41 protein-coding genes and 7 pseudogenes are annotated in these 47,970 nt (G+C 64.8%); 32 read left to right on the forward strand and 16 right to left on the reverse strand.

From position 1 onward, the window contains the following. Positions 1-214: 214 nt before the first annotated feature. On the reverse strand, positions 215-913 hold the full coding sequence (locus ACQKQD_RS30950) for a GntR family transcriptional regulator (protein WP_427510528.1): 699 nt from the start codon (positions 911-913) through the stop codon (positions 215-217). A gap of 160 nt (positions 914-1,073) precedes the next feature. On the opposite strand from ACQKQD_RS30950, the gene ACQKQD_RS30955 reads away from it, so the two are divergent. From ACQKQD_RS30955 to ACQKQD_RS30995, 9 genes and pseudogenes are all read left to right on the forward strand, one after another. Next, entirely contained in the window at positions 1,074-1,811 is a 738-nt protein-coding gene (locus tag ACQKQD_RS30955; protein ID WP_427510529.1) for an HAD family hydrolase, read from the forward strand. 20 nt (positions 1,812-1,831) lie between these two features. Next, positions 1,832-2,710 (forward strand): amino acid ABC transporter substrate-binding protein, encoded by an 879-nt coding sequence (locus ACQKQD_RS30960; protein WP_427510530.1) that lies wholly within the window; start codon positions 1,832-1,834, stop codon positions 2,708-2,710. A gap of 27 nt (positions 2,711-2,737) precedes the next feature. Next, the gene (locus tag ACQKQD_RS30965; RefSeq protein WP_427510531.1) at positions 2,738-3,475 is read left to right on the forward strand and encodes an amino acid ABC transporter permease; all 738 of its coding nucleotides are present in this window, start codon (positions 2,738-2,740) and stop codon (positions 3,473-3,475) included. Continuing rightward, positions 3,475-4,131: an amino acid ABC transporter permease gene (locus ACQKQD_RS30970; RefSeq protein WP_427510532.1), complete on the forward strand. Its 657-nt coding sequence runs from the start codon at positions 3,475-3,477 to the stop codon at positions 4,129-4,131. The genes ACQKQD_RS30965 and ACQKQD_RS30970 overlap by 1 nt, the downstream gene beginning before the upstream one ends. Then, a complete protein-coding gene (locus ACQKQD_RS30975; RefSeq protein WP_427510533.1) occupies positions 4,128-4,922 on the forward strand; it encodes an amino acid ABC transporter ATP-binding protein in 795 nt (264 codons plus the stop codon). Before ACQKQD_RS30970 ends, ACQKQD_RS30975 begins: the two co-directional genes overlap by 4 nt. 13 nt (positions 4,923-4,935) lie before the next feature. Continuing rightward, entirely contained in the window at positions 4,936-5,934 is a 999-nt protein-coding gene (locus ACQKQD_RS30980) for a threonine ammonia-lyase (protein WP_427510534.1), read from the forward strand. A 36-nt stretch (positions 5,935-5,970) separates the two neighbouring features. Next, positions 5,971-7,188 carry a pyridoxal phosphate-dependent aminotransferase gene (locus ACQKQD_RS30985; protein ID WP_427510535.1) on the forward strand — a complete coding sequence of 406 codons (1,218 nt, stop codon included), beginning with the start codon at positions 5,971-5,973 and terminating at the stop codon, positions 7,186-7,188. A gap of 20 nt (positions 7,189-7,208) precedes the next feature. Further along, complete coding sequence (locus tag ACQKQD_RS30990; protein ID WP_427510567.1) at positions 7,209-7,619, forward strand: RidA family protein; 411 nt, start codon at positions 7,209-7,211, stop codon at positions 7,617-7,619. A 68-nt stretch (positions 7,620-7,687) separates the two neighbouring features. Next, positions 7,688-8,014, forward strand: a pseudogene (locus ACQKQD_RS30995) (transposase); the annotation flags it as partial. A gap of 251 nt (positions 8,015-8,265) precedes the next feature. Here ACQKQD_RS30995 and ACQKQD_RS31000 read toward each other — a convergent pair. The 5 genes and pseudogenes from ACQKQD_RS31000 to ACQKQD_RS31020 all read right to left on the reverse strand — a co-directional run. Further along, positions 8,266-8,403: pseudogene (locus ACQKQD_RS31000) on the reverse strand (IS110 family transposase); the annotation flags it as partial. Continuing rightward, positions 8,403-8,627, reverse strand: a pseudogene (locus tag ACQKQD_RS31005) (transposase); the annotation flags it as partial. The pseudogenes ACQKQD_RS31000 and ACQKQD_RS31005, both read right to left, overlap by 1 nt. A 356-nt stretch (positions 8,628-8,983) precedes the next feature. Further along, positions 8,984-9,988 carry a diguanylate cyclase gene (locus ACQKQD_RS31010; protein WP_427510536.1) on the reverse strand — a complete coding sequence of 335 codons (1,005 nt, stop codon included), beginning with the start codon at positions 9,986-9,988 and terminating at the stop codon, positions 8,984-8,986. A gap of 522 nt (positions 9,989-10,510) precedes the next feature. Continuing rightward, entirely contained in the window at positions 10,511-11,542 is a 1,032-nt protein-coding gene (locus tag ACQKQD_RS31015; protein WP_427510537.1) for an IS110 family transposase, read from the reverse strand. Positions 11,543-11,733: 191 nt separating this feature from the next. Next, the gene (locus ACQKQD_RS31020; RefSeq protein ID WP_427510538.1) at positions 11,734-12,432 is read right to left on the reverse strand and encodes a glyoxalase superfamily protein; all 699 of its coding nucleotides are present in this window, start codon (positions 12,430-12,432) and stop codon (positions 11,734-11,736) included. An 815-nt stretch (positions 12,433-13,247) separates the two neighbouring features. On the opposite strand from ACQKQD_RS31020, the gene ACQKQD_RS31025 reads away from it, so the two are divergent. From ACQKQD_RS31025 to ACQKQD_RS31035, 3 genes are all read left to right on the forward strand, one after another. After that, complete coding sequence (locus ACQKQD_RS31025; protein WP_427510539.1) at positions 13,248-14,732, forward strand: methyl-accepting chemotaxis protein; 1,485 nt, start codon at positions 13,248-13,250, stop codon at positions 14,730-14,732. Between the two features lie 313 nt (positions 14,733-15,045). Next, positions 15,046-15,207, forward strand: a complete 162-nt coding sequence (locus ACQKQD_RS31030) for a hypothetical protein (RefSeq protein WP_427510540.1) — start codon at positions 15,046-15,048, stop codon at positions 15,205-15,207. A gap of 59 nt (positions 15,208-15,266) precedes the next feature. Next, entirely contained in the window at positions 15,267-16,319 is a 1,053-nt protein-coding gene (locus ACQKQD_RS31035; protein WP_427510541.1) for an HD-GYP domain-containing protein, read from the forward strand. 509 nt (positions 16,320-16,828) lie between these two features. Here the strand turns inward: ACQKQD_RS31035 and ACQKQD_RS31040 are convergent. After that, positions 16,829-17,927 (reverse strand): annotated as a pseudogene (locus ACQKQD_RS31040) (IS3-like element ISMex11 family transposase). A gap of 490 nt (positions 17,928-18,417) precedes the next feature. Between ACQKQD_RS31040 and ACQKQD_RS31045 the strand changes: the two are divergent. Further along, positions 18,418-19,255, forward strand: a pseudogene (locus ACQKQD_RS31045) (IS5 family transposase). A 684-nt stretch (positions 19,256-19,939) separates the two neighbouring features. Here ACQKQD_RS31045 and repB read toward each other — a convergent pair. Both repB and repA read right to left on the reverse strand, forming a co-directional pair. Next, positions 19,940-20,977, reverse strand: coding sequence for a plasmid partitioning protein RepB (repB, locus tag ACQKQD_RS31050; RefSeq protein ID WP_427510542.1), 1,038 nt, complete (start codon positions 20,975-20,977; stop codon positions 19,940-19,942). Beyond that, the gene (gene repA, locus ACQKQD_RS31055) at positions 20,974-22,191 is read right to left on the reverse strand and encodes a plasmid partitioning protein RepA (RefSeq protein WP_427510543.1); all 1,218 of its coding nucleotides are present in this window, start codon (positions 22,189-22,191) and stop codon (positions 20,974-20,976) included. Before repA ends, repB begins: the two co-directional genes overlap by 4 nt. A 345-nt stretch (positions 22,192-22,536) precedes the next feature. Here repA and ACQKQD_RS31060 point away from each other — a divergent pair. From ACQKQD_RS31060 to ACQKQD_RS31080, 5 genes and pseudogenes are all read left to right on the forward strand, one after another. Further along, a pseudogene (locus ACQKQD_RS31060) lies at positions 22,537-23,716 on the forward strand (IS256 family transposase). Positions 23,717-24,378: 662 nt separating this feature from the next. Then, positions 24,379-24,780, forward strand: coding sequence for a type II toxin-antitoxin system RelE/ParE family toxin (locus ACQKQD_RS31065; protein ID WP_427510544.1), 402 nt, complete (start codon positions 24,379-24,381; stop codon positions 24,778-24,780). 74 nt (positions 24,781-24,854) lie between these two features. Beyond that, complete coding sequence (locus ACQKQD_RS31070) at positions 24,855-25,244, forward strand: helix-turn-helix domain-containing protein (protein WP_427510545.1); 390 nt, start codon at positions 24,855-24,857, stop codon at positions 25,242-25,244. A gap of 238 nt (positions 25,245-25,482) precedes the next feature. Then, a complete protein-coding gene (locus tag ACQKQD_RS31075; protein ID WP_427510546.1) occupies positions 25,483-25,740 on the forward strand; it encodes a transposase family protein in 258 nt (85 codons plus the stop codon). Beyond that, positions 25,703-26,060: pseudogene (locus ACQKQD_RS31080) on the forward strand (transposase); the annotation flags it as partial. The gene ACQKQD_RS31075 and the pseudogene ACQKQD_RS31080, both read left to right, overlap by 38 nt. Positions 26,061-26,100: 40 nt before the next feature. Here ACQKQD_RS31080 and ACQKQD_RS31085 read toward each other — a convergent pair. Then, positions 26,101-26,544 (reverse strand): exonuclease domain-containing protein, encoded by a 444-nt coding sequence (locus tag ACQKQD_RS31085; RefSeq protein ID WP_427510568.1) that lies wholly within the window; start codon positions 26,542-26,544, stop codon positions 26,101-26,103. Positions 26,545-26,687: 143 nt separating this feature from the next. On the opposite strand from ACQKQD_RS31085, the gene ACQKQD_RS31090 reads away from it, so the two are divergent. The 11 genes from ACQKQD_RS31090 to dgt all read left to right on the forward strand — a co-directional run bounded on the left by ACQKQD_RS31090 (position 26,688) and on the right by dgt (position 40,263). Beyond that, complete coding sequence (locus ACQKQD_RS31090) at positions 26,688-26,954, forward strand: helix-turn-helix transcriptional regulator (protein ID WP_427510547.1); 267 nt, start codon at positions 26,688-26,690, stop codon at positions 26,952-26,954. Next, complete coding sequence (locus tag ACQKQD_RS31095) at positions 26,944-28,758, forward strand: P-loop NTPase fold protein (RefSeq protein WP_427510548.1); 1,815 nt, start codon at positions 26,944-26,946, stop codon at positions 28,756-28,758. Before ACQKQD_RS31090 ends, ACQKQD_RS31095 begins: the two co-directional genes overlap by 11 nt. Before the next feature lie 330 nt (positions 28,759-29,088). Then, positions 29,089-29,745 (forward strand): sigma-70 family RNA polymerase sigma factor, encoded by a 657-nt coding sequence (locus ACQKQD_RS31100; RefSeq protein WP_427510549.1) that lies wholly within the window; start codon positions 29,089-29,091, stop codon positions 29,743-29,745. Continuing rightward, a complete protein-coding gene (locus tag ACQKQD_RS31105; RefSeq protein ID WP_427510550.1) occupies positions 29,742-30,341 on the forward strand; it encodes a hypothetical protein in 600 nt (199 codons plus the stop codon). The genes ACQKQD_RS31100 and ACQKQD_RS31105 overlap by 4 nt, the downstream gene beginning before the upstream one ends. 4 nt (positions 30,342-30,345) lie before the next feature. Next, positions 30,346-33,711, forward strand: a complete 3,366-nt coding sequence (locus ACQKQD_RS31110) for a UvrD-helicase domain-containing protein (protein WP_427510551.1) — start codon at positions 30,346-30,348, stop codon at positions 33,709-33,711. Positions 33,712-33,797: 86 nt separating this feature from the next. Beyond that, positions 33,798-34,523, forward strand: a complete 726-nt coding sequence (locus tag ACQKQD_RS31115) for a multiubiquitin domain-containing protein (protein WP_427510552.1) — start codon at positions 33,798-33,800, stop codon at positions 34,521-34,523. Then, on the forward strand, positions 34,516-35,136 hold the full coding sequence (locus ACQKQD_RS31120) for a putative metal-binding protein (protein WP_427510553.1): 621 nt from the start codon (positions 34,516-34,518) through the stop codon (positions 35,134-35,136). Before ACQKQD_RS31115 ends, ACQKQD_RS31120 begins: the two co-directional genes overlap by 8 nt. After that, positions 35,133-35,621: a Mov34/MPN/PAD-1 family protein gene (locus tag ACQKQD_RS31125; protein ID WP_427510554.1), complete on the forward strand. Its 489-nt coding sequence runs from the start codon at positions 35,133-35,135 to the stop codon at positions 35,619-35,621. Before ACQKQD_RS31120 ends, ACQKQD_RS31125 begins: the two co-directional genes overlap by 4 nt. A 2-nt stretch (positions 35,622-35,623) precedes the next feature. Continuing rightward, positions 35,624-37,225 carry an E2 ligase fold family C protein gene (locus tag ACQKQD_RS31130; protein ID WP_427510555.1) on the forward strand — a complete coding sequence of 534 codons (1,602 nt, stop codon included), beginning with the start codon at positions 35,624-35,626 and terminating at the stop codon, positions 37,223-37,225. 115 nt (positions 37,226-37,340) lie between these two features. After that, a complete protein-coding gene (locus ACQKQD_RS31135; protein ID WP_427510556.1) occupies positions 37,341-38,705 on the forward strand; it encodes a hypothetical protein in 1,365 nt (454 codons plus the stop codon). A gap of 295 nt (positions 38,706-39,000) precedes the next feature. After that, on the forward strand, positions 39,001-40,263 hold the full coding sequence (gene dgt / locus ACQKQD_RS31140; RefSeq protein WP_427510557.1) for a dGTP triphosphohydrolase: 1,263 nt from the start codon (positions 39,001-39,003) through the stop codon (positions 40,261-40,263). Positions 40,264-40,696: 433 nt separating this feature from the next. Here the strand turns inward: dgt and ACQKQD_RS31145 are convergent, their stop codons facing one another. Beyond that, complete coding sequence (locus ACQKQD_RS31145) at positions 40,697-42,049, reverse strand: IS701 family transposase (RefSeq protein WP_427510558.1); 1,353 nt, start codon at positions 42,047-42,049, stop codon at positions 40,697-40,699. Positions 42,050-42,204: 155 nt separating this feature from the next. Here ACQKQD_RS31145 and ACQKQD_RS31150 point away from each other — a divergent pair, with 155 nt between their 5' ends. Beyond that, the gene (locus tag ACQKQD_RS31150) at positions 42,205-43,359 is read left to right on the forward strand and encodes an IS110 family transposase (RefSeq protein WP_427510559.1); all 1,155 of its coding nucleotides are present in this window, start codon (positions 42,205-42,207) and stop codon (positions 43,357-43,359) included. Between the two features lie 369 nt (positions 43,360-43,728). Next, positions 43,729-44,541, forward strand: coding sequence for an IS5 family transposase (locus ACQKQD_RS31155; protein ID WP_427510560.1), 813 nt, complete (start codon positions 43,729-43,731; stop codon positions 44,539-44,541). Positions 44,542-44,622: 81 nt separating this feature from the next. On the opposite strand, the gene ACQKQD_RS31160 is transcribed toward ACQKQD_RS31155, so the two are convergent. Next, a complete protein-coding gene (locus tag ACQKQD_RS31160) occupies positions 44,623-45,372 on the reverse strand; it encodes a DUF4396 domain-containing protein (RefSeq protein ID WP_427510561.1) in 750 nt (249 codons plus the stop codon). Beyond that, entirely contained in the window at positions 45,369-46,118 is a 750-nt protein-coding gene (locus ACQKQD_RS31165) for a MauE/DoxX family redox-associated membrane protein (protein ID WP_427510562.1), read from the reverse strand. Before ACQKQD_RS31165 ends, ACQKQD_RS31160 begins: the two co-directional genes overlap by 4 nt. A 141-nt stretch (positions 46,119-46,259) precedes the next feature. On the opposite strand from ACQKQD_RS31165, the gene cueR reads away from it, so the two are divergent. Continuing rightward, positions 46,260-46,733, forward strand: a complete 474-nt coding sequence (gene cueR, locus ACQKQD_RS31170) for a Cu(I)-responsive transcriptional regulator (protein ID WP_427510563.1) — start codon at positions 46,260-46,262, stop codon at positions 46,731-46,733. A 32-nt stretch (positions 46,734-46,765) separates the two neighbouring features. On the opposite strand, the gene copM is transcribed toward cueR, so the two are convergent. From copM to ACQKQD_RS31185, 3 genes are all read right to left on the reverse strand, one after another. Beyond that, complete coding sequence (gene copM, locus ACQKQD_RS31175) at positions 46,766-47,158, reverse strand: CopM family metallochaperone (RefSeq protein WP_427510564.1); 393 nt, start codon at positions 47,156-47,158, stop codon at positions 46,766-46,768. 23 nt (positions 47,159-47,181) lie between these two features. Further along, on the reverse strand, positions 47,182-47,547 hold the full coding sequence (locus ACQKQD_RS31180; RefSeq protein ID WP_427510565.1) for a hypothetical protein: 366 nt from the start codon (positions 47,545-47,547) through the stop codon (positions 47,182-47,184). A 24-nt stretch (positions 47,548-47,571) separates the two neighbouring features. After that, the coding region (locus tag ACQKQD_RS31185; RefSeq protein WP_427510566.1) for an efflux RND transporter permease subunit at positions 47,572-47,970 on the reverse strand (399 nt) is incomplete at its 5' end.

Consider the following 47,970-nt stretch of genomic DNA (forward strand, 5'->3'; position numbering starts at 1 on the left):
GTGCTAACCTCACCCATGGACGCCTCCTGCAGTGGTGTTGCAACACCTCCACTCTGGCACATCGATGCCGTCAGGGGGCGTCCACCCCTACGCTTGTGGGATGCTCTGGTCGTCACCGGGGCGACCGGGTTGGGTTGGGCACGGAAGGTCCGCTTCCGATTTAAGCGCCAAGTATTGATTGTTACTTACTGATCATTTGCGCGGCGCACAGTTGTTACATTGATCGCTTCTTCAGCCGCCCAATCAAAAGCTGACCGGTATCCCAGATATGCTCGTGCAGGAGCTCGGTCGCCTGTTTGCTTGCTCCGACACGGCAGAGGCGTAGGATCTCATGATGTTGCTGCTGGGATTGCGACAGATGTGCGGTCTCCTCCCATGTCAGGCGGAGATAACGCTCGAAATTCAGGCGCAAGTTCTCAATCAAAGCCAGCGTCCGGGAGCGAGCCGCAGGCTCGTACAGAGTGCGATGAAACGCGGCATTCAGTGCAATAATCGTGTTGACTGTCCTGGCATCGTCGAGTTGCGTTAGGATCCTTTGAGCAGCATCGAAGCTAGATGGCTCAGGTGCAGAGAGCGCCCAGCCTAAAGCTTGTACTTCTAAAAGGGCACGTAGCTCCGTAATCTCGCGAGCTTCCTCAGCCGAAAGAGGCGCGACGCTGACGCCCCGGCGCGGCTCGGAGCGGAGAAATCCCTCTGCTTCCAGCTGCTTGAACGCCTCGCGTGCTGTGTTCTGGCTGACGCCGAACCGCGTCGCCACGGCGTCTTGTCTCATGCGACTGCCGCCTTCGATCACCCCGTGAACGATGTCGCTACGGAGCTGCGCGGCGATCGCTGCCGGTGCGGGTTGACCCGCGTGTAAAGCGGTTTCGGCAAGAAGCTCGTCTGAGCCGATGCGTCCGGTGTCGGTCGCCATACTCATTCCCATTCCTACGCTGTCTGCACTGCCGCAGGGCAGCACAGAACGCTACCCCTGACGGCATCAGAGCCCCGCGAACCGGGCTGCTCCGGCCGCCAGTTGACGGTTGTCATATTTTACTGATAATCGATAATCAGTTGAAACGAGCAGGACCGAGATGATGCAAGGCCTCAACCTCGACGATTTCGATGCCGTCACCTTCGACGTCTACGGGACGCTCATCGACTGGGAACCGTCGATCATCGCCTTTCTGAACGCCTGGGCCGATCGTCACGGCATCGCGGTGGAAGGACACGCGCTGCTAATGGCCTTCGACCGCGCCCGCGCTGCCATTCAGAAGGAGCGGCCCGCTCACCTCTACCCAGACGTGCTGCGCCGCTGCTTCGACCAGATCTGCGCCGAGTACGGTGTCGAGCCCGACGCACAGACCAGGGAGGCATTCGCCGAGAGCCCGAAGACATGGCCTGCCTACCAGGATAGCCACGAGGGCCTCATTGCCTTGCAGGCCCGGGCGAAGGTCGGGGCACTCAGCAACATCGACGAGGCATCCCTACGCGCCTCATCGGCAAAGATTGGGTTCACGTTCGATATCGTGGTCACCGCCGAACGCGTCGGCGCCTACAAGCCGGACTGGCTTCACTTTCACACCGCCATCGATGAGCTCGCTGCCCTGGGCATCGCCAAAGAGCGCATCTTGCACGTCGGCCAGAGCCTGCGCGCCGACGTAGTGCCCGCGAATAAGCTCGGTCTCACGAGCGCCTGGGTCCATCGTCCGGGACGCGAGCTCGGTCTGTCCGGCGATGGCGTGGAGGCGGCGAAACCCGATCTCACCGTGACGAGCCTCGCCGAATTGGTCGCCGCCCTGAGCGGCACGAACCCACGGTCCGCAGCCTGAGTCCGGTCGAGGAGAGCGCCATGATAAGCCCCCCCCGCTCTATCTTCGCCGCCCTGGTTCTCGCTTTCGGCCTCTGCGGGCCGATCCCGGCTTTCGCCCAGCAGGGCGACCCTGTCCTCGACCGGATTAAAGCCAACGGGGCCATCGCGATTGGGTATCGCGAGACCGCGAGCCCGTTCTCCTCCCTCGACGAGCGGCGCAACCCGGCCGGCTACTCGATCGACCTGTGCATGCGCGCGGTCGAGACCATCCGCGCCCACCTGAACACGCCGCAGCTCCCGATCAAGTGGATCCCCGTCAACCCGCAAAACCGCATTCCGCTGGTGACCAACGGCACGGTGGATTTGGAATGCGGTTCCACGGTGAACACCCTCGAACGTCAGAAGCAGGTCGATTTCAGCTACATCCCGTTCGCTGCCGCAACCCAGCTGCTGGTGAGGAAGGACGGCGGGATCCGCGAGGTCGAGGACCTCGACGGCAAGACGGTGGCTCTGCCCCTCGCGACCGCCCCCGAGCGGCTGGTGCGCGGCATCATCGAGCAGAAGAAGCTGAACGTCCGCGTCATGCCGGTGCGCGACAATGCGGAGGGCTTCCTTGCCCTCTCCACTGGACGAGCCGACGCCTACGCCACCGACAATGTTCTCCTCTACGGGCTGCGCAAGACTGCACGTGTGCCCGACGACTTCATCGTGGTCGGTCGCGCCCTCGATTACAGCCCATACGGCTTCATGGTGCAGAAGGGCAGCAGCGCCTTCCTCACCCTCGTGAATAGCGCGCTCGCCCGTGCCTTCCGCTCCGGTGAGGCCGACCAGCTCTTCGCGAAATGGTTCGGTCCGCTCGGATTTCCGAAAAGCGATCTCGTGACGGCGGCCTTCCAGGTGCAGTCGATCCCGGATTGAGGCCGCGCGACGCGGGAGGGCGCCGTCATGACCTACCAATGGGACTGGGCAATCCTTGTCCGAGAGCCGTTCCTCGACTGGTTGATCCGGGGCACGGGACTAACCCTCGCGATTGCCGGACTCGGCTGGTCGATCGCCCTGACGGTCGGGACCCTCGTCGGCATCGGCCGCACGGCCTCTTCGCGTTCGATCTGTGTTGCGAGCGCGATCTACGTGCAGGTCTTCCGCAACATCCCGCTGCTCGTGCAGATGTTCCTTTGGTATTTCGTGCTCCCGGAATTGCTGCCAACACCCTGGGGCCGCTGGCTCAAGCGCGACCTGCCCGCCCCCGAGTTCTGGACCGCCGTCGTCGCGCTCGGCCTGTTCACCGCCGCCCGCATCGCCGAGCAGGTCCGCTCCGGGATCCGCGCCGTACCTCAGGGCCAAACCCAGGCCGCCCTCGCCTCTGGCCTGACCCCGGTACAGGCGCTGCGCCTCGTCGTCCTACCGCAGTGCTTCCGGATCATTCTTCCGCCCCTGACGTCAGAGTTGTTGACCACCGTTAAGAATTCGTCGCTCGCCCTGACGATCGGCGTACTCGAACTCACGGCGCAGAGCCGGCAGATCGAGAGCAACACCTTTCACGGCTTCGAAGCATTCACTGCGGCGACCGTGATCTATCTGGCCATCGCGGTCGTCGTCAGGCTCGCCATGCGCCGGCTCGAGGCCGTTCGGCCCGCACCGCGGGCGAAGCGGGTGCCCACCCTAGCGCTGGGGAAGGCGTAATGCATGCGTTCGATTGGGGCGCGGTTCTGGCCGCCCTGCCCTTCCTCTGGGAAGGGATGCAGCTCAGCCTGCTATTGCTGGCCATCGGCATGATCGGCGGGACGGCGCTCGGTCTCCTCGTCGCGCTGGTGCGGCTGTTCGGACCGCGCATGCCGGCCACGATCGCGGCGGCGTATGTCGACGGGCTTCGGGCGATCCCACTCGTCCTCGTCCTGTTCTGGTTCTACTTCCTCGTCCCCCTGGCGATCGGCAGGCCGGTCGGGGCGCTACCCTCCGCCCTGATCGCCTTCGTGATCTTCGAGGCAGCCTACTATTCCGAAATCATCCGGGCCGGGATCAGCAGCGTCAGGATCGGCCAGTGGCAGGCTGCCCAAGCGCTCGGCATGACGCGCGGCCAGACGCTGCGCCTCATCGTCCTGCCCCAGGCGCTCCGCGCGATGCTGCCGGTCTTCGTCACGCAAGCGGTGATCCTGTTCCAGGATACCTCCCTCGTCTACGTCATTGGATTGCGCGATTTCATGACAGAGACCAGTATTTCCGCCGAGCATGAAGGTCGCTTGGTCGAGTTCTACGTCTTCGCCGCACTTGTTTACCTGATCGTCTGCTCGATCGGCACCGAACTCGCGCAGATGCTCCAGCGCAGGAGGTCCGTATGACCGCGAACGCATCTTCGGCCGGCGCAGCCAGCCCCTGCCCCGTGCCGGCGGAGATCCCAGTCCTGCGGATAGACGGGGTCGGGAAGAGCTATGACACCGTCCCGGTCCTGAGCGGATGTACCCTCGACGTGTGGCGGGGCCAAGTCGTCGTGATCTGCGGGCCTTCGGGCTCAGGCAAGAGTACCTTGATCAAGTGCGTCAACGGCCTCGTTCCGTTCGATGCCGGCCTGATCCTCTGCGACGGCGTCGACGTCGGGCGCGGGAGGCCAGGCGATCTCGTACGGCTGCGCACCCGTGTTGGCATGGTGTTCCAGAATTTCGAGCTCTACCCGCATCTGAGCGTGCTGGAGAACCTGTGCCTCGCGCCGGTCCATGTACTGGGCCGATCCCGCGCCGAGGCCGCCGAGCGGGCGCACGGTCTGCTCGCCCGTGTCGGGCTGCCCGATAAAGCCGACTCCCTGCCAAGCCAGCTCTCGGGAGGGCAACAGCAGCGCGTCGCCATCGCTCGTGCGCTGGCCATGGATCCCATCGCTCTACTGTTCGACGAGCCGACCTCAGCCCTCGATCCCGAGATGGTCGGAGAGGTGCTTGACGTGATGGTGGAGCTCGCGCGCGACGGCATGACCATGATGGTCGTGACCCACGAGATGGGCTTCGCCCGCAAGGTCGCCGACCGCGTCGTCTTCATGGTCGCAGGGCGCATCGTCGAAACCGGGACAGCCGAGGACTTCTTCAGCCAGCCCACGACGGAGCGGGCACGTGGCTTCCTGTCCCGCATCCTTTCCCATTGATGGACTTCGAGCGATGATTGACGTGCAGGATCTGCCGATCGCGGGCGACGTGCTCGACGCTGCCGGCCGCCTCTCGACGGCGGCAGTCGTGACACCGCTTCTGAACTCGCCAGATCTCGACGCCCGTCTCGGTGGCCGAGTGTGGATCAAGGCGGAGAACCTCCAGCGCACGGGGGCCTTCAAGTTCAGGGGGGCGTTCAATTGCCTGTCACGCCTCGACCCTCGACGCTTCCCCGGCGGCGTCGTCGCCTACTCGACCGGCAACCATGGGCAGGCGATCGCAACGGTGGCTCGGATGTTGGGCCTGCAAGCCACCATCGTGATGCCGATCGACGCCCCGGCGGTGAAGGTCGCCAAGGCCCGGCAGCAGGGCGCCAGAGTGGAACTTTACGACCGCCGCACCCAGAGTCGTGAGGACATCGCAACAGCAATCGCGGGGCAGTCCGCAGCGGCGATCATCCCGCCTGGCGACAATCGATACGTAGTCGCGGGCCAAGGTACTGCCGCGCTCGAAGCCCTCCGCCAAGCGGGAGGTCCCATCGACACCATCCTCGTTCCCTGCGGCGGTGGCGGCCTGACCGCGGGCACCTGCCTCGCCGTCGAGGCAGCCGGCAGCCCGGCTGTGGTCCAGCCCGTCGAGCCTGCTGACTTCGACGATACCCGCCGTTCGCTCCTCGCGCAGGCGCGCGTCACGAACGCTGCGGTCGACGGGTCGATCTGCGACTCTTTGCTGGCACGGTTGCCGGCCGAGCTTCCCTTCGCAGTGCACCGCCACAGGGTCGGTCCTGGACTCACGGCCACGGATCACGAGGTCCTCGTCGCCATGCGTGTGGCATTCGAGGAGTTCCGCGTCGTGCTCGAACCTGGCGGGGCTGTCGCGCTCGCTGCCGCGCTCGCCAACCCAGAGACGCTGCGCGGCCGCACGACACTGATCATCACATCCGGGGGGAACGTCGACGCGGACGTATTCACCCGGGCCTTCCTCCACGTCGACGATCGCAAGGCTGCCTGACGGCCACCCCCTCCAGCTACCACCGGATACCGAGATATGGACCCCATCGAAGCCAAGTTCGCGCGGCTGGGCACCACCGACGCGCCGGGCCAGGAACACCGGCAGGCGCCCACCAAGCTCGCGGGTATCATGCTCGGCGACAAGCTAGCAGGGGACCCAGTCGATTTTTCCCATGGCGACGTCGATGCGTTCGAGCCCTCGCCCGGTGCGTTCGACGGTTTCGTGGCCGGCATCGCGCAGGGTGGATCACAGGCCTACACCGAATACCTGGGCCGGGGCGACATCCGGTTTGAACTGGCCGAGAAGCTTGCCCGGTTTACCGGGACGCAGGTCGACGGGACGGACGGCCTAATCATCACGCCCGGTTCTCAAGGTGCCCTTTTTCTCGCTCTCGCCGCGAGCGTTGCACCAGGTGACTGTGTGAGCGTGGTTCAGCCGGACTATTTCGCCACCCGCAAGATCGTTGATTTTCTCGGCGGAGAAGTTGTGCCTGTGCGCCTCGACTACTCGCGTGGCGGAAACGGGGCGGGCCTCGACTTGTCCGGCCTGGAGGAAAGCTTCGCGACCGGTTCCCAGTTATTCGTGTTCTCGAACCCAAACAATCCGACCGGCGTCGTCTACTCCGAAACGGAGGTTCATCGGATTGCCGAGCTCGCAAGCCGCTACGGAGCGACGGTGATCGTCGACCAGCTCTATTCGCGCTTGTGCTACGCGGGGACGACCTACACCCACCTGTGTAAGCTGGCCGGTGATCCGCGAAACCTCGTGACGATTATGGGGCCGTCGAAGACGGAATCGTTGAGCGGTTACCGTCTGGGTGTCGCCTTCGGCAGCCCTCGTCTCATCGGCCGTATGGAGAAGCTGCAGGCGATCGTCTCGTTGCGCGCGGCCGGCTACAATCAGTCCGTTCTGCGCTCATGGTTCGCCGAGCCACCCGGCTGGATGGACGAGCGGATCGAGCAGCACCAAGCGATCCGGGATCACCTGCACCGCGTGCTCTCGGCGGTTGATGGCATCACGGTGCGCGTTTCCGAGGCCGGCAGCTACCTCTTCCCGCAGCTGCCACCGCTCATCGTATCGCCGATCGACTTCGTCCGGCTCCTGCGCGTTCAGGCCAACGTCATCGTGACCCCGGGTAGCGAGTTCGGACCACACAGCGCGGACAGCATACGCCTCAACTTCTCGCAAAATTACGATAAGACCGTGGATGCAGCGGAGCGCATCGTGAAGCTCGTCGAGCGCTACCGTCGATGACCGTGTCTCCCGCGCCCGGCATGCCCGCCCCTCAAGGGCGTTACGTCGTCGCGAAGCGGCGCGGCGACCTCGTCTTCACGGCCGGCATGACGCCCCGGCGGGCGGGGGCACTGATCCTCGAAGGCCCCGTGAGGTCGGGCGAGCCGCTGGAGCGATACCGGCCAGCGCTCATTCTAGCGTGCTCAAATGCATTGGACGCGATACGCAGTCTCGCTATGCCCGGGGAGTCCGTGCGTGAGATCATGTCGATGACCGTCTTCATAGCGGGCGACGGTGAGTTTCGGGCCCATTCGCAGCTAGCGGACTATGCATCTGAATATCTTTATCAGCAGCTTGGAGATGGCGGCACATGCACGCGCGCTGCAGTTGGGGTGAATACTCTTCCAAGTGGAGCTCCTGTTGAGTTACAGCTTGTTGGCGCAATATGTTAGCGCAGACGCTATTTCCGCAAGCGTGCTTAGAGCGCGGGACAAAACCGCATTGAGCGGGTTGGGCGAGCATGGATGCTCTCGTACCCGACGACTTGTGGGCGGTGATCGAGCCGCTTCTGCCGTTTGAGCCTGAGAAGCCGAAAGGCGGTCGGCCGCGCGCCTCGGATCGGGCGGCGCTGGCTGGCATCATCCTGGTTCTGCGCACGGGCATGCAGTGGAAGCACCTGCCGCGTTCTGAGGTGGGCTGCAGCGGCAAGACGAGTTGGCGGCGGCTCGGCACGTGGCAGGCAGCCGGTGTTTGGGCCGCCCTGCATCGCGTGATGCTGGAGCAGCTCCAGGATGCAGACGCGCTCGATTGGTCGCGCGCGGCCCTCGATAGTGCGAGCCTGCCAGCGAACGTATGGCCCGCCCCGTCCGCAAGTGGCTTGGATCCGCTGGTCTGTGCAGTCTGCATAAACGTATCCGGCCTTCTGGCGAGCCGTTAGCCAAGATGGAGATCCGCGCGTCCTGGGCCTCATAAAGGGGTCGGCGTCGAGCGCCATTTTTGCGGAGAGGCTTGCAGAACACCGGTCGACTGTCAGGCCATCTTCCTCTCACCGCCCGCAGACATCGGAAGGCCGGCGCGTCCGCGCCGGCCGAACTCGGATCAGGCAGTCACGGCCGCCGGCTCGTAGACGCGCCCGTGGCGCAGCAGCGCCCAGACGATGCGCGCCATCTTGGCCGCCAGGGCGACCACCGCCGTATTGACGTGCGACCGCGCCAGCAGCCCGCGCAGCCACTGCCCATCTTCAGGTTGAGCCAGCCCAGCCGGGTGTCGAGGCTGCGCTCGCGATGGCCGTTGCGGTAGGTGCTGCGCTCGCCCGACCGCTCGTAGCGCCCGGCCCCGATCAGCCCGTCCACGTCGGCCTCCATCAGGATCTGCAGGACCGTCTCGGCGATCGAGCGCAGGAAGTTGCCGTCATCGGCCTTCTGCAGCGCCTCGATCAGTGCCACTCTGTCGTCGGTCATCGGGGTTACCTCGGCTCGGGTTGAAGTCCGCAAACTCCACCTTAGCCGCCGGCCCCGATGGCCACCCCAATCCCCACCCAAACGGGCCCGGAAATTACACCTCGTCCAAGGACGCTACCCGGACTTCCGCCCTGAGCGGCCCTCCCGCTAGCGACCCAAGCGAGCCGTTGCACCTGCTACATTCAGATCCGGAAAGCGGACGCTCAGCAATTCTTATGCGTCGGCGTCTGCCTCGCCCGCATTGCTCGCCAACGTCAGTATAACCAGTTGCGCCCGCTTGTGGTGTGGCTACGTTAGTTATCGTAGTAGATCTGCACTCACGTGACCATGCAGTATCAAATCTGTGCAATTTTACATCACGTGGCAGTGCCAAAAGCCGTTTCTAGGTTGTTAAATAAGGTGCAACGTCCCTTTCCTGAAATTTTGGAAGCATATAGTGCTCGATCAGCCCGGAGCATCATCTCTGGAAGTCCCCCTGAGAATTCAATACCACTTATCTCAATACCTATGCTGACGCCAATATTCGCAGACACGCCATCACCAATGCAGTAAGGTAACGCAATTGCTTCTATGATCCGCTCGCCGAGCTGATACGCTTCCTGGCGATCGGTCCGCCCGGTGAGCACCAGGAATTCGTCGCCTCCGAGGCGACTGACCGTATCATGCCGCCCGACTGTTTCACGGAGGCGCCGTGCAACCTCGCGGAGAACCTTGTCTCCAGCCGCATGACCGAGGCGGTCGTTCACCTGCTTGAAGCCGTCGAGATCGAGATAGAACAGGGTCCGGCGCTGTGCTGCAGTGCTTAGGGCGTCGAACGCCTCCTCAAGCCCTCGGCGATTGACGAGCCCCGTCAGGGGATCGGTCACGGATTGGCGACGGCTCTCTACCTCGCCACGTATCGCCTGGATTGTCGCCATCCGGTGCTGGCTCAAGATGCTCCAATTCATAAAGACGAACATGAGCGTCTGAGTCAGTATGAGGGGGAGGAACTCCGGATGATCGATTGAGAAGGCAATCTTATAGCTAAGATCTATTATCAACACCTGCATCATGGCATAGCGGCGAGCCGTGAAATTCCGGCCGATGATCCCACCAATTGATGCGAGACCAGATGCAAGCGCGACGATCGACATAGCCACGTCCGCCATCGTGACGACAAGCGCGATGGTCGCGCCTTGCAAGCTCGCCCAGAGCAGTCCAGTGGCGAAGATGGGACCGGACGGCGTGTTCGTGCGCCGCAACAGCGTGACACGCACGCCAAGCAGGAGCAGGTCTGCGAGTGCAATGGCGGCGAAGGCGAGGTGGCCAGAGCGAAGGTAGGCGACTGTGGCTACGGCAATCGTGTTGATGGCCCCTGCCACGAGTGGAGGTATTGATGTGAAGAAGTATGACCTCAAGCGCTGCTGAATCACATCCGGTAGGTCGGAGCCGACGTTACCGATCCATCTCAGAAGCGGGGCTTGTGGCGCAAGATACATGGCAACAAATCGACTTATGAGTTTCCATACCTGTAGAAATTCTATCCTTATTGTATAAAGTAATTCTTAAGGAGATTTGATAAATGCAATACGATTGATGTCTGTTTTCGTAAATTGTTGACCAAAAGCAGACTGACCGTTTTCCATCTGTGGACGCCCCCTGGAACGCAAGTGGCTTTTGATGGGTAGGCACGATGTCGGTTGCTGCCATCTGTCCGGCCTCTGCTGCAGCCGTGGGCTGCGGGCCCGTATGGGAGTTCGCGGACCGGAACCAAGTCACCCAAGGCGTGCTCGCTGGCACGGTGGAAAGCACTGGTTCTTCCGGCCCCGTCTCGCCGACTGTTGTGCCATACCCTCCTTCGACCGACCTCGCGTCCCCGACAGCCTCTGACGCCGACCCCGGCTCTACGCCGTGGCCACCGCCGGAGCTCGGTAGCTTCCGCCCTTCGCTAGAAGGGCCCAGACGATACGCGCCATTTTGTTGGCCAGCGCCACCGTCACCAGCATGCGCGGCTTTCGCGCCAGCATCTGTTTCAACCACGATCCTTCAGGCGCTCCGCGTCGCGACGCCTGATGCACCACCGCGCTGCTGCCGATGATGAGCAGGCGTCGCAACGTGCGTTCGCCCATCTTCGAGATTGCGCCAAGTTTCTGCTTGCCACCCGTCGACCTTTGCAGGGGGGCAAGGCCGAGCCATGCGGCGAAGTCCCATCCCTTGGCGAAGGTCTCGGCCACAGGAGCCAGAGCAATCAGTGCCGTTGCGGTAATGGGGCCGATGCCGGGGATGGTCATCAGCCGACGAGCCGTTTCGTCGTCTCGAGCTCGGCGGGCAATCTCCCGGTCGAGTTCGGCGATGCGATCATCCAGGTCCGCCAGGAGGTCCAGCATCACCCGGAACATCGCGACAGCGGCAGGCGGAAGCAAGGAACCCATCTCGTCCTCCAGAAGATCGCCCAGCATCGCCATGTGGGACGGGCCCTTCGGTGCGACCCAGCCATACTCGGTCAGGTGCCCGCGGACGGCGTTGATGAGCTGGGTGCGCTGCCGGACCAGAAGGTCGCGGGTCCGGAAGAGGAGAGCCGAGGCCTGCTGCTCCTCGCTCTTGACGGCGACGAAGCGCATCGTCGGACGCTGCGCCGCCTCGCAGATCGCCTCGGCATCGACGGCATCGTTCTTGTGGCGCTTCACGAACGGCTTGACGTAGGTTGGCGGGATCAGCCGAACCTCATGGCCCAGTGCCATCAGTTCGCGGGCCCAGTGATGCGCACCGCCGCAGGCCTCGAGAGCCACCAGGCAGGGCGGCTGGGCTGCGAAGAAGCCCAGAAGCTTTGCTCGGCTCAACCGCTTGCTGAAGACGCCCTGCCCACGCGCATCCGCACCATGGGCGTGAAACACGTTCTTCGCGATGTCCAAGCCGATCGTGGTAACCTGGGCCACGGACGTCTCCCTCGATTGGTGCTCAACACCACCACTCTGGCACAGCGATGCCGCCGAGGGGGGCGTCCACCCCATCACCCTAATCCGTCGTCGCGATAGCGACCGAGGCGGTCGTGTCCGCTTCTTGATAGTGGCCATCGGCACTGGCGGATCGGCTTGGCGCTGTATCCGCCAAGCCGAAAGTGTGAGTTTTATGCGACGGCTGCGAAATCAAGGTTCGTCGGGGCGGCTCGCTGTGGGGTAGGATCATCAGTCACTTCGATCGATGCATCCACTTCTGCAAAGCGGAACCGCCGCGCCCAGACGCTACCGTCGCCTCGAAGATAGAACCCGAAGTGAATTGATCGGGCATCGGGAGGGACATCGAGAACGATAGACCTATCCTGCCACTCAACAGTGCCGGTGAGTGGCCCTTCGCTCTGGCGTTCCTCCATGTTGTCGAAGGCTAGGGCACGGGTCTTGTTGCCGTCGATCCGTAGCCAGATCGTGGCCGCACCTGTCACCGCATCTGCCTTGAGCTCAGCTTGGAGTTGAAGACGTTTGCCCCGGTAGGCATCTGCCCGGAAGCGCTGCATCAGCGTTCCGAAGCCAGATCTACGATTGCCCGGCATCGGCTCGGCATCATTGCCGCTGTAACGGATGACCGCGCAGCCTTTCTCAGGATCCAGCCCCATCTCGTAATCATGGCCGCGCGTGCCACCAACGTTCCAACCCTCCGGCATCCGCAGGGGCGGCCGGTCGAGCCGGGCCGCAAGTGTGTTCCAGTCGCGCCAACCCAACTGGCGGGCTACGAATTCCAAGCTGTCGCTGTGGGTTATCTCGATACGCCGCTCAGCGAGCGCTTGGCGAAGGTTCTTCGCCATCGCCTTCGGGTCACGGGGGATATGCATGCGTCCGATCCTTGAACCGGGCGATCGCGGATATCGGGGCTCGCGTTGCCGACGGGACCGCCCAGAAGGTCAGACCTGTTCGAGCGCATGAGTGCATTCACCAGACCTTGCGGCGCGAGCGGCAGGCTGCACTGACCGCAGCCAGAAAAGCGTCGGTAGGAGCCGCTGTCAAGCCGAGCGTGGCCGGTGTAGTTGAGTTGCGAGCTGCTGGGGCAGCGAGGTCCGCTCACATCGGGTTGTCTCCCGAAACCGGACAGGCGGGAAACCACCTCAAGCGGTCGATCCGCAATCGACCCATGCCAGCCGTCCGGAAAGTAGGTGGTGCTTCCCGAAAGCGGTCACTCCTCGGCCGACTGACAACTTCGGCTCGGAAAGGGAAGGCAGTCGCTCACCCCAATTACGCCGAGCGGCATACCCCCTCTTCAATGGGTTCTGAACTTTTGCTCGATCAGAGGCCCATTTGCGACGAAAAGCACAAACCACACCAATTCAACTTTGATTTAAATCTGTCAGACAACAATCAACCTACGATATGGATCAATCTCTACAGAAATCCTCAAATTCGCTTTTAAGGCGATCTGACTATAATGACACACTTACTAGATGAATTCGCCTTATCACGCATCTCATCTGATTGAAACTATACTGAGGTCAAAATCTACGGAGGGGTAGATTGGCGGACCTTAATCGCACATTTACTATTGTGCGCAATCTTCATGTCCGGAAACAATATACATTCTCGGTCGACGCTTTCGAAGCACAGCGTTCTTCGAAGCGCATCGCTACAAAGATTATAATCAGCTTCGGGGGAAGCCATGTTCGTTATTGGGGGCGCACGTAGGGATATTTCATTCACACTCGACGCCCTAAGTCGCTCCCATGCAGTCATCGAGTTCGAGCCGGACGGCACCATCATCACGGCCAACGCCAATTTCCTGACGATGATGGGCTACGCCCTGCCCGACATCCAGGGACAGCGCCACGCCCTGTTCGTGGAGGCGGCGCACCGGGAGACACCCGCGTACCACGCCTTCTGGGACGCCCTGCGGCAGGGCACCTGCCAGGTGGCCGAGTTCAAGCGGATCGCCCGGGGCGGCCGCCACGTCTGGGTCCAGGCGAGCTACAACCCGGTGCTCGACCGCGCCGGGCGCGTCGTGAAGGTCGTCAAGTGCGCGTCGGACATCACGGCGCAGAAGCTGCTGATGCTCGACTATGCCGGACAGATCGCGGCGCTGCACCGGTCGCAGGCGGTGATCGCGTTCGATCCGGGGGGCACGATCCTGGAGGCCAACGGCAACTTCCTCGAGACGATGGGCTATCGCCTGGAGGAGATCCGGGGCCAGCACCACGGCGTGTTCGTGGACCCGGCCGAGCGGTCGTCCGCCGGCTACCGGGCGTTCTGGGAGGGCCTGGGCCGGGGCGAGTTCGCGGGCGGCGAGTTCCGCCGCATCGCCAAGGGCGGCCGCGAGGTCTGGCTCCAGGCGACCTACAACCCGATCCTCGATGCCAGCGGCTGCGTCCTGAAGGTGGTCAAGTTCGCCGCCGACATCACCGCGCAGGTCCAGGAGCGCCACCGGCGCATCGCGGCGCAGCGCGCGATCGGCGCCGATCTCGACGCGATCGGCACCGCCGTCGAGGGCGCCAGCCGCCGGACCGCGGAGGCCGTCGACCTCGCCGGGCGGGTGTCCGGCGACATCCAGAGCGTGGCCTCGGGCGCCGAGGAACTGTCGGCCTCGGTGGGGGAGATCAGCCAGCAGGTCAGCCACGCCGCGCGGATGGCCGGGGAGGCCGTCGAGCAGGCCCGGCACACCAGCACGATCGTCGAGGGCCTGAGCGGGCAGGCCGCGCAGATCGGCGACGTCGTGACCATGATCCAGGGCATCGCGGCCCAGACCAATCTGCTCGCGCTCAACGCCACGATCGAGGCGGCCCGGGCGGGCCTCGCCGGCAAGGGCTTCGCGGTCGTGGCCTCGGAGGTGAAGGCGCTGGCCGAGCAGACCGCCAAGGCCACGGATCAGATCCGCGACCAGATCACCACGACGCAGGCCACCACGCGCGAGGCGGTGGCGGCGATCGGCTCGATCCAGGGCACGATCCGGGCGCTCGACGAGATCTCGGCGGCGATCGCGGCCGCCGTCGAGGAGCAGTCGGCGGTGACCCAGGAGATCTCCGGCAGCATGCACACGGCCGCGCGCGGAGTCGGCACCATCGCGGGCGGCATGACGGCGATCGCGCGGGCCAACGAGCAGGTCGACGCAGCGACCCGCCAGGTTCGGGAAGCAGCTCGCGCGATCGGCTGACTCCTGCGATCCGGGCCGTCGCTTCGCTCGGTGATTTCGTCCGAGCGCCACCCATCATCGGAGCGAATGGCGACCGCATCCCGTCTGCCGCATCCAGGCCGTCGGGCTGGTGCGGACGAGTCGGCGCGGAGGTCAAACGCCTCCTCTCAACCCATGGGCTGTAAACGCGATGACTGACATCTGCCTCCTCCCGGTCCGGCCTTCCAGCTTGAGCCAGAGTGGGCGCCTGGGTGCCGATCTGGCTGCCGCATACGCGCGTGGGGAGGATCTCGGCTCTCGGGTACCGCACATTCAAGCCGGCAGTGAGTGGCTTATGGAGTTGAGCCGTGCGTTCAACGGTGCGCTCGATGAACTGGATCGCTCGCTGGCCGGCCTCGGCGTACTGGATCCGGCCGCGCGGGAAGCCATGCGGGGCATCGCGAACGCGGCTGCGGACCTCGCCATCACGGCGCAGCGGTTTCCGCCCGCCCTCTGACTGCGCCCATCATTTCAGGCCGGACGCAACACCGGCCGCATCATCCGAAGGAGGCCGGCTTGGGCAGGCTGTTGTTGATCTCTGACGACCTGGCCCGGACCGGCCGCCTCGCGCGGTCCCTCGGCCCGGCACGGCGCTGCACCGTCCACGACCTGTATGACGATGCCGTGCCAGCGGGGCAGCCGGACCTCATCGTCGGCGACGTCGCCCAGCTTACCTCGGAGGCGATCACGCGCCTGCGGCGGATGCTGGAGCCTCTGCGTGCTGCTGGTGCCCCGTTCCTGTTCCTGACACACGGCAACGCCGCTCGTGCCGAAGCCCAAGCCCGGCTTCTTGACCCAACCGATATCGCCCCGGCGCTGACTGTCCTCGAGCGGCTGCTGGCCAGGATCGAGCGGCTCCAGGAGGTCGGCGGTTCCGCCGTCGCTGCCCGGATGGCGGACGAAGCTCGACAGTTCTTCGACCGGACCTTCTTCTCCGGCCGGATGGTCACGCCCGAGCTGGCGAGTACCGGCACCGGCCTGATCGCTCGAGCCGTGCAGCATTGTGGCATCCGCGACTGGATCGGGGCCGTGCAGCACTTCGACGAGGCCACGCACCGACACTGCCTGATCGTCACAGGCTTGGCCGTCGCATTTGCGACTAAGCTCGGCTTTGCCGATCTGGACAGCTACCGCCTGACCAAGGCCGCGCTTCTGCACGATGTGGGGAAGACCCGGATCTCGCTAGAGATTCTGAATAAGCCCGGTCGGCTCACCGATGACGAGATGGCGGTGATGCGCACGCATGCGACGCTCGGCTACGACATGCTGGTCGGCAGCGGCTTCTCACCGGAGATGCTGCAGGTCGTGCGCTCGCATCACGAGATGCTCGACGGCTCCGGCTACCCGGACGGGCTGGGAGCACCCGAGATCCCGGACCTAGTCCGATTGGTGACGATCTGCGACATCTACGGCGCGTTGATCGAGCGGCGGCCCTACCGAGCACCGATGCCGGGCGCGGAGGCCTACGGGATCGTGCAGTCCATGACCGGCAGGCTAGACGCCGATTTGGTCGCGGCGTTCCGCCCGGTGATGACTGCGTTCGATCCGGCTGCAGCACTCAATATCTGAGCGGACATTCCGTTCTGGAGCTTCCCCGGTCGCAGCCGCGGCAGCAAGCACGGCCTGATAGCGGACATAATCTCGACTTCTGATGGATGGTGAATGCTGCGCCTCTCCCAATGTGCATGTATCGTTTATCAAATATCGGGTTTGGCTACGGAAATCCTGCCAAACAAAGGCTTTAAATCCTGCGAGGCCTATCCTTAAATAGATATCAAGCAACTAATATCAGTAGATCCTTAATGGCATTAAGACAAGATAGCCCTAATGCAATCCCGTCGCACGGTCTGACTTTGATATTCCGCAAAGCAACCTACAATGACGCGCAAGCCAATCTCGATGCGCGCAATCGCTCGCTTACGGTCATTGATCCGCTCCAGTGAAGTGGTCCGCCCTGAGGTATGGCTTTCGGGCCAGTGTGGAGTCGACCCTGTTTGTGGTCCACAACCTATGCAAGTTCTCGGGCTGTGTGAGGGTCCCCCGGATCTTGGTCCGGCCGGAAGGTGAGCTTCCGGATCTCATTCGGCGGCCTGCAGGGCCGCCGCCAGGGCGAATTCCTGGGGCGTTCGCCACCCCAGGGCGGTGTGAGGACGGCTCTCGTTGTAGTGCCGCCGCCACGTCTCGATCTTGCTCCTCGCGTCGGCCAACGACAAGAACCAGTTCGCGTTCAGGCACTCGTCGCGCAGCCGGCCGTTGAATGACTCGACCAGCGCGTTGTCGGTTGGCTTGCCGGGGCGCGAGAAGTCCAACGTGACACCATTCTCGTAGGCCCAGCGGTCGAGGGCCTTCGAGACGAACTCAGGCCCGTTATCGACCTGAATCGCGCACGGTGCTCCGCGCAGCAGCGCCAAGCGGCCGACGACGGCCACGACCTGCTCGCCTTTGATGCCCTGGTCGACCTCGATCGCCAGAGCCTCGCGCGTGAACGCATCGACGACCGTCAGGGCCCGCAGCCGGCGGCCGTCGAACAGCGCGTCGGAGACGAAGTCCATCGACCAGCGTTCGTTCGGCCAGAGCGCCGCGGGCTGACGCTCACGGTGTGCCGCGCTGACGTGCCGGCGCGGCCGCTTGAGCCGCAGGCTGAGGCCCTCATCCCGGTAGAGACGGTGGACCCTCTTATGGTTTACTCGCCAGCCCTCCCGGCGCAGCAGGATGTAGATCCGGAAGTACCCGTAGCGCACCCGGCTCTTGGCCAGATCGCAGATGCGCATTCGTAGCGGTGCCTGATGGGTTTGGTCGAGCGGTAGCGGATGCCCGACCGGCCGACGCCGAGCGCGGCGCGGCCGCGCCGCTCACTCACCCCGTGCGCCTCCTGAACCTGGTGCACGAGCTCGCGTCGCCGAGCAGGCGTCAGAGCTTTTTTGCAAGCACGTCCTGCAGGATGTGCTTGTCGAGGCTCAGATCGGCCACGAGCTGCTTGAGCTTGCGGTTCTCGTCCTCGAGCTGCTTCAGCCGCCGCAACTCGCCCGTCCCCAAGCCACCGTAGAGCTTCTTCCAGCGGTAAAACGTCTGCTCGGAGATGCCCATCCGGCGCAGCACCTCCGCGACCGGTGTCCCGGTCTCGGCCTGCTTCAGCGCGAAGGCGATCTGCTCTTCGGTGAACCTGCTCTTCTTCACGGCTCTGCTCCTCCCCTCAGGGGCTCACGAAACCGGAAAACTCCCACTCACGCCGGACCAAAGCGATGGGAGGACGTCAACAGCCCGAGAACCTGCATAGGCCTTGGACCACAAACGGGGTCAACTCCAATCCCCCCTCCCCTGCAGCCTCGATCCGGACCTGCCCCCGGGGGCGTGCAAGAACAATGGTACTTGCGAGCGCCGACGAGCGGCATGCGCGGATAATAGTGTAGCCTCGCCACAGGTACCCGCTTCCGAGATGACTGCCGCAGACACGGCTGGGATCCCAACGGGTAGCAAGCCTAAGACTGCAGTTTTTCAATATTGCGCCTGAACCGATCCTGACGCAGCCGGCGCTACACCCTGTCAGGGACAACCTGTCGGAGTACGGGATGCGGCGTATGCGAGCCGACCGAAGCGGTCGAGCCAGCCTCCTAGGGCGTCTCTGCAAAGGGTTCACAGGCCGCGGGATCGGCCCCATGTGGGCCTGATGCGACGCTTTGAACTGACTGACGCGCAGTGGGAGCAGATCGCCCCACTGCTGCCTCCGCAGAAGCCGCGCACCGGCCGGCCCGCCGAGGATTACCGCCAAGTGCTCAACGGCATGCTCTGGATCCTGTGTACCGGTGCCCCCTGAGAGGACCTGCCGGCCCGCTACGGGGCGGTCGGAACCGTGTCGAGCCGGTTCTACCGCTGGCGCAACGCCGGCGTGTTCGACCGGGTGCTGCAGCGCCTGCAGGCGCAAGCGGACGCCCGCGGCGCCCTGGACTGGGATCTGCACTTCGTGGACGCCACGGTGGTGCGCGCCCACCAGCACGCCGCCGGGGCACGCCGGTCCGGCGCCATCGGGGGGTGAGGCGACCGTCGAGGGCGTGGGCGAAGCGCTCGGGCGCAGCTAGGGCGGGTTCTCCACCAAGCTGCATCTGCGCGCCGAGGGCGGCGGCAAGCCGATCGCGGCGGTGCTGACGGCCGGCGAAAGGCACGAGCAGTTCGCACTGGACGCCTTGATGGACAAGGGCGCGGTGCCGCGCTCAGGGCGAGGCCGCCCGCGCCTGCGGCCCCGTAGGACGGCAGGGGACCGGGGTTACTCCAGTCCGCCGGCGCGTTGTCGCCTCAGGCAGCGTCGGATCGAGCCGGTCATCCCGACCCGCAAGGACCAGCCGCGTCAGCCCGACTTTGACAAGGCCGCGTATCGCGAGCGCAACAAGGTCGAGCGGCTGATCAACCGCCTCAAGCAGTATCGCCGCATCGCCACCCGCGACGAGAAGCGGGCTGCCAACTACCTCGCCATGGTCACCCTGGGCATGACCATGCTCTGGCTCACATGAGTTTGCAGAGACGCCCTATTGACCTCGCCCATTCATTCAACAGTGCGTCGCAGTCTCGATTCTGGATTTGTAAGGTCACACGCCGTCGCAGCGACGCTCCTGCAGCATACATCACCCGCCGATCCGTTCAAAACCGTAAGAATCGGCGCTCGCAGGAACCGCGCTTTGGGAAAGGCAACTAGTGTGCTGCTGTTGATAGTATGACGACTAATTGACCCGTCTTCCGGCTGGGCGCGAGAAATCATGCCATTAACCATATTATTCCGCGGCTCCTCGTCAGATTCTCTGCCGTTCGAGCGGACGCTGGTGGATCGAACTCAAGGGTCACAGTCGGGAATGTCCCCACGTTGGCGACACCAAAGACTTGAATGCCGAAGGACGTGCTTGATGCCGGATGGTCGATGCTGCGCGGCCACCTCCTATCCGCATCCGATCGCGTACAGGGCTCTTAAGCCGACATCGAGAAAGCCTACAAATCGCAAGCCTCCTCGGCCCGTGGCTGCATCGCAGCCCGAAGGGCCGAGTCAAGTATGCGATCAGGCAATGGGCATGTGGCGCAGATCATGACCGCAACCAGAATCCCCCACTGAGGGCACACGCTTCAGATGTGACGCCCTCCCCGATCGGAGTAAGAAGACACGCCCTTTATACGCTGGGAGACATCACGACTTCACAGTGGAATGGTCACCGAGCGCGAGCGCGGTAAGCGGCCAGCAGTTCAGGCAACTGTTCGAGCACGTAATCTGCAAATCCCGGCTCAACCGTCTCATCAAAAGTGGCGGCTATACGATTTGGCGCGTGTTCAATCCGCACAAGTTTTCGCCCTTCAGGATCCTTCCAGATCCGTGTTCTTGGACGCCTATCAAGCTTCGGTGATACCAGGGTCAATACGGCGACGAACCGCTCGTCAGTTTTCTTGGCCTGAAAGTTCGGATCGGCCAATAGGGCGGCAACAGCATTCCGGTCAGCAGATTTTATGCCTTCGGCAAGCAAAGTCCATCGCGGTCGGCCAGCGGCGGGAGCTGGGCCGACCGCGGATAGAATATCTTCGGGAACTGAGCGGGCAACCGAAATTAGGGTTGATAGCTCACTCTTCAGCACTCCCATCGCAGCAGTTATTGTTTCTCGACGGAACCCATGTTCCTCCAACCGACGAGCAAAGAAAGCGCGTTCGATGAAGCTCAAATCCCTACGCTCGAGATTTTCTTTACCTTGAGCGACAACCAACTCGTCATCTGTCAACGGACGGACGACGGCACGGACCGGTCGCTTCAGTATTTGCGCCGCTCGTGTTCTGCGTCGTCCATAAGCAATCTGGTATCGCTCGGGCGAAGTCGGGTGAGGGCGGACCAGCACGGGTACTTGCTGCCCACTTTCACGAAGGCTGTCCACAAGCGCCATCAAGCTTGGGTCGCTCGCATCCGCGACGCGATCTGCTATAAACGAGTCGTCGATCAGTGCTGTGTCGAGTTCGACAATTGCCGAACCCATTTGCAGCGCAGCTGCAGTGTCAGCCTGTGCGGCGAGACCACGTAGGGTGCTGCTCATTGCTCGAATAGCGCCACTGCGTTGGCGCTCTTGGACTGGGCTAGGATTGTTCACAGGTGTGAACTGAGAATCGTCGGACGGCTCGTTCACAGGTGTGAACTGATCCGCTTGTGGATCGCCCTTCGTCTTCTTGGGTCGCCCGAATACGGCGTCGAGGTTCGATTTGCGGTTCATAAGCGCCCCCAAGCAGTACGAATCAGGGTTTCGACCTCCGTATTAACGGCTTCAAGCGATTCCAGAGCGCGATCGTAAGTAGCGCGTGTCACACTCTCTCGACCGATCTCATAGAGGGTTTGCTTTGAGAGGCCCGCATCTGATATCGCAGACGACTTCAACATAGGAGCAGTCAAGACCGCGTCTTCGAACAATGTTCGAAGCATCCCGACGATCCGAGTCTGAGGCCCATCCTGCGGCTCGTACCGAGTGACGAGATAGCGAAGCCAATCGTATTGTAGTTTGCCGCCATGATCTGAAACGACACTAAGCAAATCCTCGGTCATAGCGAGGAACTGGCTCATCGACGCTATGTCGAGCATCTGAGGGTGAACAGTGATAAGTAACGCCGTGGCCGCACAGAGCGCAGACAAGGTAAGATAGCCCAACTGCGGCGGACAATCGATGACGATCACATCGTATCTGTCAGCGACAGTTTCGATCGCCTGCAGGACACGATCAAAGAAAAGCGGATCGCCTAGTCGCCTTTGGCTCAGAGCCCGAGGCGTCTCATGTTCAAACTCCATCAACTCCAAATTTGCAGGAACGAGATCAAGTCCCGTGAAATAGGTTGGCCGGATGATAGCACTCAGAGGGCAGGGTGCGTCGTAGCGTATCGCGCCGTACAATGTCTGATTTTCGCCTACTTCGAGTTCAGGTTGGATGCCCAAAAGCGCAGATAGGCTCGCTTGCGGATCGAGATCTAAGGCGAGCACGCGGTAGCCTTTCAGAACAAGCCCCTGGGCAGCATGCGCACTCGTCGTGGTTTTACCAGATCCCCCTTTGAAGTTTGCGACCGCAATTATCTGGATGTGCTCACCTTGAACGCGTCTTGGAAGATAGCGACGACTGGTCCTAGTGTTCGCCTCAAGACATGCCCGCAACTCGTGAACGTCCGCAAGGCTGTATGACCGACGTCCGTTCGCTGAGATCTGGGGAGGGGGGCCTAGTCCCTCCACAGCGAGTTGCTGGATCCGTGACGCAGTCACACCGACCATGCGAGCGACCTCAGCCGAGCCGAAACGCCTCAGCGTCTTAGTCGCACTTGGGGGGAACAAACCGGACGAGATAGCCTGAAGGCGGTCGCGCAGGATGGCGGCGTGCTCTCCAATCATTTCGGCCGGTGAGATTTCCGATGGTGACACTGTCCGGCTGGCCTCGGCGCGCGGATTCATTCCTTCAAACCTCGGTTGCAGAAAACTCGTTCGGACGCCGGATAAGCCGCAAATGCGTCAGGGGGAAGCCGATTTCCAGCCGGTGCATCATTCCTTCTGAAGGAACGGGGACTACCTGCAACGAACAAGCAGCGATGCCAGCAGGGGAGGCGGCGGCTTGGACGGGAACTCGTCTCGAGACCATGGTCGTGTCCCGGGTGATGGTGTAGCTCGCTGGTAGCGGAAGAGCCCGCCTGCGCGCCGGTCACAGCGCTGTAGCAGGCGGGATCTCCAGCGGGGTGGTCATCGGCGGTTGCCGGGTAGGGTCGGGTTACGAGTACCAACCCCTAACCCGTGAGCCCCTCGATGACCGACGAGCTGATGGCCCTGCGCGGGCTGATGGAGAGGAGCGCCGACGCCGATCTGCTGCACGAGATGATCGGCTTTGCCGCCGAACGGCTGATGGAGTTGGAGGTGGGTGGCCTGACCGGCACGTCTCACGGCGAGAAGAGCGCCGCGCGGCTGGTCCAGCGCAACAGTTACCGCGACTGGGACTGGCAGACGCGGGCCGGCACGGTGCAGTTCCGCATCCCCAAGCTCAGGAAGGACTCGTACTTCCTCAGGTTCCTGGAGCCGCGCGCATGGCCGAGAAGGCGCTCACCGCCGAGATTCAGGAGACCTACATCTAGGGCATCTCGACCCGCTCCGTGGACGATCTCGTGCAGGCGATGGGCGGCACGGGTGTGTCGAAGAGCGAAGTCTCGCGCCTTTGTCAGGAAATCGACGAGCGCGCGGGTACGTTCCTCGACCGGCCCATCGAGGGCGAGTGGCCGTATCTCTGGATCGACGCGACCTACGTGAAGCTGCGCCAGGACGGCCGTATCGTCTCTGTCGCCGTCATCGTGGCAGCCGGCGCGAGGTGCCCGGCATGGACGTGGACCCGTCCGAGGCCGAGACGTTCTGGACCGACTTCCTGCGCAAGCTCGCCCGGCGCGGCCTGTGCGGCGTGAAGCTGGTCATCTCGGACGCGCACGAGGGCATCAAGGCGTCAGTGGCCAAGGTCATGAACGCGACTTGGCAGCGCTGCCGTGTCCACTTTATGCGCAACGTTCTCGCCCATGCCGGGCGCAGCGGGCGGCTTGTCGTCTCCGCCTTCATCGCCACGGCGTTCGCCCAGGACGACGCCGAGGCGGCCCGGCTCCAGTGGCGGCGCATCGCCGATCAACTCCGGCCCAAGGTGCCCAAACTCGCCGCCCTGATGGACGAGGCCGAGCCGGACGTGCAGGCCTACATGGGCTTCCCGGCCGCACACCGGGTCAAGCTCCACAGCACGAACCGGCTGGAGCGCCTGAACGGCGAGATCAAGCTTCGGACTGAGGTCGTCGGCATCTTCCCCAACGAGGCGGCCATCACCCGCCTTGTGGGCGCGACCCTGCTCGAACAGAACGACGAATGGGCCGTCCAGCGAGCCCGTTACAGCACTCTGGAAAGCATCGCTCCAATCGGCGATGATCCTCTCGTCAGCCTGCCCACCCTGGTAGCCTGATCCTTCCGGCCCAAGCCGGTGATCGTGGTGGCTCTCAGCGAGCTACAACCGGGCTGGAGAGCTGATGCGCGCTCCGCCCTCGCCCCCTCGCTCGTGGCGGCCAGCCCCATGCCGCCGCGAGCCTACCGTCGCGCCGAGGTCGAGGTAGCGATCGAGACCGCCCTCGACACGGTGCACCGGCTCATCGCGTATTCTGGACCCCCTCGACGGTGACGTGGATCTCAAACCTGAGGAGCCGGAGACCGGCGTTCGCGAATCATGCGGCTTAGGCACCCACCGCTTCGACGTCGGGGCCGCCGCGTGAACCCGCTGGATCACGTCCCGCTGTCGCTGCACAAGATGGTGCACGACCTCGTGTTCCTGACGCGGATGTGAGCCTAGGAGCGGCGGTTTCAGCGTCACCCCCACCGCCGGCGGCACCATGTTGCTGAGACCGGGCGCCACCTCGACGGGATGAAGGCGGAGCTAGCGTTCCGAATGGCGCTGTGCCGCTGGAACCGGACTAATGGTCCTGAACCACATACCGCTAGTGCTGTGCCAGCGATCCAAAGCTAGGCTGACCGCTGCTTAGCCATCCTGTGCCTGCACTTTTATGGTAAATTTACCATTGCCGACGAAACCGCTTCCGGGTTATGGTAGTTTTGCCATACAGGAGCTACCACATGAGTGAACCACCATCGAAGCCACCCGACAGCGACCTAGTTTGGCTCGGCCGGACGATGCAGGCTGTGACGGAATTCCCGCCCGAGGTGAAGCGACAGGTTGGGTTCGCCCTCCGACTCGCCCAGAAAGGCCGTAAGGCAGATGGGGTGAAACCCCTGACCGGCGAGAAGGACTTCAAGGGAACGGCGGTTCTGGAAATCGTCGAGGACGACGACGGCAACACCTACCGAACGGCCTACGCGGCTAAGTTTGAAGGTGCCGTCTACGTTCTTCATGCCTTCCAGAAGAAATCGACGAAGGGCGTGGCTACACCACGCAGAGACATCGACCTCATCAAGGCCCGCTTGGCCGAGGCGAAACGGCACTACGCCGAACACTACGCGAAGAAGGACGTCGGCTGAGGCTGGCACCGAACGACTGAACTACAGCCCCTCTCTGGATAGGAGAGGGGCTCCCCCCAGACGGACAGGCACCCATGGCACATCATCTCAACAAATTCGCTGGCCGTCCGGAGATTGCTTCCGGCGCCGCGAACACCGATGACGTGGCCACTCCCAGCAGCGGCAACGTCTACGCCGATCTCGGCTTCGCCGATCCCACAGAGGAGAGCCTGAAGGCCGACCTCGTAATCAGGATCATAGACGAGATCGCATGCCGAAAACTGACCCAGGCCGCAGCCGCACGGCTACTCGGCCTTAGCCAGCCCGACGTGTCCAAACTGCTGCGCGGACGCACCGGCAGCTACTCCCTCGAGCGCCTGCTCGCGTTCACACGCGCACTGGGCGGCGATGTGGAGATCGTCGTTCGACAGAACGCACCTGAGCGGCCCGGTCGGCTGAACCTTCGCGTGTTGGAGCCCGCCTAATCCTAAACGCATGTCTCCTGTTGGCAGAGAGCGCCGTCGGCCCAGGGCCGGCGGCGTTTCTCATTCGCGACGATCGAAAGGCGTCGAAGCGGCTAGCGAACAGCTAGTGCGGGTATTCCTTAGCTCGATTCATATGAGGCGTTTCCGCGAGGGTAATCCTCCCTCGGGTTCGCGGTTCTCCCGCACTTTGTGTGGAACGGTCGCGGTGACGGATGGCACGGGCTGATTCACCAGAGGAATGATCCTGTCCTCTTCCCTGCCGGGCTGCACCGTCGAGCGCGTCATTCGGAGCGACGGTCGTCTTGTCGTCTTTGCCCATGCGCGGCGTGTGCATGGGCGTTGCCCAACCTGTGGCACGACCAGCTCTGCCGTTCACAGCCGCTATGAACGCCGTCCGGCCGATTTGCCGAGCGTCGGTCAGCCCATGACGCTGCGTCTGCGCATCCGACGCTTCTACTGCCATGATCGACCTCGTTCGCATCCGGCAGGATGCTGAGGCAGCCCGCGTCGCCGGCCTGGCGCAGCGGTTCACGATGCTGGTGCGCGCCTGCGGCCTCGATGGCGACCGACCGGTGGATGCGGGGGGCGAGTTCGACAGATGGCTCTCAGAAACGTGCACCTGTGGCGTCGCGGCATTGGAGACCTTCGCGGCTGGCTTGGCGCAGGACGGGCCGGCGGTTCCGGGCGGCGCTGACGACGTCTTGGAGCAACGCGCAGGCCGAAGGGCAGATCAGTCGGCTGAAGATGCTTAAACGTACCATGTACGGCCGCGCCAGCTTCGCACTCCTCCGCCGCCGCGTGCTCCTCGCTGCCTGATCCACACAAAGTGCGGGAGAACCGCGAAATCAGGGGAGGATCACGCCTGCGTCAGGCTGCACCCCCACGCCTTCTGCGCCAGCAACGGACAGAGATCCTCGGCGAAGCGGCGGTCGTAGGCGCTGTTGTGCGCGACGATCAGCGACGCGTTGTCCACCATCCGTGTGACGCGCGGCCGGTCGATGATGTGGCCTTCGACCATGGCCGGGTCTATGCCGGTCAGGCGCGTGATCTCGGGCAAGATCGGCCCAAAGGGTTGCTGAAACGAACCGTACGGCTCGCCCGAGGCGATCACGCGGCCATCCAGCGTATAGGTGAAGGGGACGAGGCCGATCTCGATGACTTCGTGAACGTTATGATCCAGCCCGGTGGCCTCGATGTCGAGGATTAGGCCGTTCTGGATCGGTGCATCCCCAGCGTCATCGAAGATGCGCCGAGGCTTGACGTCGCACGACGCGATAGTTGCTGTCCCTTTCCAGAGCAGCGGCGATCAGTTCGGGGGCGATATTCCGCATGTCTTGTGCTCTCCGTCCGCGTGGGACATTCCTAAGATAGCTGGCCCGGTCCAAAACGGTGCAATTTGAACGATTTTTGCACATCACGTTTCCATGATCGGAGCGGATGGACGTGGACAAGGTGCTGATGCGGGCTGGACGTGCGCTGTTGGGCTGGTCGCAGGACGACCTCGCCCGGCAGGCCGGCGTGCAGCGCCAAGTCGTCTCGACTTACGAGAACGGCACGCGCACGCCCCATCCCGCCAATCTGGATCGCCTGGTTGCGGCGCTGCGCGAGGCGGGCGTCACAGAGATCACGCGCAAGGATGGCTCGGCCGGGGTCGTTGCGACCGCAAAGACGCTCCTCGCGCTTCGGTTCGGAGATCCTGATGGTGATTGACGCCGAGCCCGTGCCGGTCGATCGCAACGCACACGTGAAGGCTTATTTAGCCTACTACGTCGGCCTGCCGAAAGCGCCGCACTACGCGGTGCTGCTCGACGGCGCTTGGGGCATCGGCAAGACGTTTCTGCTCAAGGCGTTCCTCGACGGGCTCAGTGACCCGGAATTCAGGTTCGTCTACGTGAGTTTGAACGGTCTGGCATCGACGGACGAGATCGACGACGCGATCTTCCGCGCCACCTTCCCGCTCCTCGATAACCGCGCCTCGCGCTTTGCCGGGCGGTTGGTCAAGTCGGTCGCCAAAACCTTTCGCATCGAGACCGACCTGAAGCTTCCCGACCTGCTGCAGCGCGGCTACGCCGATCTGTACGTATTCGACGATCTGGAACGGTGCGGCCTGCAGATCGCCCGCGTCCTCGGTTACGTCAATGAGTTGATCGAGCACGACGGGCGCAAGGTCATCCTCGTCGCCAATCAAGCCGAGATCTCTAACGGCAAGGCCTATGCCCGGATCCGCGAAAAGGTCATTGGCAAGACCCTTCACGTGCAATCCGCACTGGAAGATGCCTTGGCTGCGTTCCTCAAGACCGTCGCTGATCCCGGCACGCGCGCGTTCCTGACAGCAAAGATGGATCTGATCCGCGCGGTGTACACGCAGGCGGCGTTCGACAACCTGCGACTCCTGCAGCAGACCATCTGGGACTTCGAGCGCTTCTACCTGGCCCTGGACGATCGACACCGCGCCGATGACCGCGCGATGTCGGCGCTCCTGCGCATGTTGTTCGCGCTGTCGATCGAGCTCAAAGCCGGTCGGCTGAAGCCGGACGATCTCAGACGACGCCAGCCGGACTTGGCAGTCATCGCCAGCCGAGTTCGCGGGCAGACGATCGAGTTCACATCGTTTGAGCTGGCGGAGGCGCGCTATACCGGGGCGGAACTCGCCGACCCCGCTCTGTCCGACGAAACCCTGATCGCGCTTCTCGCGGAGGGGTTCGTCGATGCCGCCGCGATCCGCGCGGACCTCGATCGAAGCTGGTACTTCGTCTCGGTGGCCGACGAGCCGGCTTGGCGGACCGTATGGCACGCTGTCGAGCGGAAGGACGCCGAGGTGGAGGCGGCTGCCTTCGCGATGGAACGCGCGTTCGCGGCGCGGGCGTACGAGCTCCCAGGCGAGATCCTCCATGTCTTCGGGCTGCGCCTGCGCCTAGCGCGGATCGGGTTGATCGCCGAGCCACTGACGGACGTCGTCGTCGCGGGCAAGCGCTACGTCGACGATCTCTACGCCAAGCGCCGGCTGCGACCGACGGATCGCAGCGACCGGTCACCGGGCTTCGACGAGAGTGGGTACGACGGGCTCGCCATCGCGTCGGTCGACACGCCGGAATTCCAGGACCTCGCCGCCTATCTGCACGCGCAGCGCGAGCAAGCGCGCCTGGACCGGTATCCCGAGGTCGCAGCCGCGATCCTGGCGGACATGAAAGTGGAGCCCGGTCGCTTCTACGTGCGCTTGACGACGATTAGCGGCAGCACCGGTGAGTATGCCCGCGTGCCGCTCCTCGCCAGCCTGGATCCGGCAGAGTTCGTAGCAGCCGTGCTCTCGTTGCACCCGCGCGAGCAGAGAACGGTGTTGCGCGCTCTCCGGGCTCGCTGGGAACACGTTGCCTTGAACGATGTGTTGTCCGGAGAGGCGATCTGGGCCCAGGCCGTGCGCGATGAGCTTTCGGCCCAGGGTGCACGGATGGGTCCGATTGGACAGGAGCGTATCGCCGTATTCCTAAGGCATACCCTCGACCTTGTCCTGTGACGATAGCCTCACTTGCAGCGCGACCGACCCCGGGCTTTTGGCCGCCCGATCAAAGCGTCCTTCGGAAGCGCTGGACGACGTCTGCTGTGGGATAGATTCTTGCTGCGACGGCGATGCGCAGGGTCCTGCAAGCCCAGCCCGCTCGTGATCGCCGCCGTGGTAGCGGGCATTGCGGCATGTGGCGGCGGTGCCTCAATGCCTCAGAAACCGGTCGTTCGCCTCAACCTAGGGTAAACCTTAACCTTGGCGAAAGCGATTCGATCGGCGTACTACCGGATCGCAGCCTGCTCGTTCGCTTAGGAAGCAGGCTCTCGGAGGACGGGAGCAGACGTGGACGCTCAGGCCAGTATCTCGCAAGAGGAACTGCGCGCGGTTTGGACAAGGATCGTCGATGGAGGTGGCCTGGCCGAGCATGATCCACGGACGATCGTCGCGGCCTGCCGCGGCCTTGACCATGGTCCCGATGCCCGCCTCCGCGGAGCGATGGTGGTTCATCTCACGCAGGTGGCCCAGCAGATCCTGCGTCCTCAGGTCGCCGCACATTACCAGAATCGTTCACGAGATCCCGTGGACGAGGTTGTGGAGGCTATGGTCGAGGCCGTCCTCAACCCGAACTCGGCTGATGGCGTCGGCTTCGAGAGATCCTTTCGCGGCAAGCTCGAGAAGCGCCTCATCGACCGAATCCGGCAGGAAAAGAAGCGCCGTGACGTGTTCCCACTCGTGGAGAGAGATGTCGAAGAGCCACCTGTCGAACCCCTGGATTGGAATTCGCTCAGCCCGGAGGACGTCACGGTGATCTGCTCGATCTTGGAGAGTCTACCGGACAATCATCGCCGCGCGTTTCTGCTTCACTGGAAGGGCTTTGGCTTCACCGCGAACGAGGGAGAGAGCATCGCCGGCATGCTGGGCGTCACCCCCAAGACGGCCAAGGACTGGGTCACCCGCGCCGAGACGCGGATCCTCGAAGCGCTCGGCCGATCCCGATGACAAATCCGGAGGAAACCCTCGACGAGGTTCTGATCCAGTTCCACGAGGCAGTGGAGCACGTCACGCCCGAGAACGTGCGGCCTTGGATCGTGGCCTACCCGCAGTATGCCGATGAGATCCGAGCACACGCGGTCGAGAAGCTGGACATGGAACACTGCCGTCGTAGCGCAGCATCCAGCAGCGATATGCGCGACTATTCGGCCCTGGTCCACGCTCTGGCACAACGATCGGCGGCGGAGCCGGGTACGGCACCAGTCCCGGATCTGCGTGAAACGCTGGCCGCACAAAACTCCGACGTCCGCACTTTCGCCGCCGCGATCGGCATCGCGCGCGCCATCGTCGCCGACATCACGACAGGGCAGATTCTCGTCGACACGATCCCGCGCCGATTCCTGCGCCTCGCTGCGGAGCTGATCGGTTGCGACGCCGCGCGGTTCAAAGCCATCGTCGAGAACTCGCGAGCCGCTCCTGTGGCCGTGGCCTTCAAAGCATCCGGCAAGCCCACGGCTGGACGGCCTCGAACTTGGGAGGAGGCCGTCCGCGCCTCCAGCATGACCGAAGATCGAAAAGCGTTCTGGTTGGCGGACGAGGATTGAGCGAGTGGATACGTGGCGCGAGGTTCGGGTCAAGGCTCGCCGGTGCCACGCGCAGGCCGCTGCCCGAGCCAGTGACGGCACAGCCGCGGCGCTTGTGGCGGCGGCGCTCGCGATTGCGGACCTCGAAGTCGATCTGTTCGATCCTGGCACCATCCATGGTCCTGAAGTCGTCGGTGCTCTCGATCGAGGCCCCGGCTTTGTGCGCCTCGCGACGACCCTCGACGACGGGCAGAAGACGATCGTCAGCGCCCATGAGATCGGCCACTTCCATCTTCACGACGAACAGCAATCCTTGGTGCGATCGACGGAGGCCGCCTTCGGCGGACAGCCCTTTGAGACCGGGGGCGAGAAGGTCGTTGCCTACTCGCCACGCGAGCGTCGCGAGATCCAGGCCGACATCTTCGCCCAAGAGTTTCTCCTGCCCGCAGATCAGCTCCGGCAGCGCTTGGTCGCCGATGGCTCCACGCCGTCTCAGATTGCCGCAGACGTAGGATTGCCGGTCGCCTTCGTGACCATGCAGGCGATCCGGGCGATGCTGCTCCCGCCTCTGCCTGAACAGAGTGCGGATGAGGAGCCGTCGCCCGCGATCCCGCTGGACGCCGATCAACGCGTGGCGGCGGAATGGGGCGACACCCCCCTGATCGTTGATGCCGGCCCTGGCACCGGCAAGACGAGCACGCTCGTCGGTCGCGTCGAGTACCTACTCGCCCAAGGGGTCCAGCCTTGGGAGATCCTTGCGCTGACGTTCTCCAACCGCGCCGCGGCCGAAATGCGGGAGCGGATCGAGCGCATCGACGGCGCGGCCGCGCAGCAGATCTGGATCGGGACCTTTCATGCTTTCGGTCTTGAGATCCTACATCTCTACGGGAAGGAGTGCGGTCTACCCGACAAGCTCGACATCCTCGACGAAGCCGGCGCGCTCGGAGTGCTCGAGGGCTTGCTGCCGGGCCTGACCCTGCACCATTTCCAAAACCTCTGGGACCCAGCACTTGAGCTGCGTCCGATCCTGCGCGCGATCTCCCGCGCGAAGGACGAGATGATCACGCCTGAGATGTATCTCGCGGCGGCTCAGGCTGCGTTGGCAGCCGCCGACAAGCCGGAGGCCATTGAGCGTGCCGAGAAGGCCGTCGAGGTCGGCGGCGTCTACACGGTCTACCAGAGCGCGCTCGAGGCGTCGGGCAAAGTCGACTTCGGTGATCTCGTCGGCACAGCCGCGCGGCTGCTGAAGGACCATGACGCCGTCAGGGCTGCGGTTCAGGCTCGACACCGCTACGTCCTGCTCGATGAATATCAGGATGTGAATTCCGCCAGTACGGCCTTGCTCGACCAGATCGCGGTGGGCGGACAGAGGGTCTGGACCGTAGCCGATCCGCGGCAATCGATCTATCGCTTCCGCGGGGCCGCACCGAGCAATGCAACCGGGTTCACCACCCGTTACTCGGGCGCGCAGAGCCGCCCGCTCACGACGAACTATCGTTCGGGCTCGGCCGTGGTGAAGCTGTTCGAGTGCTACGGCAGCGGGATAGCTGCCGCGCCAAAGCCAGCCGTATCGTGGCATCCGAAGCGCGGTGCCATCGGCTTCGTCGATCACATCCAGGCCGAGGATCTGCGCTCCGAGGCCAGCGCCGTGCGCGATCAGATCGAACGTCTCGCCGACAAGGGGATCGCGTACGATCAGCAAGCGATCCTCGCACGGACGCATCTGTGTCTGGCGCGATTTGGACGCCTGTTGCAGGAGTTCGACGTACCGATCCTGTATCTCGGCGACCTGTTCGAGCGACCCGAGATCCGCGATCTCCTCTCCCTCGTGTCACTCGGCGCGGACGCCGACGCGACCGGCTTGCTGCGCGTGGCCCAGTTTCCGGAATACGGCGGCACGCGCGAGGATGCGCTAGTGATCATCCGCGAGGCGGCAGCGACCGGCGAAAATGTCCTCGCGATCTGTGCAGGCGCGGCGGCGATCGATGGCATAACCGGGCGCGGGGGCGCGGGGCTGCAGCGCCTGGCCGAACATCTCGCCGATGTCGGCTGGACGACGACCGTCTGGCAGGTGTTGGTGCGCTATCTGTTCGAGTCGAGCGGCTATCTGCAGCGCTTCGTCGAGGATCCGAGCGTTCGCGCGCAGCAATGCCTGATCGCGATCTATCAGCTCCTGAAATTCGCGCGTGAACACGCCGATGCGACCCGCGGACGTGGCGGCCGTCGCCCGTTTCTGGATGCGATCCGTCGGCTTGAGCGCCTCGATGATGACCGCGCCTTCCGGGTTGTTCCACCCGAGGCTGACGGCATTCCCGCCGTTCGCATGATGACGGTGCACGCAGCCAAGGGCCTCGAGTTCAGAGCGGTCCATCTGCCGCAGGTGGCCACGCGCTACGTGCCGAGCAAGCGTCATCCCATCCGGTGTCCAGCCCCCGTCGGGTTGGAACACCTGGAGGTTCAACAGGCCGACCACAAAGCGGAAGAGGAGTGCCTGTTTTTCGTCGCCTTGTCCCGGGCGCGCGACGTGCTCTCGATCAGTAGCGCGAAACGCTACACCGCGAAACTGGGCTGCAGCCCGTCCGAGTACCTGAAGGATCTCACCGCGGTTCTCCCGAAGCCCCGTTTGGCCCCGACGATCGCGCCAGCGATCTCCGTCACGCCCGCCGTCCCCGTGAGCCTGTCGGGCGCGACCTACGATGAACGGCATCTGCTGATCTACGTGAAGTGTCCGGCGCGCTACCGCTACGAAGTTCTCGACGAACTGGGTGATCGCAGCGCCGGGAGCGCCTACTTGGCCTTCCACGGATGCGTACGCAGCACGATCGCTTGGATCTCCGCACAGCGATCCGAAGGTGCGCGGGTCGATCTCGCTGACGCGCGCGAATACCTTGCGGAGATCTGGGACGAGCGCGGCCCGTGCGGCCACGGGTTCGAACCGGTCTATCGCGCCGCCGCTGAGGGGATGGTCGCCAACGCCGTGACCGCTCTCGCCGATGCCGGACAGGTGATCGATCGGCACTGGAGCGTCGTCGTCGGCGGGCGAACGATCCATCTGCGGCCCGATCGCGTCGTCGAGATGCCGGACGGCACCGTCCTCGCCCAGGTCTTCAAGACCGGTCGCAAGTCGAAGAGTGAGCGGACCAAGGCGGTCTGGGAACTCCTCGGGGAGGCTGTTCGTCAGACGCATCCCGGGCGGCCATTCGAGCTGCAGGCTGTCTACCCGGCGATCCCGGAAGCCGTGCCGATCGACCCGGATCAGGGCGGCAAGGGCATCGCCGAGTACGGCACGGCCCTCGAGGGCATCGAGGCTGGCCGCTTCGAGCCGACGCCGTCGACCGATTGCCCGACCTGCCGGTTCTACTTCGTCTGCACCGCCGAGGATTCTTTCTGACCGGGCTACCGAATCGCCGCGTGCCGCTTCGCTGAAGGTTGCAGAAGGGCGGCTCGATCGTGCCGCCCGCGATGCGAGGCTTGGCGATGCACGAACACGAGACGGACGGCGAGAAGATCCAGATCGGCGACGAGAACCTCGCGTTCCAGGACTACACCCTGCCCGATCCGATGCCGACGGGGCGGCAGATCATCAAGACCGCCGGCAAGCACCCGATCGACGACTACGTCGCTGTGGCGGTGCCGCCCGACAGCGTTCTCAAGATCCTGCACCTCGACGAGACCTTCGATCTGCGCCACCACGGCGTCGAGCGGTTCCTCGTCTGCCCGAGCGAGACCATCTACCGGATCTTCATCGACGGGCAGGATCAGCAGTGGCCGGTCCGTCGGATCACCGGCGTCGTCCTCAAGACGCTCGCCGGGATCGATCCGGCGCGGTTCGACGTGTTCTTGGTCCTTCCGGGCGAGGACGACATTCTGGTCGCCGATCACGACTTGTTCGACCTCGCGCGGAAGGGCGTCGAGCATTTTCAGACGGTGCCGCGCAAGGCTCCCGCCGAGCATGGCATCACCCTGCGGGTCGTGGTCAACGGCACCGAGACCGAGCTCAAGGTGCACGCGGAGACGCTGCTGACGCAGGTTCGCACCGAGGCGCTGCAGAAGTCCGGGAACGTCGGCCGGCCGGACGACGACTGGGAGTTCAAGGATGAGGGCGGCAACCTCCTCGATTTGTCGCAGACCGTCGCCGGCGTCGGCCTGCACGACGGTGACTTGGTGTGGCTCAGCCTCAAGGCGGGGGTCGCCGGTGCCTGAGCCGCAGACGGTCGATCCTGAGGTCTCCCGCGCGAAGTTCGCGCGGGAACTCGCTGATTACCGCGCCCTGGAGGAGACCTACCGCAAGCGCGGCCAAATCCTCCTCGACGCCACCTTCCCGCAGGTCTGCGTGATGTTCGCGGTCCCCAAGCTGCGCCCGTCACCGATCCTCGCCTGCGTCGTTGTCGATTTCACCGACTACGACGTCCAGCCGCTCTCGGTCCGCTTCGTCGATCCGTTCACCCGAGAGCCGGTTAAGGCGAAGGACATGCCCCTCCCGATGCTGCGTAGGCCGCCGGTGCCGCCCGGCATGCCGATGGAGATGTACCTGCAGCTGATGCAGCAAGGCGCGCTTCAGATGAGCAATCTGCTTCAAACCAACGGGCCTGAAGACCCACCATTCCTGTGCCTGCCCCGCGTCCGGGAATACCACGACAACCCCGCGCACACAGGTGACGCATGGCTTCTCCACCGTCGTTCTGGCGAAGGCTCCTTGGCCTTCATCCTCGACACGATCTGGACCCACGGGATCAATCCGATCGAGAACTATCAGTTGGTCGCGCAAACGCCGACGATCAACGTGGGCCTCGATCTCCAGCGAGTCCCGGAGTGAGCGGTCTGGCGGCCGTGAGAGCTGTCGCGCTCCCCCGGACGTGCGTCGACATCGCGCAGGAGCACATGCGCCGTGTCGGTCGTGCGGGCCATGAGGGGCTGGCGCTCTGGGTCGGTCGCCAGTTTGGCGAGCGGTTCCAGGTCGAGCAGACTTGGATCCCTGTCCAACGCCACGTCCGCACCGACGACGGCGTCTGCGTGTGCATCGAGGCGGACGAGCTTCACAGCATCAACGTCCGGCTACACCGCGAGAAGCTCACGCTGCTCGGGCAGATCCACAGCCACCCGGGCCGGGCCTACCATTCGGACACCGATGATGCATTCGCGATCGCCACGGCGGTCGGGAGCCTGTCGCTCGTCGTACCCGACTATGCGGCCCGCCCGTTCGCACTCGCAGAAGCCGCCGCTTATCGCCTCGATGCCCGCGCGCGATGGGCACGGGTGCCCGGAAACGCGCTGACGCAACTCATCACGATTACGGACTGAGCATGGCCCTCGCAAACTTCTTCGACCGTGCCGCCACGGCTGCGTCGCAGGTCCTGGCCGGCTTCGGCGTAGCCGCCTTCTCTCATCGGCTCCAAGCGCAGGTCGTCGGAATCGCCTTCGACGGGGCCGCCGCCCGCTCGCTGGAGGGCGCAGCTCTTCTTGATCTCACGGTCCGCCTGCTCGCCCGCCTTTACCCAACCCTCGCGATCCACGCCGCGGACGATCAAGCCCGCGAACGGGCCGCCGAGCTCTTCGGCGTCGCCCGTGCCATCAATCCGGCTATCGACCTACAGGAGGATGCCGGGCGGGCGACCATCACCGTCTGCGTCGGCCAGACTGTCCCAGAAATCGCGGGCACAAAAATGTTTGCCGGTTCTGACGGCTGGATCGCCCGTTTTTCGTCTACGGGGCCGGTCGGGTGCGGGACGAGCGCCAACCCGTTCGGGGCAGGTGCTGCGGCTTGCATCGCCGTCGCCAACGTCTTCCGCGCCGTGTTCGCCGATCAGATCCCCGCCGGCGGCCTCGACGGTGACATTGCCCTGGACCTGCGGAGTTACCGCTCGACCGCAATGAGCGCGAAAGGCGGCGAAGTCGGCCCGGTCGATCTCGGAGAGACGCACCTCGTCGGCCTCGGGGCCATCGGCAACGGTGCCGTCTGGGCGCTTGCGAGGCTGCAGGCGTTGTGTGGCACGCTGCACCTCGTCGATCACGAGACCGTCGACCTGTCGAACCTGCAGCGCTACGCGATGATGGTGCAGTCCAACGTCGATACTGCGAAGGTCGAAGTCGCCGCAACGCTGCTCGCCGGCACAAGCCTGCGCGTCGTGCCCCATCGTGCGACGTGGGGGGCATACCTCGCCGCCCGGGATGATTGGCGGCTTGAGCGCGTCGCCGTCGCCCTCGATACGGCGCGGGATCGCGTCGCCGTTCAGGGGGCTCTTCCCCAATGGATCGTTAACGCCTGGACGCAGGAAGGCGACCTCGGCGTGTCCCGCCACGGCTTCGCCGATGGTCGGGCTTGTCTCGCCTGCCTCTACCTGCCGACCGGGGAGGTCATGGACGAGGACGACCGCATCGCCGATGAGCTTGGGCTGCCAGAGGCTCAGCCCGACGTGCGGCGCATGTTACAGACCTCTGAGCCGGTCCCTATCGCATTCATCGAACGGATCGCCACCGCACTCGGCGTGCCCATCGATGCGCTACGTCCCTTCGCCGGTCAGCCGCTGCGGAGCTTCTATCAGAACACCATGTGCGGCGGTGTCGTGTTTCGGCTGACCAACGGTACGCGGCCAGTTGGGACCACCGTCCCTATGGCTTTCCAATCCGCGCTCGCCGGCATCTTGCTCGTCGCCGACCTCGTCAAGCACGCCCGAGGCGAGCTCAACAACGCCACGACCGCAACGCGCATCGATTTGTTGCGGCCGCTCGGCACCTACCTCAACGACCCCCGTGCCCGTGATGCGACCGGGCGATGCATCTGCGGGGATCGCGATTTTCAGCAGGCCTATCGAACGAAATACCGAGGCCGAACAATTCACGATGCCGAGACTCGCCCTGCATCAATCACCAAGAGATCCTACCCTCCAAAGAGTCTCGAGAGGTAGGAGGTTAGGAAATGGTAACTTTATAGATCAATGCAGCGGGCCCGAAAGAAGCGAGTAGCCACAACGATTCCAAATTTAAGACTCTGTCCAGGGGCAGACGCGCGACGGGCGGAGCTTGCGCATCCCGCACCTGTCCATCGGCGTCATCGGCAGCGTCCAACCGGATCCGCTGCGCGACTTCCACACGAAATCCGACGACGGCCTCGCCCACCGCCTCCTGTGGATGTTGCCCGAGGCCCCGACCAGCTTCAGAATTCCGCGCAGATCGGACATGCATGAGAAGGCCGATGAGGACCGGGCTGACGAACGCGGCGAGCAGACCAAGTCGCCACGGCATTCGCTGCTCGGGAATCCTGAGGTACTCGATTTAGGCTGGGTCGCCCGCGTATCGCCGGCCTTGCGCTACTTGAGGCTGTCCCCATACAGTCCAGCTCAGGATAGGGGGAAAGCCGTGCAAGACGGTATCCAAATCACGTGCTCGGTCACGGAGCACGTCAGTCTCGCGTATCACGAGAATGCGGTTCCGGTGATCCGCGAGGTGGTGGTCGCGAACACGTCCGAGCAGGAGCTTTCCGATGTCCGCGTGCGGATCGAAGGCCGGCCGGCTGTCGTGCAGCCGCTCACGCTGCGCATCGATCGCATCCCAGCGGGATCGAACCACCACATCGAATTGCCCGACGTTCGGCTCGATGCGGCTTTGCTCGCCGGCTTCACCGAGGCGAGCCGTCTCGAACTGACGGTCATCGTCGAGGATGCCGCCGGCGAGAGAGCTCGGCATCTCGAAGAGCTTCGGGTCCTGCCGCCCTCGCACTGGGGTGGCGGCCGAAGCGCGCCCGAACTTCTCGCTGCGTTTGTCCGCCCGAACGACCCGGCCGTCGATGTCGTCCTACGCGATGCCGCGACCAAGCTCGGTGAAGCCGGGCGTGAGACAGGTCTGAACGGCTACACGACCGCCAAGAAGTCCCGCGCTTGGGAGTTAGCCGAGGCAATCTGGGCGGCGATCGCGGACCGGCGGATCGCCTACGTCCTGCCGCCAGCGAGCTTCGAGCGGGCCGGCCAGAAAGTCCGCGGGCCGAGCGACGTGCTGGAGCGGAAGGTCGGCACCTGCCTCGATCTCTCGCTGCTCTACGCCGCCTGCCTTGGGGCGCTGGAAGACGGCCTCGCAGCAGGGACCGAGTATCGCCTGAAGCCGCTCTCGGACGTGCTGACCGGATCCGACGAGCGCAGCGCGGACCTCTATGCCCGACGCCACCATGACGATGGAAGGACTTGGTGGACCGGGCGGAGGTGCTCAAGCGCAACCCCGTCGTGCGCCACCTCATCGACACGCCCAAGCACTCCTACGGCGACGGTACGCCCTTCCCGGAACCAACACGCCTCGACCGGGAGCACCCGCCCGAGACCGTGTTCGCGCCGCTGTCGGCCGATTCCTCCCAGCTCTCGGCAGTTCTCGCCGCCGCCGGTGGCAAGGACTTCTTAGGGTCATGCTACGTGACGGAGCCGGCGATGGACCGTTGTGCCCACCTTCCTCGTCATACGCCCATTCCGGGACCTGCCGTCATTCCCCCGCTGCTCCGGGATCCATCGCCGATCCCTACGCGGTCGCCGGCAACGTTCGGTGGGGACCTCGATCGGGTCAACGGCGTTTAAGCCGAGGCGTGGATCGCCGCGCCGGAGGGACAACGAGCCTCCGCAACCGAGCAGCATCCGGCATCCGGAGCGCTACGGGCGCCGGGCAGCGGGTGCGGCGACCGCCGCGCGTCACGGGAGCAGGCATGGCACAGGCGCAGAGACTGGATTGGGGCAGGCTTCTGAGCGCCAACCGATTGCCGAAGCCGGAGGCCGAGGCGAACTTCGAGGTTCCGAAGCCCGAGGCGCAATCCTGGCTCGTCAACAGCCGCACCGAGACCGAGCGCGACTTCGACCGCATCCTGTTCGCGACGCCGACGCGCCGCCTCGGCGACAAGACGCAGGTGTTCCCGCTCGAACCCAACGAAAGCGTCCGCAACCGGCTTACCCACAGCCACGAGGTCGCCAACCTCGCGCGCTCGATCGGCACGCACATCGTCAATAGCGCCTTGGGCGCCAAGATCCTCGACGAGACCTGCGCCGGCTCGGGCGATGGCAAGCGGGCGGAGGCAGCCCGCGCGATCCCCGCCATACTCGGCGCGATCGGGCTCGCCCACGACATGGGCAACCCGCTGTTCGGCCATCAGGGCGAGGAGGCGATCCGAGACTGGGTCGTGCACAACGATCCGCTTATCTTCAGCGTCGGCGAAGCCGAGACCCATCGCATCGGCGAGGAGGGGCGCAAGCGCATCCTCCGGGATCTGGAGAGATTGACGGCACAGCATCGCGAGGATTTCCGCCAGTTCGAAGGCAATGCCCAGACGGTCCGCACGCTGACCCGGCTTCAGGTCGTGAAGGATAACCGCGGCCTGAACCTCAGGTTCGGCACCCTGGCGGCGCTGATGAAGTACACCGTCCCATCCAACGCCGTCGTCCCGAAGAAGCGGAGCGGCGCCGCGCCCGCGCGCAAGGTCGGGTACTTCGCCTCGGAAGCCGATCTGGTCGCCCACTTCCGAGAGGCCGCGGGCCTCTCAGGCGTTATCCGGCATCCCCTGACCCACATCATGGAGGCGTGCGACGACATCGCGTACCTCATCGTCGACGCAGAGGACGCGGTGAAGAAGGAACTGGTCTCCTTCGCCGACCTGATGGCATGGCTGGAGAGCCGGCCGAAGCTGCGTGGCAACGCGTTGGCGCAGTGGATCCTCTCCGCCGGTCGGCACGGCGCCGCCGAGGCGCGGACCGCCCGGCTCTCGCCCTCGGAGCTCAACGACGTCTCGATGCAGGTCTTCCGCGCCCACGCGATCACGGCGATGGTCTCGGCGGTCATCCGACGATCCCGAGGCCGTGGACCAAGCCCAAACCGAGTTCAATCAGTCCCACCCGCACCGGGCGTCGAGACCAGCCGCAGTCATGCCCACGTCATTGACGACCCGCACCACCGTCGGCCCCCAGGGCGTTCCGGATAAGCGCTCACAGAGCCTCGACCGCCGAACGTTCAGGCCGTGGGGCCTGGCCTAAGTCGGAATACGTACTTCATCGGCTGGCCAGGATGCTTTATGGAACCGTTCCAGGGTAGCGGGAAAAAGCTTTATACGCAGAATTCAAACGGTATCCGCAATCATACCCAGCCATTGATTCTATATTCGAGGTAGGCGCCTATGCTCCTATCGCAATGCACATCGTGCGGGTGAGCGATCCGGGCCGATACCGAAAGGTGTCCGAGCTGCGGCATTGCCACCAATAAATCTGGATGCTCCGAAACATCACAAGTCGAATATTGGATCGCTATCGCCGTAGTATGGTGCCCCGTCCTTCTCGGTTTGTTGCTATCCCGCAAATAGGCTGGGCAAACGCCCTGGGCAGAGGCGATGGCGGCCGCCTAAGCTCGACTTTGGCCATTCATGCGGCGTGGCAGAGCGCATAGGCCCAGGGCGCTGGCAAACGGAAGCGGGGTTTTGTTCGGGCGCGTCGGCGCGGTGATGTTGCCAAAGTCCGCTCGCGCCAGATCGCACAGCGCACGGCGGCCAGTGCATCGGCGAAGGTCGGGCGCGGTTTAGGGTACCACGCGGCGGCCGCGACGCGTCGCCGTTGGCGAGCCGAGAGGCGTGCGGCCAGCAGTGTGACGATCGAGAACAGGGCGAGCAGGCAGGGCGTGGTGCGGGCGATCGCCGTGTCGGACCACTGCCGCTGCGTCTCGACCCCAAGATGGGCGCGCGCTTCCTGGAAGGTGACCTCGATGGTCCAGCGCCGCACGAACCACCCTACGATCTGCGCGGGCTCGCGCATCGGTTCGGTGCAGAGCAGGGCCTGCGGTGCAAAGCGGCTCTCGGGATCGCGCACCAGCACCCATCGGATCGGTACGACGGGCAAGCCACCGTGCCGCCACACGGCGGTCCCGGAGGCGATCTCAAGGGTGCGCTCGCCCGCCCCGTACCAGCCGGGCACCACGACCGCGTGCCAGCGCGTGTCCTTGGCCGCGAGGATCGCGGCGAGCGTCGGCAGTCGAGCGCCCTTGGTCCGCGGGCGTCCGATCGTGCCCGGTGGCCGTGGCGGGGCCGGCTCGTAGAGAGCAGCATCCAGCCGAAGGCGGGTGATCGCCGTGATGCGGGCGCGGCGCATCGCGTCGAGGAACAGCAAGGCCGAGAAGCCGCTGTCGCCCACCACCACGAGGTCGCGCCTCGGCAGCCAGCGCCGCGCCTGGAGGGCGAGTTGACGCCCGACGTCGAGCAACGGCTTGTGCCGACGGCCGCGTTCGCGACAGGCGCGCTCGGACGGCACCAGCGCGGTCAGAAACGGCAGCGCCCAGACGCGCCCCGCCCAGGGGATCGGGGCGAGCACCATCAGGCTCATCCAGCGCAGCCCGCTCGCCTTGACGAAGTGGCTGTCGGAGGAGCGAACCGGATCACGGTAGATACCCTTGGCCGCGATCCGCTTGCCGCGGCGGCGCTCGATCGTGTCGTCCAGTCCCAGGACCACGGGGCCGCGTTGCGCGAACGTGTCGACGAGGAGACAGAGCAGGATGCGGCTGCCGATGCGCGGGCTCCACGCAGCGCGGTTGAGGATGCGGTGGACGTTCACAAACCGCCGCTCCTGCGCGCGGCCCATGATGCGCAGGACGCTTGTCACCGTGCGCTGCCCCGGCGTGAGGATCGCGCCGACCAGCAGGTTCTGGGCGTGTCGCCACGAGCGGTGGACGAACAGCGGTGCGAACGCCAGGATGATCCCGGCGAAGCGGGTGGGCAGGGGCAGCATGGCGGTGTCTCTTGGCGGGGACGCCGACAGCCTATCCGTCACGCCCGCTTCGTCACCTCCGCCCACTCGATGCGCCGCAAATGGCCAAAGATACCATGCAGGGAGCTGGAGATTGGATCACTCTCCGGTTCTCTGACCTTGGACCGGAGTTGGCCATGCTTGATCGTGAACAGATCCAGACAAACCTGCCTGAGGTTGCTATGTTCGTCACGCTGGAACTCAGCAAGTCGGCATGGCTCCTGGCCGCCCAGGCCGTCCCGAGCGGGAAGACCTCCGCACACCGGGTGAGCGGCGGCGACGTGGAGGGCCTGCTCGCCTTGCTGCGCCGCCTGCAGGCTCGCGAGCAGCGCAGCTCCGGCCGAGAGGTCGCGATCATCCTCGGCTACGAGGCCGGGTACGACGGCTTCTGGCTGCAGCGCCGCCTCGCGGCCGAGGCGATCACCTGCTTCGTCATGGATCCCGGCAGCCTCCAGGTCGACCGCCGCGCGCGACGGGCCAAGACCGACCGGCTCGACGCGGCCATGCTGCTCCGGGCTCTGATGGCGTGGTGCCGCGGCGATCACGCCGCCTGCCGCATGGTGCAGGTGCCCTCGGTCGAGCGCGAGGATGCGCGGCGCACTCATCGCGAGCGTCAGCGCCTGATCGCGGAGCGGGTGCAGCACGTCAACCGGATCAAGGGCCTGCTCGCCACCCAGGGCGTCTACACGTTCCAGCCGCTGCGACGCGACCGTTGGGAGCGGTTGAAGGAGGTGCGCACCGGCGACGGGCGCGACCTGCCTCAGCGCCTGCGCGGCGAGATCGAGCGCGAGTTCCGGCGGCTGGAACTCGTGCTCGAACAGGTCGCGGCCGCCGAGGCCGAGCGCGATGCCGCCGTGGCGGATCCGGCCGTCACGGACGCCGACGCCGAGAAGGTGGCGCGTCTGGCCCGGCTCGGTGGCATCGGCACCGAGCTGGCCACGGTGCTGGTGCGCGAGGCGCTGTATCGGCCCTTCGCCAACCGCAAGCAGGTGGCCGCCTATGCCGGTCTCACGCCGAGCCCGTACGCCAGCGGCGACCGGCAGCGCGACCAGGGCATCTCCAAGGCTGGGAACCCACTCCTGCGGAAGTCGATGGTCGAACTGGCGTGGCTGTGGCTGCGCTATCAGCCGGGCAGCGGGCTCGCCCGTTGGTTCGTCGAGCGGGTCGGCACCGGACGCGGTCGCATCCGCAAGATCACCGCGGTGGCGCTGGCGCGCAAACTGCTGGTCGCCCTGTGGCGCTATCTCGCCACCGGTCTGGTTCCGGAGGGCGCGCGCCTGAAGGCGGCCTGAGGATCAAGGTTCGTCCGCCGGGCCGGTCCACGGCATGTCGGACGAGTGGGGGCAGGCGTGTGACCGGAGCTCGACGGGGTTTGCTGCCGTCGCCAAAGATGGGTCCCGCCGCCTTCAGCCGGTTCGCCTCGCATGAGGCATCTTGGTCAGGAACGTTCTGTTCCGCCGGATACGAGTGGATCCGCGAGCCCGGCGCTCGCACGACATCCCGGCTCCCCCGCCCGTCCGAAACGTCGATCACCGACCCCCTTGCGGAAACGCCTCATACGAGTCGAGCTAAGAGCCCGTCCGATAAGGGTCTGAGGCGGGGTTGAGTGGCCGGGATGGCGATGATTCCAGGCGGGTGCTGAAGCCTGACCTGGACCTGCCATGTGGACCCCGACCACCCGGCGGCAGCATAGCCGCGCGGGCCTTCGCTATGAAACTGATCTGACCGATGCCGAGTGGGCGGTGATCAAGCCGCTGATGCCGAGGCCTGAGCCGCGCGGGCGGCCTCCGGTCTGGACGACGCGGGAGATCCTAAACGCGATCTTCTACGTTCTGCGCGGCGGTATCGCGTGGCGGATGATCCCCAAGGATCTGCCGCCGCGTTCGACCACGTTCGGCTACTTCAGCCGCTGGCGCGACACAGGGCTGTTCGGCCGGATCAACCACCACCTCGTCATGGCTGATCGCGAGCGTGTCGGACGAGAAGCTTCGCCGTCCGCCGCAGTGCTCGACAGCCAGAGCGTCAAAACGATGGAGAGCGGCGGGCCGCGCGGCTACGACGCCGGCAAGAAGGTCAAAGGCCGCAAGCGCCAGGCGCTGGTCGACACGGACGGGCGTGCACTCGTCCTCGATCCGCAGCCTGCCGACGTACAGGACCGGGACGGAGCCGTTCCGGTGCTGCGCCTGTCGCGCCGAAGCTTCCCGTTCATTACCAAGGCCTTCGCCGACGCCGGCTATACCGGCGACAAGCCAGCGAGCGCGACGATCATCGCCGTCGAGATCGTGCGCAAGCCGCCGGATCAGGTCGGCTTTGCCGTGCATCCACGCCGGTGGGTCGTTGAACGGTTCTTCGCCTGGATCAGCCGCAACCGACGCCTCTGGAAGGATCCGGAAGCGACCCTCGCCTCCGCCAGAGCCTTCCTCTACGCCGCAGCCGTCATGATCCTCGTCAGACGCCTCGCCCGATCAAACTGACTTCTCGGACGGACTCTAAGTGCACCAAAACACCCAAGCGACCGCCGTCACGATGGGCGGCAGCCCGTCGGCGCGGGGGCCCTACATCCGCTCCTTGATGCTGGCACTGACGAGCCACCAGTTCACCGGGTAACTGGTCAGGAACCCCGCCACCATGGCCAGCTGCATGGCGGCCCAGAACTCAACTGAGTTCACCGGGGCCCGCTGCCCCGCAACGTGCGGGAACAGGACGAACTGGGCGAGCGCCATGAAGCCGTACATGCCGACCTGCCAGGCGATCAGCGAGGCGGTGTCCGCCTTGATCGCCGCCACGAGCCCCTCGCCGGGCGAGAGCCCCCGCATCGGCACGATGGCGTAATACTGGAACACGATCCCGAGCGCGTAGGCGAAGACGAAGTCCAGCACCCAGACCGCGAACATCTTGTCCTCGAACAGGGAGTGCCAGCCGAACCAGACCGCCACCGCCGGCACTAGGAAGGCCAGCAACTCGGCGGCTACGTCCCCCAGCATGCAGCCGCTGCCACAATGGAGCGCCCCAGTCCCGACCATCACCGGGAACGGCGTCCGCGTCATGTTCGGGGGCTTCTCGCCACGTTCCATCGCGTGGTGGTGCGCCTCCATCGTGGCGAGGCGCCCGTAGCGGAAATAGGCCCAGACCACGGCCACCGTGCCGAACAGGGCGCAGACCGGCCAGACGACGTTCATCACCGCCATGTGTTGCGGGTGACGGATCACCTGCACCGACAGTAGGAGCGAACAGGCGGCCCCGAGCAGGAGGGACGCGACGGAGAGGGCATGGAGCCAGCCCGGGGCGGCGAAGGCGGCGCTCAATGGTGCACCGCCAGCATCCAGACGGCCATGGCGACCATCAGCACGTTCTCGGTCAGCGAGACGAAGCCGAGGGGCACCTTGCTCGACCCGCCGACGCAGGCGCACTTGATGTCCCGCTTGTCGACGTAGACCGCTTTGAACACCGAGACCGCGCCGACAGTGCCGATGAACAGGGCGACGGGGATCGAGATCCAGTTCAGGGCGCCGGCCACCATCAGGACGCCGGCGATGCCCTCCAGGAACGGGTAGGCGTAGGCGTAGCGCACCCAGCGCTGGCCGAGCAGGTCGTAGCCCAGGAACATCGACGAGAAGCTCTCGACGTCCTGCAGCTTCAGGAGGGCGAGCACGCACATGCTGAAGGCGATGAACCACTCCGCCGCGCGCATCGTGAAGGGCGTGCCGTAGACGGCCTGGCTCGCCGCCAGGGCCATCAACGCCGTCATCGAGAACACCGCGATGACAGGTGTGTAGGTCGTGACGTTCGGGTCGTTGGCGGCCTTGCCAAAATGGCGCTGCAGGTCGTCGAAGCCGCCGACGCGTTCGCCGTTGATGAAGGTCTGCGGCGTCGACTTGACCTGATGCTCGGCCTTGAAGCGGTCGGTCTCCGCACGGTCCGTCAGCAGGTGGTCCTCGACCTCGAAGCCCTGGCGTTCGAGGAGGTCTTTGGCCTTCAGCCCGTAGGGGCAGGTGTGTTCGGGGGTGACCATCCTATAGAGGACGGCCTTGCGGGTGGCGGTGGCTGGCATCGAAGGCTCCGGGTGGGTCGATGATCCGGTCCCGCCTTTCGCGCCCTCGGTGCGGGGCGGCGGGCGGGGTCGGTCGTCAAGGGTTGCGGAGGGTTATGGACCTTCCCATCATAGTAAGGTCAACACGGGGTTGGTTCCGTCATGAACATCGGCCAGGCCGCCCGGGCCTCCGGGGTTTCGGCTAAGATGATCCGCCACTACGAGAGCATCGGCCTCGTGCCCCCGGCCGACCGGCGGGACAGCGGCTACCGGGACTACGGCGCCGCCGACCTGCACCGGCTCGGCTTCATCCGGCACGCCCGGGACCTCGGCTTTTCCCTGGAGCGCATCAGGGTGCTGCTCGGGCTCTGGAGCGACCCCGGCCGGAGCAACGCCGACGTGAAGGCCATCGCCAGAGCGCACGTCCGGGAACTGGAGGATCGCGCCCGCCAACTCAACGAGATGGCCGACGCCCTGCGCACCCTGGCCGATGCCTGCGACGGCGACGGTCGACCGGACTGCCCGATCATCGCCAGCCTGGAGACCGGAGCGGACGTCCCGACCTGCCACGCGTCCCCCGCCCCAACGACGTCGGAACCCCCGGCGCCGCGCGAGAAGGCCCGCGTCAAGCGTTGAGCACCCAGCATTTCGGGAGGCCGGCCCGAGACCTACTTGCCGTGCCGCTTCAGCCACGCCTCCATGTCGGAGATCTCCGTGGTTTGGTCGTCGATGATCTTCTGGGCCATCGCCTTGGTGGCGGGGTCCTTGGCGTACTTCAGCGCGACCTTGGCCATGGCGACCGCGCCCTTGTGGTGAGGGATCATGTGGGTGCGGAAGTCGACGTCCGGGTCGCCGGTGTAGGGGACGTCCATGTCCTTCATCATCGCCGTGTCGGCGGCCTTGAACTCCTTGGTCGAGGCGTTGTCCTTCGGGTCCGGCTTCATCGAGCCCATGCCGTTGCCGGACATGGAGCCGTGGTCGTGCATACCCTGGGCGGCGGCGGGTCCGGCGAGGCCGACAGACAGGAGGGCGACGACGGCGAGGGTGCGGAGCTGGGTCATGGGTCTTCCTCTCTCTGTCCGGATCAGTTGAACTTGCCGCTGGCGGTGGCGCCGCCCGGGGCCGTGAGCTGCACGGCGCCCTTCGGGTTGTTGCCGAGCGCGGTCGCCGCCTTGCCGGTCAGGCGGTTGCCATCGGCAGGCTCCAGGGCGACGCGGGCCGGCTTGCCGCCGACGATGAGGATGGCCGTGCCCTTGAAGCCGCTTGCCGCGACCGGCTTTTGCTTGGCGTCCGAGACGTAGACGTCGACGTTCTCGCCCTTGGCCACGAGCTCGACGTGGAAGTCGCCCGCGTCCGCCACGCGCCCGCCGTGCTGGCCGGCCGCCTCGTGGGCGCAGACGGCCGACGCGGTGAGGAGGGCCCCGATCAAGGCCAGTCTTGGTAGGATCATCTTGGGTCTCTTGGGTTGTGCGGGTCAGTAGGCCTCGGCCGGGCGCGGGCGCGCGCCGTCCGGGGATGGGTGGGCCGGCATCTCGGCATGCAGGGCGCGCAGCCGCTCCAGCGGCCTGCGGCCGAAGCGCAGGAACAGGACCGGGGTCAGGAAGGTGTCGAGCAGAGTCGCGCTGACGAGGCCGCCGAAGATCGTCACCGCCACCGGATGCAGGATCTCCTTGCCGGGGCTCGCCGCGTCGTAGAGCAGCGGCACCAAGGCGACGCCCGCCGAGATCGCCGTCATCAGCACCGGGGTCAGCCGCTCCAGGCTGCCGCGGACCACGAGATCGGGCCCGAACGGCACGCCCTCGTGCAGCGACAGGTTCAGGTAGTGGCTGATCTTCAGGATGCCGTTGCGCGCCGCGATGCCGGTCAGCGTGAT

The organism is Methylobacterium sp. NPDC080182, assembly GCF_050281105.1.
Lineage (GTDB): Bacteria > Pseudomonadota > Alphaproteobacteria > Rhizobiales > Beijerinckiaceae > Methylobacterium.

Bases quoted from the DNA above. Each gene is read 5' to 3' on its own strand.
- ACQKQD_RS31075 (WP_427510546.1), top strand. From the start codon at position 25,483: ATGATCCTGTCCTCTTCCCTGCCGGGCTGCACCGTCGAGCGCGTCATT.
- ACQKQD_RS30980 (WP_427510534.1), top strand. From the start codon at position 4,936: ATGATTGACGTGCAGGATCTGCCGATCGCGGGCGACGTGCTCGACGCT.
- ACQKQD_RS31065 (WP_427510544.1), top strand. From the start codon at position 24,379: ATGAGTGAACCACCATCGAAGCCACCCGACAGCGACCTAGTTTGGCTC.
- copM (WP_427510564.1), bottom strand. From the start codon at position 47,158: ATGACCCAGCTCCGCACCCTCGCCGTCGTCGCCCTCCTGTCTGTCGGC.
- ACQKQD_RS30975 (WP_427510533.1), top strand. From the start codon at position 4,128: ATGACCGCGAACGCATCTTCGGCCGGCGCAGCCAGCCCCTGCCCCGTG.
- ACQKQD_RS30990 (WP_427510567.1), top strand. From the start codon at position 7,209: ATGCCCGCCCCTCAAGGGCGTTACGTCGTCGCGAAGCGGCGCGGCGAC.
- ACQKQD_RS31165 (WP_427510562.1), bottom strand. From the start codon at position 46,118: ATGCCAGCCACCGCCACCCGCAAGGCCGTCCTCTATAGGATGGTCACC.
- ACQKQD_RS31025 (WP_427510539.1), top strand. From the start codon at position 13,248: ATGTTCGTTATTGGGGGCGCACGTAGGGATATTTCATTCACACTCGAC.
- ACQKQD_RS31105 (WP_427510550.1), top strand. From the start codon at position 29,742: ATGACAAATCCGGAGGAAACCCTCGACGAGGTTCTGATCCAGTTCCAC.
- ACQKQD_RS31095 (WP_427510548.1), top strand. From the start codon at position 26,944: ATGGTGATTGACGCCGAGCCCGTGCCGGTCGATCGCAACGCACACGTG.
- cueR (WP_427510563.1), top strand. From the start codon at position 46,260: ATGAACATCGGCCAGGCCGCCCGGGCCTCCGGGGTTTCGGCTAAGATG.
- repB (WP_427510542.1), bottom strand. From the start codon at position 20,977: ATGAACCGCAAATCGAACCTCGACGCCGTATTCGGGCGACCCAAGAAG.
- dgt (WP_427510557.1), top strand. From the start codon at position 39,001: ATGGCACAGGCGCAGAGACTGGATTGGGGCAGGCTTCTGAGCGCCAAC.
- ACQKQD_RS31115 (WP_427510552.1), top strand. From the start codon at position 33,798: ATGCACGAACACGAGACGGACGGCGAGAAGATCCAGATCGGCGACGAG.
- ACQKQD_RS30960 (WP_427510530.1), top strand. From the start codon at position 1,832: ATGATAAGCCCCCCCCGCTCTATCTTCGCCGCCCTGGTTCTCGCTTTC.
- ACQKQD_RS30965 (WP_427510531.1), top strand. From the start codon at position 2,738: ATGACCTACCAATGGGACTGGGCAATCCTTGTCCGAGAGCCGTTCCTC.
- ACQKQD_RS30985 (WP_427510535.1), top strand. From the start codon at position 5,971: ATGGACCCCATCGAAGCCAAGTTCGCGCGGCTGGGCACCACCGACGCG.
- ACQKQD_RS31150 (WP_427510559.1), top strand. From the start codon at position 42,205: ATGCTTGATCGTGAACAGATCCAGACAAACCTGCCTGAGGTTGCTATG.
- repA (WP_427510543.1), bottom strand. From the start codon at position 22,191: ATGAATCCGCGCGCCGAGGCCAGCCGGACAGTGTCACCATCGGAAATC.
- ACQKQD_RS30970 (WP_427510532.1), top strand. From the start codon at position 3,475: ATGCATGCGTTCGATTGGGGCGCGGTTCTGGCCGCCCTGCCCTTCCTC.
- ACQKQD_RS31155 (WP_427510560.1), top strand. From the start codon at position 43,729: ATGTGGACCCCGACCACCCGGCGGCAGCATAGCCGCGCGGGCCTTCGC.
- ACQKQD_RS30955 (WP_427510529.1), top strand. From the start codon at position 1,074: ATGATGCAAGGCCTCAACCTCGACGATTTCGATGCCGTCACCTTCGAC.
- ACQKQD_RS31070 (WP_427510545.1), top strand. From the start codon at position 24,855: ATGGCACATCATCTCAACAAATTCGCTGGCCGTCCGGAGATTGCTTCC.
- ACQKQD_RS31180 (WP_427510565.1), bottom strand. From the start codon at position 47,547: ATGATCCTACCAAGACTGGCCTTGATCGGGGCCCTCCTCACCGCGTCG.
- ACQKQD_RS31145 (WP_427510558.1), bottom strand. From the start codon at position 42,049: ATGCTGCCCCTGCCCACCCGCTTCGCCGGGATCATCCTGGCGTTCGCA.
- ACQKQD_RS31030 (WP_427510540.1), top strand. From the start codon at position 15,046: ATGGAGTTGAGCCGTGCGTTCAACGGTGCGCTCGATGAACTGGATCGC.
- ACQKQD_RS31020 (WP_427510538.1), bottom strand. From the start codon at position 12,432: ATGCATATCCCCCGTGACCCGAAGGCGATGGCGAAGAACCTTCGCCAA.
- ACQKQD_RS30950 (WP_427510528.1), bottom strand. From the start codon at position 913: ATGGCGACCGACACCGGACGCATCGGCTCAGACGAGCTTCTTGCCGAA.
- ACQKQD_RS31130 (WP_427510555.1), top strand. From the start codon at position 35,624: ATGGCCCTCGCAAACTTCTTCGACCGTGCCGCCACGGCTGCGTCGCAG.